At 53.8% G+C, this 57,671-nt stretch carries 51 protein-coding genes and 1 riboswitch (1 of these 52 cut by a window edge); of the genes, 28 read left to right on the top strand and 23 right to left on the bottom strand.

Annotation, left to right across the window (positions count from 1 at the left end; translation table 11 throughout):
- Positions 1 to 1,829 carry the 5' portion of a TonB-dependent receptor gene (locus tag BXP70_RS04540; protein WP_086593183.1) on the bottom strand. The gene continues 658 nt to the left of window position 1, outside the view, so 1,829 of the gene's 2,487 nt are visible here — the first part of the coding sequence; its start codon is at positions 1,827 to 1,829; its stop codon lies beyond the left edge, outside the window.
- Positions 1,830 to 1,886: 57 nt separating this feature from the next.
- Positions 1,887 to 2,000: riboswitch (TPP riboswitch) on the bottom strand.
- Positions 2,001 to 2,206: 206 nt separating this feature from the next.
- Between BXP70_RS04540 and BXP70_RS04535 the strand changes: the two genes are divergently transcribed.
- A complete protein-coding gene (locus BXP70_RS04535) occupies positions 2,207 to 2,449 on the top strand; it encodes a hypothetical protein (protein ID WP_086592838.1) in 243 nt (80 codons plus the stop codon).
- A 109-nt stretch (positions 2,450 to 2,558) separates the two neighbouring features.
- On the opposite strand, the gene BXP70_RS04530 is transcribed toward BXP70_RS04535, so the two are convergent.
- The 4 genes from BXP70_RS04530 to pnuC all read right to left on the bottom strand — a co-directional run bounded on the left by BXP70_RS04530 (position 2,559) and on the right by pnuC (position 5,254).
- Positions 2,559 to 2,972, bottom strand: coding sequence for a GNAT family N-acetyltransferase (locus BXP70_RS04530; RefSeq protein WP_086592837.1), 414 nt, complete (start codon positions 2,970 to 2,972; stop codon positions 2,559 to 2,561).
- A 117-nt stretch (positions 2,973 to 3,089) separates the two neighbouring features.
- Complete coding sequence (locus BXP70_RS04525) at positions 3,090 to 3,965, bottom strand: aldose 1-epimerase family protein (RefSeq protein WP_086592836.1); 876 nt, start codon at positions 3,963 to 3,965, stop codon at positions 3,090 to 3,092.
- A 118-nt stretch (positions 3,966 to 4,083) separates the two neighbouring features.
- Positions 4,084 to 4,611: an AAA family ATPase gene (locus BXP70_RS04520; RefSeq protein WP_086592835.1), complete on the bottom strand. Its 528-nt coding sequence runs from the start codon at positions 4,609 to 4,611 to the stop codon at positions 4,084 to 4,086.
- 1 nt (position 4,612) lies between these two features.
- Positions 4,613 to 5,254, bottom strand: coding sequence for a nicotinamide riboside transporter PnuC (pnuC, locus tag BXP70_RS04515; protein WP_086592834.1), 642 nt, complete (start codon positions 5,252 to 5,254; stop codon positions 4,613 to 4,615).
- Positions 5,255 to 5,355: 101 nt separating this feature from the next.
- On the opposite strand from pnuC, the gene BXP70_RS04510 reads away from it, so the two are divergent.
- Positions 5,356 to 5,679 (top strand): rhodanese-like domain-containing protein, encoded by a 324-nt coding sequence (locus BXP70_RS04510; RefSeq protein WP_086592833.1) that lies wholly within the window; start codon positions 5,356 to 5,358, stop codon positions 5,677 to 5,679.
- A 249-nt stretch (positions 5,680 to 5,928) separates the two neighbouring features.
- Here the strand turns inward: BXP70_RS04510 and BXP70_RS04505 are convergent, their stop codons facing one another.
- A complete protein-coding gene (locus BXP70_RS04505) occupies positions 5,929 to 7,188 on the bottom strand; it encodes an MFS transporter (RefSeq protein WP_086592832.1) in 1,260 nt (419 codons plus the stop codon).
- A gap of 42 nt (positions 7,189 to 7,230) precedes the next feature.
- Positions 7,231 to 7,668 carry a MarR family winged helix-turn-helix transcriptional regulator gene (locus BXP70_RS04500; RefSeq protein ID WP_086592831.1) on the bottom strand — a complete coding sequence of 146 codons (438 nt, stop codon included), beginning with the start codon at positions 7,666 to 7,668 and terminating at the stop codon, positions 7,231 to 7,233.
- Between the two features lie 152 nt (positions 7,669 to 7,820).
- Here BXP70_RS04500 and hrpB point away from each other — a divergent pair, with 152 nt between their 5' ends.
- Together hrpB and BXP70_RS04490 are read left to right on the top strand one after the other, a co-directional pair.
- On the top strand, positions 7,821 to 10,355 hold the full coding sequence (gene hrpB / locus BXP70_RS04495; protein WP_086592830.1) for an ATP-dependent helicase HrpB: 2,535 nt from the start codon (positions 7,821 to 7,823) through the stop codon (positions 10,353 to 10,355).
- Between the two features lie 72 nt (positions 10,356 to 10,427).
- Positions 10,428 to 11,201, top strand: a complete 774-nt coding sequence (locus BXP70_RS04490) for a DUF2490 domain-containing protein (protein WP_086592829.1) — start codon at positions 10,428 to 10,430, stop codon at positions 11,199 to 11,201.
- A gap of 29 nt (positions 11,202 to 11,230) precedes the next feature.
- Here BXP70_RS04490 and BXP70_RS04485 read toward each other — a convergent pair whose 3' ends face one another.
- Positions 11,231 to 12,067, bottom strand: coding sequence for an FRG domain-containing protein (locus BXP70_RS04485; protein ID WP_086592828.1), 837 nt, complete (start codon positions 12,065 to 12,067; stop codon positions 11,231 to 11,233).
- A 239-nt stretch (positions 12,068 to 12,306) separates the two neighbouring features.
- Positions 12,307 to 13,155 (bottom strand): oxidoreductase, encoded by an 849-nt coding sequence (locus tag BXP70_RS04480; RefSeq protein WP_086592827.1) that lies wholly within the window; start codon positions 13,153 to 13,155, stop codon positions 12,307 to 12,309.
- 290 nt (positions 13,156 to 13,445) lie between these two features.
- Between BXP70_RS04480 and guaB the strand changes: the two genes are divergently transcribed.
- From guaB to BXP70_RS04440, 8 genes are all read left to right on the top strand, one after another.
- Positions 13,446 to 14,918, top strand: coding sequence for an IMP dehydrogenase (gene guaB / locus BXP70_RS04475; protein ID WP_086592826.1), 1,473 nt, complete (start codon positions 13,446 to 13,448; stop codon positions 14,916 to 14,918).
- A gap of 374 nt (positions 14,919 to 15,292) precedes the next feature.
- On the top strand, positions 15,293 to 17,389 hold the full coding sequence (locus tag BXP70_RS04470) for a PP2C family protein-serine/threonine phosphatase (RefSeq protein WP_086592825.1): 2,097 nt from the start codon (positions 15,293 to 15,295) through the stop codon (positions 17,387 to 17,389).
- A 14-nt stretch (positions 17,390 to 17,403) separates the two neighbouring features.
- A complete protein-coding gene (locus BXP70_RS04465) occupies positions 17,404 to 17,733 on the top strand; it encodes an STAS domain-containing protein (RefSeq protein WP_086592824.1) in 330 nt (109 codons plus the stop codon).
- Positions 17,734 to 17,752: 19 nt separating this feature from the next.
- Positions 17,753 to 18,166: an ATP-binding protein gene (locus BXP70_RS04460; protein ID WP_086592823.1), complete on the top strand. Its 414-nt coding sequence runs from the start codon at positions 17,753 to 17,755 to the stop codon at positions 18,164 to 18,166.
- Between the two features lie 241 nt (positions 18,167 to 18,407).
- Positions 18,408 to 20,696, top strand: a complete 2,289-nt coding sequence (locus BXP70_RS04455; RefSeq protein ID WP_086592822.1) for a peptidylprolyl isomerase — start codon at positions 18,408 to 18,410, stop codon at positions 20,694 to 20,696.
- 284 nt (positions 20,697 to 20,980) lie between these two features.
- Positions 20,981 to 22,372, top strand: a complete 1,392-nt coding sequence (locus BXP70_RS04450; protein ID WP_086592821.1) for a peptidylprolyl isomerase — start codon at positions 20,981 to 20,983, stop codon at positions 22,370 to 22,372.
- Positions 22,373 to 22,469: 97 nt separating this feature from the next.
- Positions 22,470 to 23,435 carry an AAA family ATPase gene (locus BXP70_RS04445; protein ID WP_086592820.1) on the top strand — a complete coding sequence of 322 codons (966 nt, stop codon included), beginning with the start codon at positions 22,470 to 22,472 and terminating at the stop codon, positions 23,433 to 23,435.
- Positions 23,436 to 23,573: 138 nt separating this feature from the next.
- Entirely contained in the window at positions 23,574 to 24,017 is a 444-nt protein-coding gene (locus tag BXP70_RS04440) for a hypothetical protein (protein WP_086592819.1), read from the top strand.
- Between the two features lie 185 nt (positions 24,018 to 24,202).
- On the opposite strand, the gene BXP70_RS04435 is transcribed toward BXP70_RS04440, so the two are convergent.
- Positions 24,203 to 25,096: an SDR family NAD(P)-dependent oxidoreductase gene (locus BXP70_RS04435; RefSeq protein ID WP_317044452.1), complete on the bottom strand. Its 894-nt coding sequence runs from the start codon at positions 25,094 to 25,096 to the stop codon at positions 24,203 to 24,205.
- Between the two features lie 192 nt (positions 25,097 to 25,288).
- Between BXP70_RS04435 and BXP70_RS04430 the strand changes: the two genes are divergently transcribed.
- The 6 genes from BXP70_RS04430 (at position 25,289) to BXP70_RS04405 (ending at position 31,146) form a co-directional block, all read left to right on the top strand.
- Positions 25,289 to 25,909: a GNAT family N-acetyltransferase gene (locus BXP70_RS04430; protein ID WP_179197585.1), complete on the top strand. Its 621-nt coding sequence runs from the start codon at positions 25,289 to 25,291 to the stop codon at positions 25,907 to 25,909.
- A gap of 260 nt (positions 25,910 to 26,169) precedes the next feature.
- A complete protein-coding gene (gene recA, locus BXP70_RS04425) occupies positions 26,170 to 27,249 on the top strand; it encodes a recombinase RecA (protein WP_086592817.1) in 1,080 nt (359 codons plus the stop codon).
- A gap of 228 nt (positions 27,250 to 27,477) precedes the next feature.
- Entirely contained in the window at positions 27,478 to 28,305 is an 828-nt protein-coding gene (locus tag BXP70_RS04420; protein WP_086592816.1) for a DUF3108 domain-containing protein, read from the top strand.
- A gap of 143 nt (positions 28,306 to 28,448) precedes the next feature.
- Entirely contained in the window at positions 28,449 to 29,147 is a 699-nt protein-coding gene (locus BXP70_RS04415) for a response regulator transcription factor (protein WP_245849499.1), read from the top strand.
- A gap of 163 nt (positions 29,148 to 29,310) precedes the next feature.
- Positions 29,311 to 30,393 carry a sensor histidine kinase gene (locus tag BXP70_RS04410; protein WP_086592814.1) on the top strand — a complete coding sequence of 361 codons (1,083 nt, stop codon included), beginning with the start codon at positions 29,311 to 29,313 and terminating at the stop codon, positions 30,391 to 30,393.
- A gap of 39 nt (positions 30,394 to 30,432) precedes the next feature.
- Positions 30,433 to 31,146 (top strand): RluA family pseudouridine synthase, encoded by a 714-nt coding sequence (locus BXP70_RS04405; protein WP_086592813.1) that lies wholly within the window; start codon positions 30,433 to 30,435, stop codon positions 31,144 to 31,146.
- A gap of 3 nt (positions 31,147 to 31,149) precedes the next feature.
- Here BXP70_RS04405 and BXP70_RS04400 read toward each other — a convergent pair whose 3' ends face one another.
- Positions 31,150 to 32,640 (bottom strand): ArnT family glycosyltransferase, encoded by a 1,491-nt coding sequence (locus BXP70_RS04400; RefSeq protein ID WP_179197584.1) that lies wholly within the window; start codon positions 32,638 to 32,640, stop codon positions 31,150 to 31,152.
- A gap of 224 nt (positions 32,641 to 32,864) precedes the next feature.
- On the opposite strand from BXP70_RS04400, the gene rplM reads away from it, so the two are divergent.
- The 7 genes from rplM to BXP70_RS04365 all read left to right on the top strand — a co-directional run bounded on the left by rplM (position 32,865) and on the right by BXP70_RS04365 (position 38,008).
- Complete coding sequence (rplM, locus tag BXP70_RS04395) at positions 32,865 to 33,317, top strand: 50S ribosomal protein L13 (protein WP_086592811.1); 453 nt, start codon at positions 32,865 to 32,867, stop codon at positions 33,315 to 33,317.
- Positions 33,318 to 33,354: 37 nt separating this feature from the next.
- Positions 33,355 to 33,741, top strand: a complete 387-nt coding sequence (gene rpsI / locus BXP70_RS04390) for a 30S ribosomal protein S9 (RefSeq protein WP_086592810.1) — start codon at positions 33,355 to 33,357, stop codon at positions 33,739 to 33,741.
- Positions 33,742 to 33,762: 21 nt separating this feature from the next.
- Positions 33,763 to 34,530: a 30S ribosomal protein S2 gene (gene rpsB / locus BXP70_RS04385; protein WP_086592809.1), complete on the top strand. Its 768-nt coding sequence runs from the start codon at positions 33,763 to 33,765 to the stop codon at positions 34,528 to 34,530.
- A gap of 191 nt (positions 34,531 to 34,721) precedes the next feature.
- Positions 34,722 to 35,555 carry a translation elongation factor Ts gene (tsf, locus tag BXP70_RS04380; protein ID WP_086592808.1) on the top strand — a complete coding sequence of 278 codons (834 nt, stop codon included), beginning with the start codon at positions 34,722 to 34,724 and terminating at the stop codon, positions 35,553 to 35,555.
- 586 nt (positions 35,556 to 36,141) lie between these two features.
- Positions 36,142 to 36,837: a carboxypeptidase-like regulatory domain-containing protein gene (locus tag BXP70_RS04375; RefSeq protein ID WP_179197583.1), complete on the top strand. Its 696-nt coding sequence runs from the start codon at positions 36,142 to 36,144 to the stop codon at positions 36,835 to 36,837.
- 328 nt (positions 36,838 to 37,165) lie between these two features.
- Positions 37,166 to 37,588 carry a hypothetical protein gene (locus BXP70_RS04370; RefSeq protein WP_086592806.1) on the top strand — a complete coding sequence of 141 codons (423 nt, stop codon included), beginning with the start codon at positions 37,166 to 37,168 and terminating at the stop codon, positions 37,586 to 37,588.
- A 54-nt stretch (positions 37,589 to 37,642) separates the two neighbouring features.
- On the top strand, positions 37,643 to 38,008 hold the full coding sequence (locus BXP70_RS04365; RefSeq protein WP_086592805.1) for a hypothetical protein: 366 nt from the start codon (positions 37,643 to 37,645) through the stop codon (positions 38,006 to 38,008).
- A gap of 89 nt (positions 38,009 to 38,097) precedes the next feature.
- Here BXP70_RS04365 and BXP70_RS04360 read toward each other — a convergent pair whose 3' ends face one another.
- The 4 genes from BXP70_RS04360 to BXP70_RS04345 all read right to left on the bottom strand — a co-directional run bounded on the left by BXP70_RS04360 (position 38,098) and on the right by BXP70_RS04345 (position 41,376).
- Entirely contained in the window at positions 38,098 to 39,153 is a 1,056-nt protein-coding gene (locus BXP70_RS04360; protein ID WP_086592804.1) for a DUF3089 domain-containing protein, read from the bottom strand.
- 64 nt (positions 39,154 to 39,217) lie between these two features.
- The gene (locus BXP70_RS04355) at positions 39,218 to 40,312 is read right to left on the bottom strand and encodes an SHOCT domain-containing protein (RefSeq protein WP_086592803.1); all 1,095 of its coding nucleotides are present in this window, start codon (positions 40,310 to 40,312) and stop codon (positions 39,218 to 39,220) included.
- 53 nt (positions 40,313 to 40,365) lie between these two features.
- Entirely contained in the window at positions 40,366 to 41,043 is a 678-nt protein-coding gene (locus tag BXP70_RS04350) for a PspA/IM30 family protein (RefSeq protein WP_086592802.1), read from the bottom strand.
- 87 nt (positions 41,044 to 41,130) lie between these two features.
- Positions 41,131 to 41,376 carry a hypothetical protein gene (locus tag BXP70_RS04345; RefSeq protein WP_086592801.1) on the bottom strand — a complete coding sequence of 82 codons (246 nt, stop codon included), beginning with the start codon at positions 41,374 to 41,376 and terminating at the stop codon, positions 41,131 to 41,133.
- A 124-nt stretch (positions 41,377 to 41,500) separates the two neighbouring features.
- Between BXP70_RS04345 and BXP70_RS04340 the strand changes: the two genes are divergently transcribed.
- The 3 genes from BXP70_RS04340 to BXP70_RS04330 all read left to right on the top strand — a co-directional run bounded on the left by BXP70_RS04340 (position 41,501) and on the right by BXP70_RS04330 (position 44,638).
- Entirely contained in the window at positions 41,501 to 41,686 is a 186-nt protein-coding gene (locus tag BXP70_RS04340; RefSeq protein WP_086592800.1) for a hypothetical protein, read from the top strand.
- A gap of 285 nt (positions 41,687 to 41,971) precedes the next feature.
- On the top strand, positions 41,972 to 43,915 hold the full coding sequence (locus tag BXP70_RS04335; protein WP_179197582.1) for a sensor histidine kinase: 1,944 nt from the start codon (positions 41,972 to 41,974) through the stop codon (positions 43,913 to 43,915).
- 81 nt (positions 43,916 to 43,996) lie between these two features.
- Positions 43,997 to 44,638: a response regulator gene (locus BXP70_RS04330; RefSeq protein WP_086592798.1), complete on the top strand. Its 642-nt coding sequence runs from the start codon at positions 43,997 to 43,999 to the stop codon at positions 44,636 to 44,638.
- Here the strand turns inward: BXP70_RS04330 and BXP70_RS04325 are convergent.
- The 8 genes from BXP70_RS04325 to BXP70_RS04290 all read right to left on the bottom strand — a co-directional run bounded on the left by BXP70_RS04325 (position 44,606) and on the right by BXP70_RS04290 (position 57,591).
- Complete coding sequence (locus BXP70_RS04325; RefSeq protein WP_086593181.1) at positions 44,606 to 46,816, bottom strand: FUSC family membrane protein; 2,211 nt, start codon at positions 46,814 to 46,816, stop codon at positions 44,606 to 44,608. The genes BXP70_RS04330 and BXP70_RS04325 overlap by 33 nt on opposite strands.
- 515 nt (positions 46,817 to 47,331) lie before the next feature.
- On the bottom strand, positions 47,332 to 48,300 hold the full coding sequence (locus BXP70_RS04320) for a bestrophin family protein (protein WP_086592797.1): 969 nt from the start codon (positions 48,298 to 48,300) through the stop codon (positions 47,332 to 47,334).
- A 112-nt stretch (positions 48,301 to 48,412) separates the two neighbouring features.
- Positions 48,413 to 50,248, bottom strand: a complete 1,836-nt coding sequence (locus tag BXP70_RS04315) for a MutS-related protein (protein ID WP_245849497.1) — start codon at positions 50,246 to 50,248, stop codon at positions 48,413 to 48,415.
- Between the two features lie 72 nt (positions 50,249 to 50,320).
- On the bottom strand, positions 50,321 to 51,391 hold the full coding sequence (locus BXP70_RS04310; protein WP_086592796.1) for a M14 family metallopeptidase: 1,071 nt from the start codon (positions 51,389 to 51,391) through the stop codon (positions 50,321 to 50,323).
- A gap of 85 nt (positions 51,392 to 51,476) precedes the next feature.
- Positions 51,477 to 52,859 (bottom strand): ABC transporter permease, encoded by a 1,383-nt coding sequence (locus BXP70_RS04305; protein ID WP_086592795.1) that lies wholly within the window; start codon positions 52,857 to 52,859, stop codon positions 51,477 to 51,479.
- Positions 52,860 to 52,863: 4 nt separating this feature from the next.
- Complete coding sequence (locus tag BXP70_RS04300; RefSeq protein WP_086592794.1) at positions 52,864 to 54,282, bottom strand: ABC transporter permease; 1,419 nt, start codon at positions 54,280 to 54,282, stop codon at positions 52,864 to 52,866.
- Between the two features lie 3 nt (positions 54,283 to 54,285).
- On the bottom strand, positions 54,286 to 54,993 hold the full coding sequence (locus BXP70_RS04295; protein WP_317044450.1) for an ABC transporter ATP-binding protein: 708 nt from the start codon (positions 54,991 to 54,993) through the stop codon (positions 54,286 to 54,288).
- A gap of 168 nt (positions 54,994 to 55,161) precedes the next feature.
- Positions 55,162 to 57,591 (bottom strand): TonB-dependent receptor, encoded by a 2,430-nt coding sequence (locus BXP70_RS04290; protein ID WP_086592793.1) that lies wholly within the window; start codon positions 57,589 to 57,591, stop codon positions 55,162 to 55,164.
- Positions 57,592 to 57,671: the final 80 nt, after the last annotated feature.

Below are 57,671 nucleotides of genomic sequence, written 5' to 3'. Positions count from 1 at the left end.
GGCATATTCAGGCGGTAGCCACCTTCGAAGTCGTTTAGCCGCTCGGCTTTGGCTGTTTGGTCGCCAGCGGGGCGGTCGGTGAAGTCGGCGCGGACGGGCTCGCGCTGGCCCACGGCGAAGCTAGCATAGAGCTGCTGGCCTTCGGCTAATGCGTAGGTCGCGCCGGCTTTGGGGTTGAAGAAGGTGTAACGGGCGCGGGTAGTCACGTCGTTCTGGTCATCTTCGATGCCGTTGATGTTGTAGGTGATGTGGCGCACTTGCACGTCGCCGTACACGCCTAGCTTGGGCAGCACCTGCCATGTGGCGCGAGCATAGGCGTTGTAGTCGGTTTTGGTGGCGTCATTGAAGTAGTAACGGTGTCGGATGTTGCCATTGGAAGCGTACTGCGCCCAAATGACTTCGCCGTAGTGGTCGTTGTCGAAGCGGTTCCAGGCGCCGCCGATGGTAGCTTGGAGCTTGTCGTTGTCGCGGGGTTGGTAGTTCAGGGCGAAGGTGCCACCGTAGAAGTAGTTATCGAGCCACTTGCGGTCCACGAGGTTCGTGCGCGTGATGGTGTCGCCACCAATGATAACATTGGCTAGGTTGTAGTCTGAAAAGCGCCGATTAGCCCGGTAGTTTTCGTAGTAGCCGAAGCCCCGCGTGAGGTGTAGCGCCGCCCCGATGTTCCAATCCTGACCTAGGCCTTGCGAAAGGTGGAGTTGGTAGTGGTTTTGCTGATAGTTATCGGTTTGGTTGTCGTAGGTGTAGTAGCTGTAGCGCCGGCCTTCTTGCAGCACCCGCGCTGCGTCGGCTTCGCTTAGCTCTCCGTTGTCGATGTAGTTCTGCAACAGCGCCCGGTTGCCAGTAATGGCCGGCTCGGGTACGCCGTTCCAGGCCTGGTAGGTTTTTTCGCGGCCCGAAAAGGTGATGAACTTCAGCAACGTATTCTTAGCCTGATACCCCGCCGAGAAGTAGTACGATTTCAGATCCGACGAACCCCGGTTCATATAGCCATCCGACGCCACGCGCGACAAGCGGCCGTCGACCATGAAGTGCCCGCCCAGCAGCCCGGTCCCGAACTGCACGTTGTTGCGCCAGGTGTTGAAAGAGCCGTAGGTGTTCTGGGTTTCGGCGTAGGCTTCGCGGCGTACGTCGAGCGTCGAGATGTTGATGCTAGCTCCGAAGGCTGCGCCCCCGTTCTGGCTGGTGCCCACGCCGCGCTGCACTTGTAGGCTGTTGATGGAAGAAGCTAGGTCGGGTAGGTTCACGAGGAAGGAGCCGTGCGACTCGGCATCGTTCAGCGGCACCCCGTTGATAGTCATGTTGATGCCCGTGTTGCTCGTGCCCCGGATGCGGATATCGGTGTAGCCCACGCCCGCGCCGGCGTCGGAGTTCACCACCACCGAGGGCGTTTGGTCGAGCAGATAGGGCAAGTCTTGGCCGAAGTTGCGCTGCGCTAGATCTTGCTTGCTGAGGTTAGTGTAGGCCGTAGCCGTGCGCTCATTAGCGCGCGAGGCCGTTACGAGGGCTTCGCCCGTGAGCACGCCGCTGGGCTGTAGACCTAGGGTAAGTTGCTGGGCAGCCGGCTGCCCTTCAACGCGCCGGACTAGTGCTTGATATCCAATAAACGTGATTCGCAGTTCGTGCGAGCCAGCTGGTACGCTTGGCAACGAGAAGACGCCATTCGCGTCGGCAGCACTTGAGGCGGGGGCCCCATCCAACAAAATAGTAGCACCGGGCAACACAACTCTCGTGCGAGCGTCCACCACGGAGCCCGATACGGGTCCTTGCGCCCAACTCGAAAGCGGCAGCGCCAAGAGCGCCACGCCTGAAAGGAAAAAGTTTTTCAAGAAGAACTTGGTAAGAAAGAACGAACCTAGCGCTAGGGGTCGGCGCAGCAGGCAAATACGTTCGCGGATCGTTTGTTCCCTTCGCCGGCATTACCCGGATCAGGTTCAATGGGTATGATCTCAGCCCGGCTGGTTTTGCGCGCAAAATGCCAGGCACCCCTAAACTTATAGTTACCTACAAAGCTAGACCACGCTACTACTAGTTCCAAACTGCGCGGGTGGGTTCTTTACTTTGGTCTGAAAATCATCTACCTTAGGTAGGCAAATGGCGGAAGGAGATTTTGATCGCAATCGAAAACAACTCTGCTCTTTCTCCCGTTATCTTTCTACTGTCCGCGAGACCCTTCCTCTACCGATTCGTCTTTATTCCACCTGCCATGATCAGCTTAATTTACACGCTCGTGGTACTTGCCATCTTGGCCTACTTCATGGTAGTTCCGCGCCGTCGGTTCCAACGCCCACCCTCGCCCGATAATGACGATGATGGGGGCGAACCACTTGACGGCGGCCTACCCGACCTAGACCTGCCACCCGGCATCAGCCGCCCCATCAACGACTGGGAGCCCGACTACAATCGGCGTCCCAAAACCCCGCATCCCAGCGCACCGCTGCTGTCGTAGCTGCGCTCAACGGGTAACCATATTCAACGGCCCTTCTCCCTACTGCGGCTGCCGGTTCGAGCTGGCAACTACAGTAGAGAGAAGGGCCGCCAATTTTCGGGCACAGAACCTAGGTCAGCACTTTCTGCATACGCACGTAGGCAATAGAACCTTTGTAGAACTCAGGGCCTGCGGGCTCCATCCCAAACTTGTAGTACAAGCCTGTAGCTTCTTGCCGCGCATCGCAGGCAATGGTGCGGGCCCCGCGTTGCCGGGCTTCCTCCATCACGTGCGTGAGCAGGCGTGTGCCAATGCCCTGGCGCTGGGAGCCAGGGGCGACGGCGAACTTGCGGAAGCGTGCCGCCTCACCGTTCACAAACAAGGAAATAACGCCCAGCAACTGCTCTTCGTGAAAGGCACCGAAGTGCATACCTAGGTCGTCATCGTCTATCTTGACGTAATCCAGCGGCTTGTTGGGCCACAACACCGAATGGCGCAGTGGGTACGTAGCAGCAGGTTGGATGGCGCGAATGGTAATGAGCATAAAGAAAGTAACGACAGTAACGCGCCCCAGCCTGTTCGTCGCGGCGCGGTCTATTTACCGATAAGTTTAATCGGGGCACGCAAATAGCGCAGATGCCAAGCGCAGCACAAGCCGCTCTTACTGCACAGTTATCGTGTATTCGGCCGCGAAGCTTTGGCCAGAAGCGAGGGTCAGAATGCCTTCTTTATCGGCTAACTCGCCCGAATCGCCCACGGAACTGGCAATGCCCTGCCACGGCTCAATGCAGACGAAAGCCGCACCGGGGCCTTTGGTCCAGAGACCTAGGTACGGGAAGCCATCGAAGCGCACACTAACAGCACGCTCCGAGCGGTGACTCCGCAAAGCGAGCTGCGAAAAGTCAAACTTCTTCAGCACTAGCGCATCTTGGGCAAATAACTCGTACGTGAGCGGCAATTCTGTCGCTCCTGCCAGTACCGGTTCGGTTTGGCCGTTGAGCAAGCCTCCTTCTAGCAAGTACCGCTCGAAAGTCTCAGGTGCGTCGAAGCTGAAGTAATAGTCTTCGAACTGCTCGCCGGGCAGCAAGGGGCAGCGGAACGCTGGGTGCGCGCCGATGCTAAACAACAGCTCTTCACCGGCGGGATTTTGCACTTCCCAGCGCACCGTGAGCGTAGTAGCCTGCAATCGATACGAAATGCGCAGCACGAAATCGAACGGATACACGGCACGGCTCTGCTCATCGGCGCGTAGCTCGAAGGTGAGTGTATCGGCGCTTTGCTGAACCAGAATAAACTCCCGGTCGCGGGCAAAGCCGTGCTGGGAGAGCTTATAAGTCTGGCCATGATGCTGATACGTATCCTGCGGCAAACGCCCTACGATGGGAAACAGCACCGGCGCGTGCCGCGCCCACACGGCCGGGTCGGCCTGCCACATGTATTCGAGGTTGTCGAGGTCTTTGCGGATAAAGCTGCTAAGCTCGGCGCCGTGGGCTTGCACACCCACGCGGCATTGGTTGTTTTCGAGAGAGTAGGTCATGCGGTGAAGGTAATAAGGTAGCGCGAACCGTAGGAAGGCATTAGCCAAGCTCCCCCGTCGTGCATCGTTGAACTATTGCGTTTGCAGGTTGGCTTAGCCGTTCAACGATACGCGAAGCTTAGGCTTCGCGCTGCATTGCCAGCAACTTATCTACCAGTGTGCACGCCTGCACCAGCCGCTGTTCGCCGGTTCCGCCGACTTCGGCAAACGGAATACCTAGCTTCCGTAGCTCTTGCTGATACACCTTGTAGAAATAGTCACGCATGTGCGGATGTTCTCGCAAGGGGTCCGGCTCCCAGGGCAGGTCGATGTTGAGTAGCAGTGTCAGGTCGTGGCGCTGCTGGGCTAGCTGTTGCAAAATCCACGCGGGGCAACTTCCGAAGGCATGCTCCGCCCAGATTTTTATTACCAGTAAGTCGGTGTCAACAAAAACAACGCGTTGAGCGTGGGCTACAGCCACTTCTTCGGCGGCCAGTTGTCCGCGGGCAATTTCTTCTAGGTCGGCTAGGGTATAAGCTGGGCCATGGGCATCTAGGTACACCCTAGCATACTCGGGCGCCCAAGCAGTGCCGTAGTGCTCGGCGAGCTGTCGGCTCAACGTTGATTTCCCCGTCGACTCGGGGCCGGTAATGGCAACGCGTACCATCTTATAAAACGGTTAGGGGCTCAGCAGCTATTTGGTCTGCTTTGGCTTTCGCCTCGGCACGCCGCCATTCTAGGTAGCCATAGGTGGCTAGCACTAAGTACACGGCATACAAGCCGCTTGTGGGGTAGAGCTCTTTGTGCCACAAAATCGGTACGTACAAGGCGTCGACCAAAATCCAGAGCCACCAGTTTTCCAGGCGCTTACGCATCATCAGGTACTGTGCGGCTAGGCTGATGGCCGTGGTTAGGCTGTCGAGGTGTGGGAGTGAATCGTCGGTGTAGTGCTGAAGGTAGTAGCCGAAGCCGAGCGTGAAGAGCAACACGCCTAGTAGCAGCAGCCCCCACTCCAAGCGCCGCGTGCGCGACACTTTCAGCTCGGTGTTGCGGGCGCCGCCATACAGCCATTGGTACCAGCCGTATAGACTCATCAGAATAAATAGCACCTGCAAATTGCGGTCGGCGTACAGCCGCGCCCCGTGGTAAACCACCACATAAAGGCCGCAGCTAACAATGGCCACCGGAAAATTCCACAACGACTCGCGCGCGGCTAGCCACACACAGGCTATGCCCGTGAGCACGGCCACCCACTCAAGCGGCGTGCTGCCGGCAGCGGCAACCCAAAAATCATAAAGCGACTGAAGCACAGGCGAAGAGTAAGCGCGTACAGGGAAAAGTCAAAGCTAACGCGCCGTGGTTTATTTTTGCAGCTAGCTTTCTTTTTACTTGCCTTCCTAGCTGCCTACTTATGCTCCCTGAACTCACACCCGAAGCTCTCCACGCCCGGCTCCAACAGGGAGAAGCCCTACAGCTTATCGACGTACGCGAGCCGGAGGAATACGCCTACTGCCGCATCGAAGGCAGCCTTCTGATTCCGCTCGGGGAAGTAGCGCAGCGCGCCGACGAAATTGACCCCGACCAGCCGACTGTGCTCATCTGCCACCACGGCGTGCGCTCCATGCAAGCGCTGGCGTATCTGCAACACCGGCACGGCCTAACGAACCTGCTAAACCTGCGCGGGGGCATTCACGCCTGGAGCCTGCGCGTCGACCCGACGGTGGCCGTGTATTAGGAGTGGCTAAACGGCTGCGTGAGAAGGTCCTTTTGATGCAGCTAGCACGCTAACGATGTTGTCGGTCGCATCGATTTCGCTGATGCGCCTACTTGTAGGAGCGCAGCAAGCAGCTTGTTAGCATTTGCCAAGACTTCGCCAGTAGAACCAACGAGCGGTAGTTGTAAGATGCCGTTTTGTAAGTCGACCAAGCCGAGGGCAGTTACTATTGAGCTAAAAGAGGTTACGTGTGTAACAAAGAGTCTCGCCTTAGCCGGCTACTTCGACTACCAGCGCAGGCGACGTTGGAGAGAGTTGCTGAGCTAGCTTCTCTTTGCGTAGCGCCTGCACATGCAGCATCCCGATCAGCAATGCCACGATGCCTTCCACCAACACCGTATTTTGCACGCCGATGCGCTGCGACAACGCCCCCACCAGCAAACTACCTAGGGGCAACAACCCTGCGTAAGACAACACATACAAGCTAAGCACGCGGCCTCGCAGAGCCAGTGGCACCGTGGTTTGCAGCAGCGTATTGCTAATAGTGAGTTGCGTTACCATCCCAAAAGCGCCGAACACCAACGACAGCAGCGCCACCACATACCACGGCATATGCGAGTACAGCACCAGCCCCGCACCGAGGATAAAGGTATTCGCAGTGAGCAGTTTTTTCAGGTTAGTGCCCGGTTTGCGCGAAGCCAGAAAGAACGCCCCGATAAAAGCCCCTAGCCCCACAGCGCCTTCTAGCATGCCAAACGTGGTGGCCGTGCCGTGAAAAATATCTTTGGCGTACACCGGCAGCAACGTGGTAAACGGCAGCACAAACAGGCTAATAAGTGACAACATGACGATGATATGCCGAATAGCGGGCGTGTTGGCTACGTAGCGTAGTCCCTCGCGCAGCTCTTCCAACATGCTTTTCGTGCGCAGCTTAGCCTCATACACCGGCAGCTTCAACGACAAAAGCGAACCAATAACGGCCACGAAGCTTACCGCGTTCAGGCCGAAGCAGGCCACAGACCCTAGCTTTTCCAGCGCAAAGCCCGCAAAAGCCGGACCTAGCAGTTGAGCTAGGGTTACCATAGAAGAGTTCAGCGCCAAGGCGTTGGGCAAGTCTTGCTTGTCTTCCACCAGTTCTGGCACCAGCGACTGACGGGTGGGCACATCAAACGCGTTGATAATACCGAGCACCACACTCAAGGCGATAATCCCCCAAACGGCGTTGGGCCTAAAAAAGACCAACAACGTCAGCAGGAGTGCTTGCACCATCGACAGGGCTTGCGTGAGCAGCAGCACGCGGTAACGATGGTAACGGTCGGCCACGCCCCCACCTAGGAAGGAGAAAATAGCCGCGGGAAAGAGCGTCGCAAACACGCTTACGCCGAGCATAAACTTAGAGTGCGTTAGCGAATACACCACCCAGCTAACGGCCGTTTTCTGCATCCAGGTACCAAGCAAAGAGAGGGACTGTCCAGCAAAAAACAAGCGGTAATTGCGGCTACGAAACGCGCGAAAAGTACCTGAGTTCATACGTAATAGCTTGGTGGTCTGCTAGGTTTAAGCACCTGCCTTTTATAAATCAACGAGTTTGGTCAGGACCGGCAGAACTTGGCGCACGCTGGCTAGCTCCTCAATCGAGCAGGATTCTTTTAGGGCGACATGCAGCCACTCATCTACCTCCAGGCGCACATTCTCTAACAACACGCGCCCTTCCTGCGAAAGCGCAATACCTACTTTGCGCTTATCCGTTTCTAGCGGTTGCCGCGTGATATATCCTAGCTCGGTCAAATGCCTCAGAACCTGCGACATGGCCTGGGTTGTTACTTTCTCTCTGGCTGCTAGCTCGGTGGGTTGTAGTTGCTGGTGCTGGTCGAGCAGCTTAAGCACGGCCCGCTCGGTAAGTGAAATTTTTGCGTGTGTTGGTGATTGACCGCGGAGCTTCTTGATTAGCCGGAATATCACCGTTCGCAACTCGGCTGCCAGCTGCACAGCATCAGATTGTTCACCCATTTAACAAAGTACCTTTAGTAAGTAACTTAACAAAGTAACAATATTACATTGGTAGGGTTGCAACAACCTGACCTAAAAATCTTGCAGAGGAAAGTCCTGGGTGCGGCGTCGTATTTTTGCACGCCAGCTCTTCACCCCATTACTACTTTCGCATGCTCCCCGACCTTCCCATCCGGGCCGCCCTACCAGAATTACTTGCCACGCTGGGCGCCACCAACTGCGCCGTACTGCAAGCACCGCCGGGGGCGGGCAAAACAACTGTGGTGCCGCTAGCTCTACTAGGAGCCGACTGGATGCCAGCAGAGGGTCGCATTATCGTGCTGGAGCCGCGTCGCTTGGCTGCCCGAGCAGCGGCTACCCGTATGGCTAGCTTGCTAGGTGAGCCCGTGGGTCAAACCGTGGGTTACCGGGTGCGCTTAGAAAGCAAGGTTTCAAGCAACACGCGCATCGAAGTCGCAACAGAAGTTATCCTGACGCGCATGCTGCAAGACGACCCTGCGTTGGAAGGCGTAGCGGCCGTGCTCTTCGATGAATTTCACGAGCGGAGTCTGCAAGCCGACCTAGGTCTGGCGCTGGCGCTAGACGCCCAAGCCGTACTCCGCCCCGATTTACGCCTGCTCATTATGAGTGCTACGCTGGAGGCTGAGCGGCTAGGCACTTGGCTCGGCGCGCCGGTGGTGCGCAGCGCGGGCCTACAACATCCCGTGGCCACGCATTACCTAGCTCCAGCTCGCTTAGCGGCAACCAGCAACCGCCCCCACGAGCGCCTCGCTGTCCTTGCGCCCGCCACCGTGCGGGAAGCGTTATCCCAACATGCCGGCGACGTGCTCGTGTTCTTGCCCGGCCTTGCCGACCAGCGCCGCGCCGCCGAGAAGCTCGCTGGCACGCTGCCCGCCACCGTCGATGTGCACGTGCTGCACGGCGAATTACCCGCCGAGCAACAAGACGCTGCCCTACGCCCGTCGGTAGTGGGTCGGCGCAAGGTGGTGCTGGCCACCAGCATCGCCGAAACAAGCTTAACGATTGAAGGTGTGCAGGTGGTAGTGGATGGCGGCTACGCCCGCGTGCCGCACTTTGAGCCGCGCACGGGGCTTACGTCTCTCGAAACAGTACCCGTGAGCCAAGCTGCCGCCGACCAGCGCCGCGGCCGGGCGGGACGCCTAGGGCCCGGCACCTGCTACCGCCTCTGGACCGAAGCCGAACACACCCAGCATCCGGCCCACCTCCCCCCCGAAATTCTGACCGCTGATCTAAGTGGGCTAGCCTTGGAGCTGGCTCTTTGGGGAGTACAGGATGCTTCTAACTTGCGCTGGCTCGATGCCCCACCGGCTGCGCCCCTAGCCCAAGCCCGCGACCTACTGGTACGCTTAGGTGCTTTGCTGCCAACGGGCCAACCTTCTGCGCATGGCCGCACGCTGGCAGGCCTAGGGTTGGTGCCCCGCCTGGGACACTTAGTAATTCGAGGCAAGGAAGCAGGCCACGGTGCCACGGCCTGCGCGCTAGCGGCCTTGCTCACTGAACGCGACTTGCTGCGCCTCCCCGACGGCACCACCACGCCCCCCGATTTGCGCCTACGCTTGGAAGCTGTGGCAACTGGCCGCTCACCCCTACCCGGCTTGGTACCCGACCACGGCGCGCTGCACCGCATACGCGAAGCAGCCGCCGTGCTACGACACCGGGCGGGCATCACTTCGACGTCCTTGGAGCCCGATGCCACTGGCCTGCTCGCGGCCCTTGCCTACCCCGACCGCCTCGCCCAACGTGAGTCGCCGGAGCGGGTGCGCCTCGTCACGGGGCAGCGGGCAATGTTACCAGCCGAATATTTCGGGCGCGATGATGTGTTCTTTGCCGTAGCGCACCTCGACGGTCCGCCCACTGCACCACGTGCTGCCCTGGCGGCTCCCCTCGACCGCGCTGAGCTAGAGCAGTACTTCGCCGACCTAATCGAGACTAGCGAGGAGGTAACGTGGGACGCTGCCAATGGCCGCGTGGCCGCCCGACGCCGTCGGCGCTTAGGAGCGCTCAATCTTTCGGAAAGCGCTTTGCCCAGCCCCAGCCCCGAAGCAGTAGAAGCCGCCCTGCTGGAGGGGCTACGAACGAATGGCCTAGGTCGGCTACCCTGGAGCGACGAGGCCCAGCAATTGCGGGCGCGGCTAGCTTTCTTGCACAACCTAGCCCCGGCCGAGTGGCCCGAGGTGTCGGATGAAGCACTGCTGGCGCAACTAGAGGCGTGGCTTGGGCCTTACCTGCGCGGCGTCAAGTCGCTAGCGGAAGTGAACCGCCTCGATTTGCGCCAAGCCCTACTTGCGTGGTTGCCGGGCGGCTGGGGCCAGCAACAGGAACTTGACCGCCTAGCCCCAACCCACCTCGCTGTACCCACGGGCTCACGCATCACCCTCGATTATACCGACCCTACGGCGCCCGTGCTGGCAGTGCGCTTGCAAGAAGTGTTCGGCCTGCTTGATACGCCTGTGGTAGGTGGCGGACGGGTGCCACTCACGCTGCACCTGCTGTCGCCGGGCTACCGACCGGTACAGGTCACGCGGGACTTGCGCAGCTTTTGGGCTAATGGCTACTTCGAGGTGCGCAAGGATATGCGCGGCCGCTACCCTAAGCACTATTGGCCTGATAACCCCTTGGAGGCCGAACCTATGCGCGGCACTCGGAAGCAGAATGGGCTGAAGTAAGTCAGAGTTTTGGCGTGATCCATCTTTTACAGGTGCTTACCGTAAAGGTTACCTGATCAGACTCCGCTCCTCATGCCCGCCTTTTTTTCTAGCGTAGTCAAACGCCCCCTCGGTATTGCCTTCTTGGCTTTGGTCATTAGCGTGACAGCGCACGGGCAAAACCCTGTGCAGGGCCGCCTTAGTGACCGAAATAACAATGCGTGGTTGATGTTTTACAGCGATGCCCGCGTTAGTCAGCGGTGGAGTGTGCACACTGAGTTTCAGTACCGGCGCACCAATTTCTTGCGCGACCCACAACAATACTTTTACCGGGCCGGGCTGAACTATCACGCGTCCGAAAAGCTGATGCTCACGGCCGGCTATGTCTACTTATTGTCTTTGCCCTACGGTGACTATCCGGCCGAAGGCCGCTCGCGTGAGCGACGCTTCTACCAGCAGTTGCAGCTCAACGAAACGTATGGCAAGCTGGAAATCATGCACCGCTTTCGCCAAGAACAACGCTGGATTCGCGATGCGGGCGCCGATACCTACAAAATCTCCAACCGCAGCCGCTACCGTATTCAGCCTACGCTATCCATCAAGGGCAAAAGCGGGGACCCGAACACGCTATACATCACCGCCTACGATGATATTTTTATCAACTACGGGCCCAACGTGAAGCAGAACATCTTCAACCAGAACCGGCTTTATGGTGCCCTAGGCTACCAGTTTACGTCTGCTACGTCTTTGGAGCTAGGGTACCTTTACCAAATCGTGCAACACGACGACGGGCAGGTATTTGAGTACAATCACACTCTACAAGCCGGTCTGACCGTGAACCCCGATTTTCGAAAAAACAAGCCGTAGTACGGTCGTGACAAATCACACTTCCTATTCTACCCTGGTCCTTGCTCCAAATCATTAGTTGCGGACCTCCCGTAGGCCGAGCTGTAGTGCCGGTGCAGCCACCGACTCAGGCCACCTAGCCCCGGAAAGAGCACTCGCTCCGTGATATTCGCCTGGTCGAGCTTATCGCGTACTTCCCACTTCAGGCTCGCCGGAATGATGATGCGGAAATACAAGTCAGGGTGCTCTTTAAGCCAGTCGTGCAGGTGCGTGTCAGCCGTCGACATGAGTGCGAACAGCGCATATTGGTGCACGATGCGCTCATCCAGGGAAGGCGGCTCCAAGAACAAGACGAATGGCTCGGGTTGCATTTGAGCTAGGTCGCGCAGCGTAGGGCACACGGGCTCCAATATTTCCGGAGTGAATACGTTGGAGCCTTCCTGGCGAATTGCTTCGCGCAGGGGCGAAGGCAGACTTTCGGCAGCTTTCACGTAGTTGAGCGCCCAAATCACACCGTCTTCGTGGTATGCTTCTAAGTCGTCAGTGGCAAAATGGAGGGCGACATAGGGCGAATAGGTCCAGTCGAGCAGGCGTGTGGGCAAGCCGTGGTGTTGTGCCAGAGCCAGCCAATTCCAAATGGACGTTTCCGAATCGGCGGCGTGCCGGGCGTACTTGCGAAAGTTGCGCAGCAGGTGATGCTCTAGCAAGGCAAAGTCGCCCCCTAGGCGCACCAGACTAGTGGTAAGCGTGTACGTATGCGAGCGAAGGCCACGGTAAACGAAGGGCGAGCGATAGCGCCCAATTCGCCCGTCCCAGGTGTCGCGGAACAGCACATGCTGCAGCTCTTCCCACGAGCGAACGTGGAAGTCATTAAGGCTCGAATGCACGGTAAAATCGGTTGGATTCTTTTCAAATACGGCAAACCTGCTTGCGTGGGCAAGCTGAACGGAAGGCCAGACGTACTATTTACAATTTCTTTAAATACGCCAAGCGACACTACGCCATACCGTTTCGCGCATAAGCTAGCCCCACAAAAAGCGCCTACCGCTCTCAGCGATAGGCGCTTTTTGTGGGGCTAGGAAGGGGTTACAACCGGGAGCAATCCGGGCAGACCAATAAACTACGCTTACTCCCCTTCCGGGAAATCGGCCGCGTTGCCAATAGCGGCTACGCTTTCCAATTCCTGCAAGAGGTTCGTGAACTTGTCGCGGGCGCCTTTCACAGCCGCTTTTCCCAACGGCAGGTGCAGCGGCGGATTTTCCTGGTTCACTACATCGTACATTGCCTGGGCCGCGCGCACTGGGTCGCCAGGCTGCTTGCCACTGTAGCTCTGAATGCCTTTGAGGTTTTCGCCTACTGTAGGCCGGTAATCGTCGATGCTGGTATCAGCGAAAGTAGCCGAACGACCAGCCCAGTCGGTGCGGAAGCCGCTAGGTTCGATGTTCGTTACCTTGATGCCCAATGGACCCACCTGCTGAGCTAGGCTCTCGCCAATGGCTTCCAAGGCAAACTTGCTGGCATTGTAAACGCCCACGCCGGGGAACGTTTTCAAGCCTCCAATGCTGGTAATATTGAGTACGTGGCCGCTTTTCTGCTGGCGCAGGTGGGGTAAAGCGGCCCGCAATACGTGCAGCGGCCCGAACACATTCACGTCGAACTGACGCTGGACTTCCTCGGCCGTTATTTCTTCAATGCTACCCATGGAGCCATAGCCAGCATTATTTACTACCACATCGAGGTGGCCAAATACATTGATAGCAGTTTGCACAGCTTCCTTTACCTGCTGCTCATTGGTTACGTCGGCTATTACGCCGTGCGCGCGGCCATCGGCCTTCTGGGAGAAAACTTCTGCTTGCTCGCCATTGCGAAAGGTCGCTACTACTTGGTCACCTTTATCGAGCACGAAGCTAGCTAAGGCTTCGCCGAAACCGGTAGAAGCCCCCGTGATAAACCATACTTTGGAAGATGTTGCCATGAACGTGTTACAAAAACGTGGTGAATAGAAGGCAGCCTAGTATGCTGCACTTGCCTTGCTTCAACTCCAATAGCTGGGGCTAGGTTTTCAGACGGGCGTGTAACTGCAGGGGCTCCCCTGAAAAACCACGAAGCGGCCTTGCTGTCGCCCTTCTTCGGGCAGAGCACCACGCCCTAGCTTTTGTAGGTAAGCGTTGGGGCTTTTTATATTGACAATACATTCATAATGTGCAAGCCAAATTTTCGCCGTATCTTTGTCCGGCAATAAGAAGTACCTAAACTCTTGTTGCTATGGCCGACCAGCCCGCCAAAATTGCCTTCGAGGCGCTTACCTACGACGACGTTCTGCTGCTACCTGCCTATTCGGAGGTATTGCCCCGCGACGCCGACACCAGCTCCCAGCTCACCCGTAACATCCGTCTGAACCTGCCTTTCCTTTCGGCAGCCATGGATACCGTCACCGAATCAGAGCTAGCTATTGCTATGGCTCAAGAAGGTGGCATCGGCATTATTCACAAGAACATGAGCATCCGGGCGCAAGCCGAGCAAGTGCGCCGCGTGAAGCGCTCGGAGAGCGGTATGATCTTGGAACCCTTTACCTTAGAGGAGCACGCCACCCTAGGTGACGCTAAGCAGCTCATGCGTGACAACAAGATCGGGGGTATTCCGATCGTGGATGCCGAACGGCGCTTAAAAGGGATCCTGACCAACCGTGACTTGCGCTTTGAAAAGGATATGACACGTCCCGTAGCGGAGGTGATGACCAAGGACAAGCTCGTGACGGCTGAGGCTGGCACTGAGCTAGCAATTGCCGAAGAGATTCTACAAGACTCCAAAGTCGAAAAGCTCCCTGTCGTTGACCCACAAGGCCGGCTAGTGGGACTCATTACCTACCGTGATATCCGCAAGCGTCGTCGGTCTCCAAATGCATGCAAAGACCAGTATGGCCGCCTGCGGGTAGGCGCGGCCGTAGGGGTTACGCCCGATTTACTCGATCGAGTAGCTGCCCTCGTAGAAGCAGGCGTAGACGTAGTGAGCGTGGATACGGCTCACGGCCACTCCAAAGGCGTCCTCGACGCGGTGCGCAACATCAAGACTGCTTTCCCGAACCTGGAAGTTATTGCCGGCAACGTGGCAACAGCCGAAGGGGCCCGCGCCCTCGCCGACGCCGGTGCCGATGCCGTAAAAGTGGGGGTTGGACCTGGCTCTATCTGCACTACCCGCATCATTGCCGGTATTGGGGTACCGCAGCTTTCGGCAGTGATAGAAGCCGCTCGGGGTTTAGAAGGCACTGGTATTCCGCTGATTGCTGATGGAGGTATTAAGTTTTCGGGCGATGCTGTGAAAGCGTTGGCTGGTGGTGCCTCCTCCGTGATGATTGGCTCAATGCTAGCCGGCACCGAAGAAGCACCTGGTGAAGTAATCATCTACGAAGGCCGTAAGTACAAGAATTACCGCGGCATGGGCTCCGTGGAGGCCATGGAAGAAGGCTCCAAAGACCGCTACTTCCAAGACGCCGAAGATGATGTTAAGAAACTAGTGCCCGAAGGCATTGTGGGCCGCGTGCCGTTCAAAGGAGCCGTCAGCGAAATTCTATACCAGCTGGCTGGCGGCTTGCGGGCAGGCATGGGCTACTGTGGGGCCGCTACCATTGAGAAGCTCCAGCAGGCCCGCATGGTGCGCATCACGAATGCAGGTCTGCGCGAGAGCCATCCGCACGATGTGCAGATCACGCGCGAAGCACCAAATTACAGCAGCCGCTAAGTAATCTTCCTTCCTTATCCTAGCATAATCCTACTTTGCCGCACTGGCAAGTAGGATTATGTACTTTTTGAACACTTGCTTTCTCATAGCTAAGTCAGTAAAAACACTTACAGCTAAGCAGAAATACGTACTAGTCAGACTAGCATTTTCTGGCGCGTCGGTTATTGAGTTACTTGGACTCCGAAGAAAAAACTCTGATTTGTTAAATTATAGCTACTAAGAATACTTTTTCGCGCCTTGCTTGCTTCTGCGTTTTACTAATCCGGTTGTAGCTACGCACAAACGAATTTGCGCCGGAAAGCTTATCTTGCCAATTCATTATGCTTTATTGTCTTTGACAGTGAAAGCAAAAAAACTGTACTTTACCTTACTTCATGACAATTCGCCAGAAGCTTGAAACGGCATTTTTGCCGCTAATGCTGCTGAGTTGGATGGTGTTGCTCGTTAGTACGCTGCTGCACGCAAGTCCGGCTGCTGCTAGCCGCTTTGGTATCCCCCCCAATTGGATAACACTAACGGCTCAGGCAGTTTTTGTAGCTGCCGTTTTCGGCTATCAGCGGGCGCAACCAAACCTACTGCGCGGCACTGATTTCGTTGGCTTACTACGGCGGTTGGTGCTCGGCCCTGGACTCTTAGCCACTGTTTGCGTAGGGCTGCATCTGCTTGAACGAGTAGTACAATTTAAACATGCTGCCACCGACCGCACATTCTTCGCCATTGTTTACACAGTCAACCTAGGGCTGTTTGTCATCTTTTTGGCCTTCACCAATTATGCCTGGCGGTCGTTGGTGCTGTTTCGAGCTTCCGAGCGCCTACAACGCGAGTGGCTGTGGTTTGAAGTGTTGCTCGGAGTTACGTTACTGTTTCGGCTCATCAGCTGGCAGTTTCCTTTGTACTTCACGCTACCGGTCCTAGGGGCGCTAGCTTTTTTCGGCGTGTACTTGAGTGGCAATCAGAAGTGGGTTGCTTACCTCAACCGCCGGCAAAAGCTAGAGGCAGTGCTGCTGCAAGGTGCTATCCTGATGAGTATGACCATCTTCGTGGCGTACTTTCTGCGCATCGAGCAAGACCCACGCCTGGTAGCACCTGCCTCACAACACGCCTTCTTAGTACTCACCGTCTTCTTTGCTACGTTCTACGCCGTAATGGGCTTGCTCGTCACGTTGTTTAATTTGCCAACGGCCGGCGTCTTCGAGCAGAAAAGAGAAGAGATTCTAAGCTTGCAACGCCTGACCCAGCTTATTCAACGCGGGCAAACAGAGGAGGAAGTGTATGCCATGCTCTTCGACTCTGCGGTACAAACGGTAGAAGCCGACGCAGCTTGGCTCGATATACTCGAAGAAGACACCCTCACAACGTATCAACGGCATAACATCGCAGAAGCCGATTCAGTCGCCATCCGCCGCTTGCTCGCCGACTACAACCTAGGCCAGATTGAGTATCTGAACAACGATCTTAATAACAGTAGTGGTTTTCGGGCACTCGGCCTAGAGTTTGAAGCGTTGATTGTGATGCCTTTGCGCTCTACTAAGCGCAACTATGGCACGCTTTATCTGCTCAAACGCCAACGGCAAGGGTTCGACCGCGAGAACATGAGCATCTTGCAGACTTTTACTAGTCAGACGGTACTCAGCATCGAGAACTTGCAGCTCATGGCTAGGTCCATTCAGAATGAGCGGGTACAGGAGGAGCTGAAGATTGCCTCGTCCGTGCAAGACAGCCTGATTCCTAAAAACCTACCTACTGATAACTGGTTCGAAATCAGCTCGCACGCCCTAGCCGCGAAGGAAGTCGGCGGCGACTTCTACGACTTTCTGCACCTGCCAGGTCGCCGGCTGGCTATCCTCATCGGCGACGTTTCGGGCAAGGGCGTTACGGCAGCCTTCCATATGGCCCAGATGAAAGGCATCTTTCACGCGCTGATGCAGGAAAACCCCCTAGCTCGCTCGGAGCGTGAGAAGTTTCCGGTACCTAGCAAGTTCATGTCGATGGCTAACACGGCGCTGGTGCACTGCCTGGAAAAGTCATCCTTTATCACAGCCTCGCTCTACATCATTGATTATGAGCACGGTGGTTTTGTGTTTGCGCGCGCTGGCCATTGCCACACGCTCTATTACCATTCCATTAAAGAGGAAGTGTCTTACTTCCGCACGGCTGGCTTAGGACTCGGCATCATCCGGAACGAATCGTACGAACGCCACATCAAGAACCAGTTTTACGACTACAACCCGGGTGACGTGATGGTAATCTACACCGACGGCATTGTCGAAGCGCGTGCAGCTGACCAATCGGAGTACGGTGAGGAGCGGCTGAAACAAATGCTGGAACGTACGTACTATCTGAGCGCCGACGAAATTAAAACGCAGATCCTGGACGACTTAGCCGAGTTCAGCCGTGGGCAGCCTATTCACGACGATCAAACCCTGCTCGTTATCAAGTTTCGCGCCTCTCAACCCGAACCTGGCATCTAACGTAGAGCACCCGTATGAAAGTGACTCAACAAGCTTCCGATAACATTCTTACGCTCATTCTCGACGGAGAGCTGGACGCTAGTTCTTCTGTGCTGCTCGACACGGAACTGGCCAAACCAGAGATTCTGAACTACCAGAAAGTTCTGATTGACTGCCAGCGCCTGAATTATATTTCTTCGGCGGGCTTGGGCGTTTTTATCTCGCACTTGCAAAGCTTTCAGGACGCTGGCGTGAAGCTAGTGTTCTTCAACATGCAGGAGAAAGTGCACAACGTGTTTGAAATCTTGGGGTTGGACGCCCTCATGACTATTGTACCATCAGCGGCAGAAGCTACAGCTATCTGATCAGGAGCGAGTGTTGAGAATGAGAAACGCTATTAGAATCAGCTGTAATCGCCGCAACCTAAAGGTCGTGCGCGATTTCGTTACGGCTTTTTTGAATACGTATCATCTCTCTGATGTGCTGCTCAACCAGCTATTGGTGGCGGTAGATGAAGTAGTGGCTAACCTGATTATCCACGCAAACGCTGAGGATGAGTCCCAGTTTTTAGACCTAGCTTTGGCAGTTGAGAACCATACCTTCTCCATTGAAATAGAAGACGGCAGCAACCACTCATACACGCCTTCTTCTTTCCGCGAGCCTGATTTACCTGAATTTATCCGTCTCGGCAAGAAAGGAGGAGTAGGCATGGCTCTCGTCAACCGAATCATGGACAAGGTGGAGTTCGAAAGCGCTAATAATCATAACGTCTGTCGCCTCTACAAGCGCCTAAGCTAATACCACATAGGCGCTGCTCTTTTACTACGATGTTCCCTTTTGAGCCTGCTTCACCCGAAAGCAGGCTCTTTCTTTTTCTGGGCTACTATGGCCTAGGTCAGCTTTACAATCCTATTCCGTATCCTAATCCTACAAGGCGTGGGAGAGCCAAGAAAAAATCCGTAAAATTGCAACAGTCAGCCGGTCACGCTCTTTTCATAATTACTATTACCGACTGCTCTTTCAGATTCTTATTTCCCGTATGCACAAACGCATCTTGTACGCTGGCTTTGCTGCCGGCGCGCTGCTGGCCGGGTGCCAGTCTACTAAACCGACTACTACCGCTAAACAGCCCGTACTGGAAACCCTAGGTACCCACGAGGTTCCTGCCTCGGAGTTTGCGTACGTCTACCGCAAGAATAATAGTGCGGCGCCCGAATTTGGGACGAAGCCCAGCGTAACGGAATACTTAGACCTGTATACCAACTTCAAATTAAAAGTACTGGAAGCTGAGCAGCGCGGCCTCGATACCACGCAAGCCTTCAAGCAGGAGCTTGCCGGCTACAAGCAGCAGTTAGCGCAACCTTACCTCACCGAGAAAAGCGTAACCGACCAGCTTGTGCGGGAAGCTTACGATCGGATGAGCAAGGAAATCAGCGCTTCTCACATCCTGATTCGGGTGGCGCCTGATGCCGACCCAAAGGATACTTTGGCAGCCTACCAAAAGACTACGGCCCTGCGCCAACGCATAACTGGCGGCGAGGATTTCAACAAAATAGCCCGAGAAGCGTCGGAGGACCCATCGGCTCGCGAAAACGGTGGCAAGCTAGGGTACTTCACCGCCATGCAGATGGTGTATCCCTTTGAGTCGGCCGCGTACCGCACGCCAGTGGGGCAGGTGTCGCAGCCAGTGCGCACGCGTTTCGGCTACCACCTCATCAAGGTAAACGACGCTCGTCCAGCACAAGGCGAGATCAAAGTTGCCCACTTGATGATTCGGGCCACGCCAGGTCAGCCCAAAGCGGACTCGCTGACGGCCAAAAAGAAGATCGATGAGCTCTACAGCCGTTTGCAGCGCAAAGAGGATTGGGAAAAGCTAGTAACCCAGTTTTCGGAAGATGCGGGCTCGGCAGCCAACGGCGGAGAGCTTCCACCTTTCAGCACCGGCCGCATGATTCCTAGCTTTGAAGAGGCCGCCTTTAAGCTGCAAAAACCCGGTGACATTTCGGCACCCGTGCAAACTCCGTATGGCTGGCACATCATCAAGCTCATTGAAAAGCAAGCCATTCCGACGTTTGCTGCCATGGAGCCCACGCTGAAAAGCAAAGTAGCCAAGGATTCGCGCTCGGAGCTAAACCGCACGGCCTTTCTCAAGCGTATTCGCACAGAAAATCAATTCGTTGAGAACAAGGTCGGCAAGGACTACATTTTCAGCAAAGCTGACACCTCGCTGGTGAGCGGCCATTTCAAGTATACGACCCCAGCAGCGGCAACGAAAGCTAGCAAGGGCCCAAGCGACAACTCAACGTTGTTTACTATCCAAGGCAAGCCGTACCTAGCGAAAGATTTTCTAGCCTTTGTGCAGCAAAACCAACGCCCACGCACGGGTTCGGAGCCGCGTTATGCTATGCAACTGCTCTACGACCAATATGTAGATCAGAGCCTGACCGACTACGAAAAGGCCAACTTGGAAACCAAGCATGAGGACTACCGCATGCTGGTGAAGGAATACCGCGATGGTATTTTACTCTTCCAGCTGATGGATGAAAAAGTTTGGTCCAAAGCTATTGAAGACACGACTGGCTTGGAGAAGTTTTTCGCCGAAAACCAGAGCAAATACCAATGGGAGCCTCGCGTGCACGGCACGGTTATCAGCGCTGCCAGCCCCGACCTGCTCACGAAAGCGCAGCAGCAGATGAAATTTGGTGTGTATGCTGTGAAGGAAAACCCACTGTCGTCGCTACAGTTCAAAGGCAACACAACTGAACTGCTTCCTGCCAGCCAACTCGCCCTCGACCGCCTCGCTACCCAGCTTGCCACAGACACTACCTTGCTGCTGAACACGAGCAGCTTGCTGAAGCCCCGCAAAGAAGAAAGCGCGGCATTGGCCAAGCGCCGGTCGGCTAGCGTGCTTAATTATTTGAAGCAGAAAGGCGTTACGACCGAAAGCTTCTATACCCCGAAAGGTACTAGCGCTGCTCAAGCAGTGCTGTTCAGCACCAACCCAGCAATGCTAGAAGCTAGCTTGAATGAGCAGAACTCATTGGCTGTGCAGATTACGCAGCGCAACTTTCAGAAAGGTGATAACAAAGTAGTAGACGAGCTAATGAGCAAAGGCCCCGGCACTTACAATGTGCAGAAGGATGGCCGCTACTACGCCGTTACCATCGACAAAGCATTACCTGCAGGTCCCAAAACGTTGTCGGAAGCACGAGGACAAGCCACTTCCGACTACCAGAATTATCTGGAAAAGCAATGGGTTGCTCAGCTTCGCGAGAAGTACCCCGTGAAAATAAATCAGCCCGAAGTTGATAAGCTGGTAACTAAGTAAGCTGCTTCGATCTTTCTCAAACGCCCTGGCAAACCAACCAGGGCGTTTTATTTTTCCGATGCTTCGCCGCTGCTAGGTGCTCTATACGCAGCGTGCAACATTATTTTAGCGACGCATGCAACGTGGGCCTGTTTTAGCGGCTCTTGTTCAAAATGCCACTATCGGAGCGGCTTTTTGTCAGAGAAAGGATTTATGTTGAAATTTACCGGCTGCTTTGTGCGTTTGCAAAGCAACCTAGGTTTACAGAGCGAGCTAGCTCTTGGTGAACGTTATTACTTGATTCCATGACTCATTTTTCTCGTACGCCGGTTCGTGGGGCGCTGCTGAGCGTTTTCTTACTGGTTAGCACAACGGTTGCTAGTTTCGCGCAGTTGGGAATAGGCCGACCCGTAGGCAATAAGATGGTTGATGCCATCATCGTAAAGCTCGACAACCAAATCGTGCTTAAGTCGGACCTGGACGCTAGTTACGCTCAAGAGGAAGCTCGTGCCGAAGGCAAACCGCTGCCCCTTGATTTGCGTTGCCGTCTTCTACAAGGCATTGTTATGGGCAAGCTTATGCTAGCCAAAGCCGAAACGGACTCCGTTACGGTAACAGACGACCAAGTAAACGGCGAGTTAAATCGGCGCATGGCTTACTTCGTGCAGCAGATTGGCTCGGAGAAAAAGCTGGAAGAATTTTATAACAAGCCACTTAAGCAGCTCAAAGAAGATCTGCGCAGCCAAGTAAAAGATCAGCTTGTGCAGCAGAAAATGCAGGAGACGATTGCCGGCAAAGTAACCGTGACGCCGCGCGAAGTACGCCAGTACTTTAGCCGTATTCCGAAAGACAGCCTACCGTACTTTTCCACTGAAGTAGAAGTAGGCCAGATTGTAAAGCTAGCTCAGGTAAATCAGTCAGCTAAGCAAGCTACCATTGCGAAGCTCAACGACTTACGTGCCCGCATCCAGGCTGGTGAGAGTTTCGAGACACTGGCCAAGCAATTCTCCCAAGACCCCGGCTCGGCTGCTGAAGGCGGCTACATAGGCTTCTTCACGCGTAAAGACCTAGCACCCGAGTATTCGGCGGCAGCCTTGCGCTTAGAGCCTGGTCAAATGTCGCCGATTGTTGAATCGCAGTTTGGCTTTCACCTGATTCAGCTGATTGAGCGGAAAGGTGAGTCTTTCAGCACCCGTCACATCCTGATCAAGCCCGAAACAGGAAGTAAAGATGTGAACGAATCGGCGACACAGCTTACCAAACTTCGCAGCCGCATCCTAGCCGACAGCATTACCTTTGCGAAAGCGGCTAAGGACATCTCAGACGATAAACCCTCGGGCGCCAGTGGCGGTCTGCTCACCAATCGCCAGGATGGTAGCACTTACTTGCCACTTGACAAGCTAGACCCCGCTATCTTCTTCACGATTGACACCATGAAGGTGGGCCATATTACGCCGCCTCTCCCCTACCGTACTGATGACGGAAAGGATGCGATGCGTATCATTTGGCTGAAGTCGAATACGCCTCCCCACCAGGCCAACCTGAAGGACGACTACCAGAAGATTTCGCAAGCCGCCTTGAACGAAAAGAAAAATAAGGCCCTGGACGAATGGTTTAAACAAAACCGGGGTAGCGTGTTTATTGAGGTAGATCCTCAGTACACCGACTGCAAAGTACTTGCACCAACCACTCTTTAAAAATCAGGTAAGAAGCTAGGAGGTAGAAGTCGAGCATTAGTAGTATTGTGCTGCTGCTCACTTCTACCTCTTAGCTTTTTGCTTTTAGCCCTCCTACATGCGTACATTCTCTTCCGACAAAGAAGCCGCCGACGCGCTAGCTGCGTCCTATCAAACGCTGCGTCAGGAAATTGGTAAGGTAATCATCGGACAAGATGAAGTGGTGCGGCTAGTGCTGACGGCCGTTTTCTCTCAGGGCCATTGCTTACTCGTAGGAGTACCTGGCCTAGCCAAGACGCTCTTAATTCAGACGATTGCCGATTCACTGGATTTGTCGTTCAACCGTATTCAGTTTACGCCTGACCTAATGCCTTCGGATATTGTCGGTTCGGAAACGCTGACGCAAGACCGCAACTTTCAGTTTGTGCACGGTCCGGTGTTCGCCAATATTGTACTAGCCGACGAAATCAACCGCACCCCGCCTAAAACGCAGGCTGCTCTGCTTGAAAGCATGCAAGAATACTCGGTGACGGTGGCTGGCAAGCGCTACGCCCTCGATCGGCCGTTCTTCGTGCTAGCAACCCAGAACCCTATTGAGCAAGAAGGCACTTACCCCCTGCCCGAGGCGCAACTCGACCGTTTCATGTTCAACATTGAGCTAGGTTACCCGAGCTACGAAGCGGAGTTGCAGATTGTGAAGAATACTACCACTGATAAAAAACCAAGCGTAAGCAAGGTGCTGCACGCGCCTGATATTCAGGCTTATCAGCACTTAGTTCGTCGCGTGCCTGTAGCTGACAACGTCATAGAGTACGCCGTAAACCTTGTACACAAAACGCGCCCCAATACGGAGCGTGCTCCCGCTCGGGTCAGTCAACTGCTAGAGTGGGGGGCTGGGCCGCGAGCCTCGCAGCATCTTATCGTAGGTGCAAAATGCAACGCGTTGCTCAACGGTAAGTATTCACCCGACATTGAAGATGTGCGTGCCATTGCACTGCCCATCTTGCGTCACCGCATCGTCCGCAACTTCAAAGCCGAAGCGGAAGGCATCAGTGTCGAGCAGATTATCAAGGAGCTGCTCTAGGTTGCTAAGCTTCAATTAGCAGTTATCAGGTGTATTCAAGGCTAGGTTCATGGTTGTGCTGATGCTTCCTAGTTGGATATTAAATGATAGCTTGCTAAACAATTCATAAACGATAACTGGTAATTATTACCTGAAAAGATGGAAGCTCCGGGTTACTATCAGCAGTTTGAGCGCAACGTGGAAATCCTGCTAGAGGCGTTGCAAGTAGGACTAGATTTGCGAACAACTGCATTGCAAACCTCGCTCCCGCTAGAGGTGTATGTACTTTGCGAAGTGCTCAACCAAGGCGGCGACCATTTCCGCCTAGCTACCCAAGGCCTTGATCGGCTAGCTGAGTTTCATCAGCAGTATATGCAGCACGAATCGGAGACGGAAGCCATTATGCGCCGCATCTTGGAAGACAAGAAAGCCTTTATGCGTACCCCCGAAGGTCGTGTACTAACGAAAGAGATGCTCATTCGCCGCCTAGAGTTTTTCAATGAAGCGGCTCGGCAGGTCAACGTTATGCGCACGCAGCAAGCACTCGGCAGTCCCGCCCAACATCAATATCCGGATGCCAGGAGCCTAGCGGTCAAAAAGTAACCTAGACCACGGATTCGACGGATTTTTCGGATTCCGCAGATTTTGTAGCTTCGTTTGCGTACGATCTGCAGCATTGCAAGAAAACAACAACGCCTCCTTAATGCTAGGGAGGCGTTGTTGTTTCTAAAGTTGAAGAAAATCGACTCAAAATCCGCGGAATCCGAAAAATTCGTCGAATCCGTGGTCTAGGCCATGTGCCCGGCATCCTGCTGGCGAATCTCAGTATGTCCGTCTTTCTCGTGTTCTAGGGCCAGCACACCTTCTGGCTCTTTGGCTAGGTCGCTTGGAACCTCGTCGCCGTGCGGGCCTTTCGAGATGGTCACGCCTCCGTCGACAAAGTAAGTAGCACCCGTTACGTAGCTAGCTTCATCAGAGGCTAGAAAGGCATATACGTTGGCCACCTCCTCAGCCGTACCCCGCCGACCTAGGGGAACACCTTGCACCGTGAGCTTCTCCATTTTCGAGTCCATCGGGCCTGTTTCTTTGTGGGTCCAGGCCGTGTCGATTGGCCCAGGACCTACAATATTAGACCGCACGCCGAACTTTGCCTGCTCAACAGCTACGCCGCGCTGAAAAGCGTGTACGAAGCCCTTGGTGCCTCCGTAAGGGGTATTCTGCGGCTCACCCATGTGCCCTGCTTCCGAGCCTGCTGACACGATGTTACCTCTCGTTTTTTGCAGATATGGCAACGCAGCCCGGGTCATCATGAAATTCGAGTAGATGTTGTTCTTGATCATGTACTCAAAGGCTTCCGTCGGATACTTGTCCAACGTGGAAGTAGCTGGAAAAACCCCAGCATTATTGACTAACACATCAAGCTTACCAAACTGATCGACAGCGGCCTGCACGCAGGCTTGGGCTGTTTGTTCATGGGAGATATCACCCGTGAAGGCTACTGCTCGTCCGCCAGCTGCTACTATTTCTTCAACTACCTGCCCTACCGGATCTTCGGCAAAGCCTGCTACTACCACAAAGGCGCCTTCTTTGGCGAATTTTTTACTAATAGCTTCGCCTATGCCGGCTCCGCCGCCTGTCACGATGGCAACTTTGCCCGTGAGTCGTCCTGATATGGGTGTCATCTCCTTGAAAGCGTTGATTTCTTGATGAAAAGCTATGTACCTAGCGGGAGTTTAGATCGCGCAGCCTAGCACTATACAGCGCTTAACGATATCCAACTAGATGGGTTAGTGTAGAATATGGCAGTTGCGAAGCTCTCAACCATTTGGTCTTGTTTGTGCGTACGTGTAATTCGCATCCTACCTCTTCCATTTATGCACGTTGCTGATTCACTCTGTGTTGAGCCACCCGCGTGGGTTTCCATCCCAACCAATAGACTAACGCTTCGGCCCTACGAGCCAACTGACGCGGCAGTATTCTTCAATCTTATCCAAGAAAACCGGGCACGACTTGAGCATGCCTTCCCGGCGCGGGTAGCGGCCGTACGCACCCTCGAAGATGGAGTTCGGGTTATCAAGCTTTTCCGGCAAGATTGGCAGGCGCGGCGCTTATTCGTGTTTGGCATTTGGCACACTAGCACCGGCGAATACCTAGGTGATATCAGCTTGAAGCCAACTTGGAGCCAGCCGCCTACTGCTGAGCTAGGGTATTACCTATCAGCAGCAGCTCAGGGCCATGGCTATGCCCGCGAAGCGCTATCGGCCGCTGTACAATTCGGTTTTGGTGCAGCCATTAATGCAGGTCGCCTCGATATTCGCTGCCACGCCAACAATTACCGTAGCCATGCCGTAGCCAATTATGTCGGTTTTCGTCCTCTGCCTACACGTCCGCGACTGTGGCCTTTGCGTCAAACGGAACCAGAAATCCGACACTTTACGTTTGCTCGTAGCAGCGCGCAAGACTCAGCCCTAGATGCGTACTCTCTTTCGGCCTAGCTTGCTTTAAAAAAGCTAATAATCTGAGCAACAGCCGTTACCTAGCACACCCGGTTTTAATGCCTTTATTGCACGTTTTCAGCAGGAAAATTCAGCAAATATTTTTAGCATTGCGGGGACAAAATATAGGTCAGGCATGTTACCAATAGCCGACCCCAAGAGGGCATTCGCTAGTGGTCAAACGGACCACAAAACGGTTGTAAAACCGGCTTCAAAAGCTTACCTTCACAAACTCTAAGTTTATATTCAATTCCATTCTAATGGCTGCAACCACTGACAAAGCCGTCAATCCTAACGCCGAGAAGTTAAAGGCGCTCCAGCTTACCTTGGATAAGCTAGACAAGAGCTACGGCAAAGGCACGGTCATGAAACTGAGCGACAACAAGGTGTCTGATATCCCATCTATCAGCACTGGTTCGCTTGGCCTCGATATCGCTCTCGGTATTGGCGGTTTGCCGCGCGGTCGTGTCGTTGAAATATACGGACCAGAATCGTCGGGTAAAACCACGCTGACCATGCATTGCATCGCGGAAGCACAGAAGAAAGGTGGTATGGCGGCTTTCATCGACGCCGAGCACGCCTTCGACAAGAGCTACGCGGAAAAGCTAGGTATTGATACCGAGAACCTGCTGATTGCCCAACCCGACAACGGTGAACAAGCCCTTGAAATCGCTGACCAGTTGATTTCTTCTGGCGCTATCGACATCATTGTTATTGACTCGGTAGCAGCGCTGGTGCCCAAAGGTGAGTTGGAAGGCGACATGGGCGACTCGAAAGTGGGTCTGCACGCTCGTCTGATGAGCCAGGCCCTGCGTAAGCTGACGGGTACCATCAACAAGACCAACTGCTTGTGCATTTTCATCAACCAGCTTCGCGAGAAGATCGGGGTGATGTTTGGTTCGCCGGAAACGACTACGGGTGGTAACGCCCTGAAATTCTATGCTTCTGTTCGCCTCGACATTCGTCGGATTGGCCAGATCAAAGAAGATAAAGACAACGTAACCGGTAACCGGACTAAGGTGAAGGTGGTGAAAAACAAAGTTGCACCGCCCTTCAAGGTTATCGAATTCGACATTCTTTACGGCGAAGGCATTTCCAAAGTCGGCGAGATCCTGGACCTAGGTGTCGACATGGGCATTATTGCCAAGTCGGGCTCGTGGTTTAGCTACAACGGCGACCGTCTCGGTCAAGGTCGGGAGGGTGTGAAGCAGATTTTATTGGACAACCACGAGCTAGCTGACGAAATCGAAGCTAAGATTCGGGCCATGGTGAAAGGCGAGCCTGCTGCTGCTTTAGCTGCCATCCCAACTGATGAGTCAATCGACGAAGACGACGAATAATATTCGTTGTTTACTTACTAATAAAAGCCTTCTCAGAAATGGGAAGGCTTTTTATTTTATTCTTAGATAGTTACAAAAGCCTCGAATGTAACTTTTACGTATGTTTGGCTCTCCTGTATACCTAGGTTACTGCTACTCCGGTGGCACTTAATTACTTATCACGATCTTAACCATCTTTGCTGGCACCGCTTTTGAGCTAGTCCGGCTACATTGTATCTTAGCCTCCTCATGAAGCGTCGCTGGCTATTCATCTCCCCTGCCCTCATCCTATTTTGCGCAACTCTGACGGCTTTTCAGCCTTCGGAAAGCAACCGCACTTTATCAAACACGAGCTTTACGCGGGGTGAAGTGCTCAGCTATAAGGTGCACTATGGCCTCATCAACGCAGCGGAGGCTACCATTGAGGTATCGAACGAGCTGCATCGGGTGAATGAACGCCCTTGCTATCGGGCTACGGTCACGGGCCGCACCAACGGCTCTTTTGACTTATTTATGCGAGTTCGGGACACATGGCGATCTTACATCGACACGGCGAGCATCTTACCGCAGAAGTTCTTTCGCAACATTGAGGAAAATCATTACCGGAAAAAGGAAACAGTAGACTTTGACCACACCCGCGACATGGTGGCAGTGGAAACGAAGAAGAAGGAGCAAGATCCTACCAAGCACGAGACCTTCAAAGTGCCAAACAATGTGCACGATATTGTGAGCGGTGTATATTACTTACGCACACTCAATTACGATCAGCGACGAGTAGGTGAGGTCATTCGGATACAGGGCTTCTTCGACAAAGATGTTTTTGCCATGGATGTGATCTACAAAGGCAGGGAAACAGTAGAAACAAAAGCTGGCGTCATCCGCACCATTCGCTTGGTACCTAAGATGCCTGCCAATAAGCTCTTCCGCGGCGAAAACGCTATTTCCGTTTACTTGTCCGATGACCGCAATAAGATTCCGGTACTCATTCAAGCTGAGATGTTTGTAGGATCAATCAAGATTGATATGTACAAATATCAAGGCTTGAAAAACCGATTGAATTTGGTAGCTCAGAACTAACCTTTTTGTGAAAGCGACTCTAACGAGTCGCTTTTTTTGTATCCGCCTTGCAGAGGCTTCACAATATGGTAACATGCCCCGCCGCTTGGCAAGCGGTAGTTTTGTCCTCGTGCATTTTCTTTTACAACCAAAAACCCCGTACCGTGCAACCAGCCGCCAACGCTAACACCTACAAAATCCTGGTAGTAGATGACGATCCAGATATTGTAGAGCTCTTGGAATACAACCTGCGCAAAGAAGGCTACGAGGTAGCTAGTGCCCCCGATGGGCGTAAAGCGCTAGAAGTAGCTCCGCAGTTTAGCCCCGATATCATTCTGCTCGATGTAATGATGCCTCACCTAGACGGCATTGCTACTTGTCAGCAACTGCGGGAGCAACCTAGGTTCAAGGAGACGTACATCATTTTCTTAACGGCGCGTGCAGAAGAGTTTTCGGAAGTAGCCGCTTTCGAAGCCGGCGCAGATGACTTCATTGCCAAGCCCATCAAGCCACGGGCCTTGCTTAGCCGTCTTGCGGCCCACGTACGCCGCGATAAAGACCCGCAGTTTATTTCTGACACTATTGAAATTAACGGCCTCAAGATTGACCGAACTGGCTTTGCAGTGTTTCAGAACGGACGCAAAATCACTCTACCTAAAAAGGAGTTTGAACTGCTCGCCTTTCTCGCTACGTCACCGCACAAAGTGTTTGGCCGCGAAGAATTGTTACAAAACATCTGGGGCAACGACGTATTTGTGCTAGCACGCACCGTGGACGTGCACGTGCGCAAGGTGCGGGAGAAAGTCGGCGACCACCATATCCAGACGATAAAAGGCGTCGGTTATAAATTCAACACCGACTAGGGTAAGTGCTGATTAGTTGATGTGCTGTTAGGCTACTTGTGGTAGTTGCTCGGTGTTATCGTCGGAGGCAGCAGCATGCTAGCTTTGCGTTCTGACGCTAGCAACTCTCAACTACGCCACCAGTCATTCTACCAACACATCAACTAATTCATCACCCCGCTCTGTGAATCTTTCATCCCGTGCCATTGCAATCCTTCTTTCTCTGCTCGTGGCCGGCGTGCTTACTACTTTTGCCTGGGTAGGTCCGACATTGCCATTCCGGCAAGCTTTTTTGACGGGTGGCGTCACCATTGCTGCGTGTTTCTTGCTGGTTTACCTCTCTTTTGAAGCGCTGATTTTTCGAGAAATCAACAACATCTACGCAGGGTTGGAGAACATCAAACGCAAAGAGTTCCGCAAGCTTTCCAATCGGTTCTTGTTCCGCCCAGAGCCGCTGAAGCGTATACGCGACGAGATTCTGCAGATGGCCGAGCGGCGGCAACGCGAAATTGATGAACTTAAGCGATTACAGGTGTTGCGCCGCGAATTTTTGGCGGACGTCTCGCACGAGCTTAAAACGCCCATCTTCGCCGCCCAAGGTTTCCTACACACGGTGCTGGATGGCGATGTCGACGACGAGTTTTTGCGCCAAAAGTTTTTAAAAAAAGCAGCCACTAGCCTCGATACGCTTGATGCGCTGGTACAAGATTTAGTCACAATAGCCCAACTAGAAAAGGGTGTAGTACGCTTGCGCAAACAACCGTTTGACCTAACTATCCTCGTGCAGGAAATATTTGAACAGCTTGAGTTTAAAGCAGCACAGCGACAGGTAACCCTTGAACTATCGCTGCCGAACCCAGCCTCTACCAGCGTGTACGTACTAGCCGACCGCAACCGCATTCGTCAAGTGCTTGTCAACCTGATCGATAATGCTATTAAGTATGGTCGCGAGGCAGGACACGTGGTAGTTTCGCTCATAGCAGGCAATAAGGCAGTTAATATCCGTGTCCATGATGATGGAGAAGGTATTGCCAAGCAGCACCAGAGCCGCATTTTCGAACGATTTTACCGCATCGATAAGAGCCGTTCGCGCGATTCGGGTGGCTCGGGCCTAGGTTTGGCTATCAGCAAGCATATTGTGGAAGCGCATAAGTCTACCATTCGGGTTCGTAGCGAAGTCGGCCAGGGTACCACATTGGAATTTAAGCTCACTAAGCTCAGAAGTTCAACCATCAACGTAGAGTCAGACCAACACCAATCTAGTTAGTTTAGGCTAAGCTTCTCTGGCGTACCTTTGTAGCCTACTATGAAGCAGCCTGATTTTAAAGACCTAATTCTGTTTGAAGATGACGACTTTGTTGTCATCAATAAGCCACCTTTCTTAGCGACGCTTGATGAGCGCGTTGGCAATGCGCCTAACATCCTTAGGTTAGCTCGTCAGTACCATCCTGACATGCAAGCCTGCCACCGTCTTGATAAGGAAACTTCTGGAGCATTAGCATTAGCTAAAAACCCGGAGGCTTACCGGCATCTTTCGATGCAGTTTGAGAATCGGCAAGTGCAGAAGCTTTATCATGCTGTAGCTTGGGGCGTACATCAATTCGATAATAAGCTAGTTGACCGTAGCATCGAAACAACGACGAAAGGCAAAGCTCGCTTAGCCTATAAAGGCAAGCCCGCCGAAACGTATTTTACTACGCTCGAAACTTTTGCTCGTCATACTTTAGTGCAATGTGTACCTATCACAGGTCGTATGCACCAAATTCGTTTGCATTTAATGTACCTGCAAGCTCCTATCGTCAACGACACGTTGTACGGAGGAGAGGAGTTCTATTTATCATCGTTGAAAAAGCGTTTCAACGTGAAAGAGGGTGACGTGGAGCAGCCGTTCATAAAACGATTTGCGCTACATGCAGCTAGGTTGATTTTTACGCGGCTAAATGACGAGGAAATTACAGTTGAGGCTCCATACCCAAAGGACTTTCGGGTACTAGTAGATGTTCTCCAACAGAACCGATAAATGTTAGTTAGTTTCACATAATAGGGCGTAGCCGCGATAGTATTTTTTACGCTTGCGTATGACACCTATTGTCCTAGCTAAGTTGACCATTGTGCTGTCGGGTCGATCATAGATCAGCCACACTCGGCGTATTCCATGCTGAAGTAAGTTTTGTACATCGTCCGTCACAATATTTGTCTGGCTGTTTCGATAGTGCTGCAATACCAAGTTTCGTAACGCAAAAGGATGCTTACGATGTTGGGTATAATAACGCACAACGGGAACGCTGTTGTGGTACACAAATACTGTTTCGTTAGGCTGTTGCTCCTGCGCGATGAAAGCTAGCCCTTGACTGACTTCAGCATAATCTCCTTCAAACGGTTGCCATAAATTGTACAAGTGCTGCTGGTTAATGAATGTAATGATAATGCCAACCAAAAAGAGGTAACTAGTCCATCGATTACTTAAGAGTCTATCTAGCCCAATAAAGATGATGATAATCAACAGAGGCAGAAAGAATAAAGTAAGCCGCGGAATTAAGGAGTAGTAATGCAGAGCAGAAGCTATGAGGCAAAAAATAATTGGAGTTAGCAACAGCCATCCCTCTGCTTGCCGTCGGCGAATTAATTCTCTGACACCCATCGCAAACCCAATCATTGCTAGCACACTCGCAACCGCCGTTTTGCCAACAGACTTATCAACTAATTCACCTAATTGTTTTAGAAGTAGCTTGAACTCTTCTATACTCAGCGGTGGGAAGGCTAAGAAATACTCTCGATGAAAATTTTGCAGATAATCTGATTGCGCGTTCTGCTGGAGCAATAGGATAAAATACAGTAGAAAACTTAAGCTCCATAAGCCCCCCATAGTTATTACTCCACCAATTGCAGAAGTATCCCTATGCTGTATGGCATAGTTGAGCAGAACTAAACCTATCCCTGCTAGCACGAACACGGCAGGCATGGATAACCATATAGCAACCACCCCTAGAACTACCCATAATAAAGCGCTCCATTTACTGGACTGTCTACCTGTTGCATACGTCAGCTCGATTAATAATAACGCCGCAGCTCCGTCCGTCGCGTATTGCTTGCATTCAGTAGCATAATCCAAGAAGATTTTATCGAATGCAACAAAAGCTAACGCTAGCACTACAGCCATAGGCGTCAACCATCGATAAGCGAGCCGATAAAATAGAACGAGCATAAGCATACCACTTAGGAGTGGTACTAGCCTTACTGTGCGTTCCTCATTGCCCAACGTATCAATGCTAGCTTTCACCAAAACGGAAAACAAGGGGGGGGCATATTGCTCGTAGCTTAAGTTATGGAACAATCCACTATAGCTACGCTCAATAAAATTTCGAATCAAATTGGCCTCGTCTAAATTGATGGACCGTTGTTGCCACCATACCACGATCCGGACAAACAAGCCCATAACTAAGATGATACGTGCAAGCCATCTCCAACGAGGATCAGAGGGCGTGAAGAAGCGTTGAGTAATGGGCAAAAGCATAAATAGCGGCGACAGAAAGTAAGTGGCAAGATACTCGTACTGAAATGGGGCTTTACAATTTAACCGGCTATTACCCCTTCGCATATATCTTCGCTAATGCTCTGTTTTAGATACAATTATTGACCATCTATTGCTTTTCCATCAAAAGTCAGTAATTTTGTGTCCGTTTTTCCCGAACCATATTCGGTTCCTTCCTCATTTTCAAACGCTTACTCAACTCCCCAATGGATCATCTGAGCTTCAAGACGCAATCCGTCAACAAAGCCAACGCCAATAAGGGCTGGGTCGTGATTGATGCTGGCGATGCACCGCTAGGCCGTTTGGCCAGCCAGGTCGCCAACATTCTGCGCGGCAAGCACAAGCCCTCATTTACGCCCAACTCTGATTGCGGCGACTCGGTTATCGTAGTAAACGCCGACAAATTGCGCGTGACTGGCAAAAAGATGACTGACAAGATTTACATAACGCACTCAGGTTACCCAGGTGGCCAAAAGCGTGTAAACCTGCGCGACAAGAAAGCTAAGAATTCGGCTAGCGTAATTGAGCACGCTGTAAAAGGTATGCTACAAGGCAACCGTCTTGGCCGCGAGCAGTTCCGTAACTTGTTCGTGTACGCCGGTGCTGAGCATCCCCACGAAGCCCAACAGCCTAAAGCTGTTGATTTAAAGAACCTGTAAGTCGAACTGACTTACGCTTTTTCTCTAACTAACTCTAATGGAAATCTCCAACACCTCTGGTAGAAGAAAAACCTCGGTGGCCCGTATTTACATGCAGGCCGGGCAAGGGAATATCACTATCAACAACCGGGAAATGAAGGCCTACTTTGGCAACGAACTCCTGGAAAACATCGTGAACCAACCTTTCGCAACGCTTGAGAAACTCGGGCAGTATGATGTGAAAGTGAACGTACGCGGCGGTGGTATTGCTGCTCAAGCTGAGGCTATTCGCCTCGCTATTTCTAAAGCCCTCACAAGCGAAGATGCCGAAACGCGTCCGGCGCTGAAAAAAGAAGGCTTCTTGACCCGCGACCCCCGCATGGTTGAACGTAAGAAGTTCGGCCGTCGCAAAGCTCGCCGCTCGTTCCAGTTCTCGAAACGCTAATCTTCCAGAGGAAACTACATCATGGCTCAGTCCACCACATATAAAGACCTGCTTGAAGCTGGTGCCCACTTTGGTCACCTTACGCGCAAGTGGGACCCCAAAATGGCGCCGTATATCTTCATGGAGAAGAACGGTATCCATATCATTGACTTAAATAAAACCCTTGTTTCGCTGGACCAGGCTACTAACGCTATCCGCAACATTGCGAAGAGCGGTCGTAAGATCATGTTCGTAGCTACCAAGAAACAAGCACAAGAAATTGTAACGGACGAAGCTAAGCGTCTTAAAATGCCATTCGTGACCGACCGTTGGTTAGGTGGTATGCTGACGAACTTCGCTACCGTGCGCAAGTCGCTAAAGAAAATGAGCACCATCGACAAGATGGTGAAAGAAAACACGGCCTATGCTGCCCTAGCTAAGCGTGAGCGTCTGATGATGTCGCGTGAGCGTGAAAAGCTGGAGCGTGTACTAGGTGGTATCGCTGATCTAAGCCGTCTGCCCGCTGCTCTATTCGTGGTAGACGTGAAGCGTGAGCACATTGCTGTAAAAGAAGCTCAAAAGCTAAACATTCCGGTGTTTGCTATCTGCGATACGAACTCGAACCCTGAGCTAGTAGACTTCCCAATTCCTGCTAACGACGACGCTTCCAAGTCTATTTCTTTGATTGTTAGCGCAATCAGTAAGGCTATCGAAGAAGGATTGTCGGAGCGCAAAGTTGACAAGGAAGAAGCTGACCGCAAGCAGTCGGAAGATGAAGGAATTCAGGAAAAGCAAAACGCCGACGAATAGTCTTCATACAATTTGAGAAGAGGGGAACATGCGAAGCACTCGGCTCCGGTGTTCCCTTTTTCTTTATCCTGTTGCTCTGCCAAATTGGCCGGCGCTTCTGCTCTGGTACAATCCGTGAAGAGAAAGTAATAGAGGCATTTACCCTCTTACCAACGATATAATCATCACCCTACACCCATAAAATCACAGGAATGGCTATTACCGCCCAAGACGTGAACAAGCTGCGCGCTATGACTGGCGCCGGTATGATGGATTGCAAAAAAGCTTTAACTGAAGCTAATGGCGACTTCGAGGCTGCTCGAGACATTCTGCGCAAGCAAGGTCAGAAGATTGCTGACAAGCGTGCTGAAAACGAGACTTCTGAAGGTCTCGTACTAGTAAGCGTGAGCGAAGATGGCACTACAGGTAAGCTGGTAGCACTAGCTTGCGAAACCGAATCAGTGGCTAAAGTTGCTAACTTCCGTGAGCTAGCTCAACAGGTTCTGGACGCAGCTGTGCGCACCAATGCTGGTACGAAAGAGGATCTGTTGGCAGCGAAAGAAGCTGACGGCCTAACTGTACAAGAGCACATCACTGACCTAATGGGTAAAATCGGTGAGAAGATCGATGTAACTTACGCTACCCTAACAGCCGAGAAAGTTGCTTCTTATATCCACTCCGACAATAAGAAGGGTGTGTTGGTAGGTCTGAAAAATGTAGGCGGCGCTGACATTACAGAAGTTGGTCGTGATGTGGCTATGCAAATTGTAGCAATGAAGCCAGTAGCAGTTGACAAAGAAGGCGTTGATTCTGCTACGGTTGAGCGCGAAATCGAGATCGGTAAAGAGCAAGCTCGTGCAGAGGGAAAACCCGAAGCTATGCTGGAGAAAATTGCTCAAGGTAAATTGAATAAGTTTTACAAGGACAATACTCTCCTGAACCAAGAGTTTGTAAAGGATAACTCCGTTACTATCGCTAAGCTGCTTGATAACAAGCAAAAAGGCTTAACCGTCACGGATTTTAAGCGTGTTGCTATTGGCGCCTAAATGCTATTTTAGGTTTCCATGAACTTGTTAAAAAAGCCTACCGGAATACCGGTAGGCTTTTTTGTTTTAGAACCTCAGTCAGCTCAATTAAACAACTCACAAGCTCCTTAGCTAGGCTAGCTGTGGTAATGCGTACTCCTCTATCAAGTAAGTCTCAAATTGAGAAACCATACTTAGGTACAGTTAAAATATATCTAGCGTTCTATTCTAATCTGTCGTAACTAACCTCACAGCATAGCATTGGTATTTTACAGCATAACACGAGCCTGTATGCTAATCCTATTTATTATTTAAATACTTATACAATAGACGTTAATAGGGAGTTTAAGGGCAATTTCCATATTTGGGAATTTTGTACATTTTTAGGAAAATTAATTTTTCTTGTCTAACGAAATAGGCTCAGCTTATGCTTAAATATGGCAAAAACTCTATTTAATCTCATATTGTAGTTGTTTTGAGAAAAATTAGCCATTTGATTTTTCTAATATCAATAATTTGAATATTTATATTTTAGATTATAATACAGAACTTGCTTATGTTTTCAAGAGCACCTCCACTACTCCCACTACTTATTTGCAACTGTTTTATGAAACTGAATGCCAGCCCATTTCACGCCGTAACAGGTGAACTCCTTCCCGCTTACCGCGACGCCTACCTGCGCGGGGACCTTTCTAGCAAAAATACAGAAGCAGTAGACGCTTACATTAAAGCCAACAGTCGCCGTGCTGACGAGACTTTACGTCGCTTCTATGAGATGAAGAACCTAGGCCACGATGTGCAGGCTGTCGGCTGGGTACAACGTCAGTTCGACCTTATTCGCACCGAACCCCAGCGCTTCCGCCAGCGTGCTGCTGCTATGGTAGTAAGTGGCGCCCTTATTGGTGGTGCCGTATTCGCTGGTTCTAGCCGACCAACAACGGAAGTATCAGCATTACCAGCGGCTAACCTAGCTGCTTCTATTGCTCCAACAGCGGAAGTAGAAGGAGTTAATAGTATGTTACGCGTAGCTACTGTCCGTGGCCGCATCCTTGATGAAGAAGGCAAGCCTTTGATTGGCGCTACTATTATGCAGAAAGGTAGCTTCTACGGGGTGAGCACTGATGCTAAAGGAGAGTATTTACTGCGAGTGCCCGCTAACCAACCTGTCACCCTACAATACGGGTACGGTGGTTATAGCGACGAAGAAGTACAAGTAAAAGGTGGCCGGGTTGAGAACATGACGCTAGTGCCTCGTGAAAAAGAGAAAAAAGCTAGCAAGAAACGTCATTGGCTATTCTTCTAGCCAGCAAGTATTGGTTTGACGAGCGCTAATCTTATGCAACGTTCATAAGTGGCTTGTTACCAAACTAATAATTGCATTTTTTATTGGCCACTTATTTTATCCAGCACATACGAAGGAGGCTTCATGATACATGAAGCCTCCTTCGTATGTGCTGGATAAAATAAGTGGCTTATCTAATTTTTAAAAAATTTTACTTGAAACCACTTCTTGGCAAGCATTGGTCTAGTTTTTGGAATAAGCCAATTATCAAAGCGGTTTTGAAGCTCAAAGCCAACATAGACTTAGATAGTTCATATTTATCAAACTTACCTTCTAGCTATACCATTAGATGAAAATTCCTTTCCTGACCAAACCTAGCATCAAGAAGGTAACTGGAGAGGCATTTGGAACTGAACGTGCCCAGCTTACTACACTTGTAAATGAGTTTCTACAAGAGCTGCCTGAGTTATTGGCTTTTTTTGTAGTAGATATTAAGTCAGGGCGCATGTTAGTTTCCTATACGTCGCAGGCCAATTTTGATCCTTATAAGCTTACAGCCTACAATACGAAAGCTATCAAAGAGCTCCAGAAGGCCTTAAATACATCTTGGCTTAGCGATCAGCAGATGAACGACTTAGCCATTGTATTAGAAGATCAATTTCACATCATCCGCCTAATGGCTGATAAGCGTCGCTACTGTTACCTAGCAGTCAAGAGCAGCGATACAAACATGGCAATAGCGCGCGAAATTATGCGCACGCTTGTTGGATAACACTTCACATTTCCCTCTCTACATTTTTCACATCTTATTTCTTTAACTATTAAAATGAGTATCAACCCAAATACAACTGTTCAGAGCATTCTGAAAGAACTTCCTACGCTTGTTTCTGTAGCCGTAGTAGAAACTGAAACCGGCATGCCGCTGGCTTACCACTCTAACATCGCTGAATTCGATGCTGAAACTGCTGCTGCCTACAACACAGAAGTAGTGAAAGCTAAGTTGAAAGCTATTTCGGCTCTAAAACTGAACCAGAAGATTCAGGACATTCTGCTGACCCTTACGGACCAGTTGCACCTGCTGAAGCTGTCTCCCGACGGTGGCAAGTTCATCTACCTAGCTGTTAACGCAAAGGACACCAACCTTGCCATGGCTCGCAATATTCTGAAAGGTCACGCTGACGTACTGCTCTAGTCTAGTTACGTTAATCAACAGAGAAGCCCGCTCGTGCACACGAGCGGGCTTCTCTGTTGTAGCTAGCTAAGTAAGCCATATATGCTGTACTAAGGCTGCTTGCGCCAAGCCTTTGCACGAGTTACCGCATTGTGACGTAGGTTCAGGTAGAATAAGCCATAATCGGCGATGTGAAAAGAGGCTCGTAACTGAGGCTGTCCAGGAAGCAGGAAACGTGGATAACCGCTTACAGTAGGTGGATGAATCCAAACGAGCCCATTATGCACCTTAGCATCCACTACATGCCGATCAACCCGATTGAAAGCTTGTGGTACACCACCTAGGTTTAAAATAGTGGGCGCAGTAGCAGTATCCGTCTGCCATGTGAGTGGATTAGTTGCGACACCTCCTTCGAAGGGCGCGAATTCCTTGCCCCACTCCACTACGTTCCAACTAACGTAACATCCCGTTTGGGTGGAATCTTGGCAAGGCCGAATGGTTTTGTATTCGGCTGTCTTTACGTGGTAGCCAATTAAATAAGCTGCTATTAACTGCTTACGCAACGCAGGATCGTCATCAAAAAAATCGTGGAGCAACTGGGTCGCATGTACCGTGCCTTGACTATGGCTAGCAATAATGATAGGGCGACCGTGGTTATAATGAGCTAGGTAGTATTGAAAAGCAGCCTTTACATCACTATAGGCGAGACTTAATGCCTGCTTACCATTACTGTTTTGCTCGTCAAAAAAAGAAAACAGCGTAGCCTGTCGATAACGCGGAGCATAGATGCGTCCTGCCGCATTGAATACACTGGCTTGCTTGCGCATGACATTCCGGTCGGTAAATAGATTTACCTTCTTATCCTGTAAGCTAGCATTCCAACTGCCGCGGCTATAATAGGTAGTGGGATGCACGAAGAACACATCGACGGTGGCAGTACTCTGCTGGTCGCGCAACGTGGTGCCGTACGGCACAGCATCAGCCGAGTCGAGTTGGTCGGGTAAGGCAGCCCAGTTAGCCGATTGCGCATAATCAGGACTTGTTGCTGGCGTATAGTGCGCAAAGTCCCGGCTTGGTTTGATAACCGTTATGCATGAGACAACACCTCCCGTCGAAAGCAGCAAAGCTAGCTTCAACTTGGCGTAGAATGTATGAGAAGGAAGCATTAAGGTGCAGAACTGCTTGCTATCAATTGGCAGCAGTTTATACAGAAATTACTGATCAGCAATACTAGTCAGTAAAGGTGTTTTCTAGTAAGCGCTCCTGCCGCAAATACACAATCTTGTAGTTCTTATCGAAGCGGACACGAACTTGCGCAGTCGTTTGCTGATGCTGCTGGCGTGACTGCCGAAAGGCCTTGCCCTTCTCCAGGAACGTTACTACCCGCGTTCCATCATCCGCGATAGGGCCCACTTGTACGCTAGCTGGGTCTATCTGCGTATCAGCCTCCAAAAATTCTGGAAAGTGAGTTTTGGTTAGGTCATCGTTGATGGCCGCTGGAGTGGTGTTTTGCATGGTATAGAAGCGCTCTACGGTGGAGGCAAAATGCTGGCTTGCGTCGAAGGGTGCCTCTTTTAAATCGTTGTAGTAAGAGGTTAGCGCGCTCAGGACTTGGTTGCGCACAGCAGCTTCGTCATTGGCAGAGGCTTCAGGGGTGGTCGTAGCAGGCGTAATCGCAGCAGCGGTTGTGGTGGTAGTCGCCGAATCGACGGCAGGGGCAGCAACCGGCGGTATAGCGGGCGCTACCCGCACCGTTTCGGGAGCCGCGGCTGGGGGTAAATCAATTTGCTGAGCTTGCGGGCCTACTTCGGGCTGGACCTTTATGCTGTCGGCTTCGGTTTGAGAAGTGCTCGTGAGTCGTTCTGATTCTTGGTTGCCAAGCGTTAGATATAACACTAAAGCGAGGAGGGCCAACACGCCACCAATAGTTAGCGCAAGCGCCAACGGGTTGCGGGCAGGTGCGGGTGCTACTAGTTCATCTTTTTCCTCTTCGCTAGACTCCGTAGGTGGTGCAGCCACATCGGAGGCATACGAGCTAGCACCCACAGAAGCCCCCAAAGTAGGATTGGCTGACGGGGTAGCAGTAAAATAGGGCGAAGCAGCTGGGCTAGGTGCTGTACTTGGCTCTGTTAGCACGGGCGGCATCAACGGATCTTCCACTGGGCCGGCAGTGGTAGAAGGAGACGGCGGAGCGGCAGGCGTTTCTTTTTGACTGAACACCAACTTCTGTTTTAGCGTCTCGAACTCAGCGGGCGTGATAGTACCTGCATCGAGCCATTCCTTGAGTTGGCGCAGGGTGTCAAGCGGGGAAGGATCTTTTTCCATATAGGTACTGGTGCGAAAAAGCACTGCCGAGAGCGGCAGGCATTGGGCACAAATTATTTACGGTTTAAGGCTTCCAGCCGGTCACGACGCCGCTGCAACTGTTTGGTACGCAAGTCTAGCTGCTGACTGGCTGTAATAACCTTGGCGGAATCTTCGCGCGCTTTGAGGGTATTGGCAACGTTTTGCTGCTTCAACGACTCAATTTTAGCTAGGTTGCTTGTGGTGTTGGCTTGCAAGGTTGTGATTTCCTTCTGAAGCTTATCTTTCTCTTTCTCAGACTCACGCACTTGCTTTTCCATTTCAACTACTTGTTCCTGATACGCTTTTCGCCGGGCGGCCGCTGCGAAGCTTTGCACAATGGTACGGAGCGCAGCATACTCGGAAGGTGTCCGGTCAGGATTGATCCAGGAACTGGAACCTAGGTCGGCAAAGACAGCAAGTTCTGACACGGTATCAGCCGGCGAGGTGATGGTGGAATACAAATCAATTAGCTTCCCAGAAACACTGGAAGCCGGTGTTTGCTTGGCAACCAACACGTCCTTCTTACCGACCCCGAACACACCATCGCCCTTCAGCCGAATGTTGTAGTTGTCCTTCAACCAACTTTGCCAGTAGTCGCGCGTCCAGGCGGCGGTACCGTCTACCTGCACTTTCAGGGCATCGCGCTCCTTACGCTCGAAGTTGACCGTACCACCACGTACATCGTAGAGCTGCGCATTGGCGCCCGGCATAGCGGTGACAAGTAGAAAAAGAAAAAAACAGAAAAACCGCATGAGCTAAAGTCAAAATACAAGAACGATTTTAAGGCCAGCTTGGGGCTACAAATCGTGGCGGGAAAAAGCAGCTTGCAGATCTTGCCGCATTTGAGTAAACCGTTGAACTGCGGCTTCCACGAACTCGTCGTCAAGCAGTGCCCGTACATCATCCTCACTAGTAACGTCCATCTCGCTCACCTTGTAGGTTTGTTCAAATGGCCCTCTTTCGAGCTTAATCAGGTATTTTCCATTCCAGGAGAAAAGGGTGATTTTGGCTTCCGGATGCGGAATATCGGCTAGCTGGCGCATGGCAGCAGGAGGTTAAGCGAATAAAAAGGCGAAGATAGGCAGCCTAGGCTAACCACATACGCAGCGGGCAAACAGTAGGCGACTTCCGACGTATACAAACTATTTCACCTTTTATCTTTTGATCATGCCACAGGGAGATAAATCAGCCTACACCGATAAGCAAAAGCGGGAGGCTCAGCACATTGAAGAAGGGTATGAAAAGCAAGGCAAATCACCCGAGGAAGCTGAGCGCATCGCGTGGGCCACGGTAAACAAGCAAGACGGCGGAGGCAAGAAAAGCGGGTCGGGCCGTAAGAAAACTACGAAATAGACTATGCCTCGCCTTCTTTCAGAAGCAACAGGGCTGCCTATAGGGTAGCCCTGTTGCTTTTGTAGCCTCCACAAAAACATACTGCGCATCTAAAATTTGATTTTGCGGAATTACGTATCCTATAGCGTAGCTAGGTTCGCTACCAAAGCCGAAGGCAGCAAGGGCAACAAGCTAGTTTGGGAAGCAAGGTTTAAATTCTTATCTGTGTTAGTACTGGAAATGAATACTATACAATAATATTGCGCTGCTTACTCGAACGTATCTTACCTAGCCTATTTGTTACCTGTGCCTGCTCGCCTCTACGTGTTGTGGCTCCTGCTTGGCGGGCTACTAAGTTGCCTGTGCGCTACGGCTCATCCTGTTCAGCGAAATCTGGTAGATACCTTATACCTAAAGCAGTCGAATAACGACCACCTTTCCGAAACGTATCTATATTATGCTGAGCCCTTTGAGGCTCCCGCCACCGCAGAGCACGCCGACTCTGTGTGGCGTGCCGGGCAGTTTCAGCCAGGCCCCTGGCACCAGACCCTCAATCTTGGTTTTGCGCATCGTCGGGTGTGGCTGCGGCTAGCGGTGGCCAATACACTCCCGCATCAAACCCGGTTTCTCTGGAGTCTGTACACGTACACGGACAGCGCGACGCTTTACTGGCGTCGCGAGGGCGACCAAACGTTCACGCAGGTGGTGAGTGCTAGCTCGCAGCTACCGGCGGCCCAACGGGCGTTTCCGGCCCGGGCGCTGTGCTTGCCCTTTACGCTAGCGGCCCACGCACGAGGCGTGCTTTACCTGCGCATTGATCATCACGCGGGGGCGTTGTACTTGCCCACCGACGTAACGACCACGGAGGACTTTCTGGCCTGGGAAGTCAACTACCCATTTGATCATCACTGGATTTGGCTGGTTGGGTTTTATTTAAGTAGCGCCTTATTCAACCTGATGCTGTATGCCTTTCTGCGCGACCGAATCTACGTCTGGTATGTGCTGTACGTGGTCTGCACAACGTTTTTTTTGCTGATGGAAGATGGGCTGGACGCCTTACTGCTGCCAAGTTGGCTTTATCGTTCCTTGTGGCACGTCGGGCAGTTTAACTTCATGCTGCTCGCTTCTGCTTGCGGCATGCACATCATGCAGCTGTTTCTGCGCCTGCGCAAAGATTGGCCTCGTCTTTACCGTGGGGGGACGTGGCTTGCCTCGCTAGTAGCCGTTTTTGTAGGTCTTTATACATTGCTGTACCCCTTGGCCATGCGCACAAGCGGGGCGGGGTTATTGGTGCTGAATGCCGGCCGAGAGGTGTTGCTGCTCGCCACTTTTCTTTACGGCTGGGTGGCACTCGTTGCCGTTTCGGGTACGCCTCGTCGGCGATTGGCTGCCTATTTTGGCCTCACGTATTTTTTCTTTTTCATCGGCTTTTCGCTGTTCTGGCTCAACCACCTAGGTATTACGAACCTGCACCTGCTGCAGCCTAATATGCTCGCTTGGGGGTTGTTCTTTGAGTTATTGATGCTCAGCGTGCTGCTAATGGGCCGCTTCCGCCATACCCTACGCCAGAATGCTCGCTTACGCATTCGGCAGCTGCGCCAACGTAATGCTTTGAGTGCGAAACTGATTGCGGCGCAAGAAGTAGAACGTGAACAGCTTGCGCGTGAGCTACACGATGCCTTGGGGCCCAACCTAGCTGCTTTGCATATGGCTTGCCAAGGTCCGGCTATGCGAGCAGCCTTTGCTAGTTCGCCAGAGGCAGCGGCCGCAGGACACCACACCGAACTGTTGCTGCGGCACTTGCGCGACGAGGTACGTACCTTTAGCCACTCACTGATTCCGACGGAGCCGGGGCAAGGCACCTTAACTGAGTCGATAGAAACGCTGCGGGACTTATTCAACCTGTACGGCAACCCTACCATCCGCACTTACTGCGACGAAGGCCTAGAGCAGTTGCCGCCCCGGGTCCAACAAGCCGCTTATCGGATCACGGCTGAGCTACTTAATAATGCCCTGCGCCACGCCCGGGCGTCGGAAGTACTCGTGCAGCTGCTCCGCCACGCCGATTCGTTGGAGATCTTAGTAGAAGACAACGGCCGTGGGATGCCGGCCACGCCGCCGGGCCGGGGCATCGGACTACGCGGGGTGCGGGCCCGCACCGACTATCTGCAAGGCAGCTTACACATCGACAGTTCTGAACACGGTACCAGTGTGTTTGTGCGGTTACCGTACAAGTCTTCGCAAGCCTAGCAAAGAGCCTCGAAAGCTGAATACTCGGTTAGAATCCGCATCTTACCGGTCGATTCCCTTTTTTGACTAATTTTTCCCCTGATGCCCGCGCGCTTGCTCATCTTGGATGACCACCGGATGCTCACGCAGAGCCTTGCCACTTCGCTAGACGAGGAGCCTGACTTAGTGGTAACGGAGCAATTTTCGGATAGCCAAGCCCTGCTGTCGTGGCTGACGACTGCCGGCAGTTCTCCGGCCGACATCCTGCTGCTCGACCTGCACTTGCCCGGCATTGATGGTTTATCCTTGCTACCTAGGTTGCGCCAACAGCATCCGGAGCTGCGCATTCTGGTCTTTAGCATGGCTACTACCCCCAAGCTTATTGAGCAGTTGATCGTGGCGGGGGCGGTGGGCTTCGTGCCCAAGTCGGCGGATATGGCCGAACTAGTGGCCGCCATCCGCCGGGTGCGCGAGGGACATACCGTGTTTCCGAAGCAAACGCGTGCTACGTCGGCTCAGCTGCCCGTGAACGGTGCCGACCCGTTGCTGAAGCTACAGCGGTTATCGAACCGGGAGCGGGAGATAGTGAAGCTGGTTTGCGAAGGCCTAACCACGCGTGAAATAGCGGAGCGCCTCTTTTTGGCGGAGCTTACAGTCAGTACGCATCGGCGCAACATCATGCACAAGCTAGAGCTCAACAACGTAGCGGCCTTAGTGCAGTTCGCTATCGACCACGGCTTGTAGCCGCTTCGGTTTGGTGGGCACTTCCAGCATAGCGTCCGTCACTCGTCCGATATCGCTGCTTACTTTCTGGATGAAGTCTAGCTGCTCAAGCAACTGCCGTTCATCGGAGGTGAGGGCAGCTTTGCGCCGTCCGGTCGCTTCGGAGTAGGGAGTGATTTCGCCCATGTTCGGCTCAGCTGGCACGCTAGTGGGATCTAGCTTTTTCAAGCTTGCGTTCAGAAAGGATAAGGCCCGTCTTACCGCTCGCACCCCGTCTACGGGCTGCTCGCTCGGTTCCTTGGCCATCAGGCTCGAGGTGAGCGTCGCAATGTTGGACGTCAGGATGTGGTTAAGTACCACAAACTGATGTACATCCTCGCTGCTGCGCTGCTTACTTTTGGGCTCCGAAAGCATCCGCTGGAACGCTGCAGCGAGGTTAGCCGAACTCACAAACACGTCTTTGCGCACGAGCTTGTACTCCGTCAAGGCCACGGGCTTGCCGGCTAGGCTCTCCGCTAGCTTGTGCAAGTAGCTAACGTTGGCCTTCAGCACGTCGCGCATGTAATCATTAAGCTGCTCAAACTCCCAGTTGGGAAACAGCAGGTAGCCAGCCGAGAAAGCGATAATACAGCCGATGACCGTATCCTTGATACGCTCCTCGGCAATATCTAGGTAGTTCATACCTAGGAAGCTGAGCATAATCAGGATGAAAGGCGTCATAAGGGTGACGTACACCACATAGCTGCGCCGTTGGAAGCTGTACGACAGCACCATAAAGATCAGCATGACCACAAAGTGGAGGTCTTTATCGTCGGTGAGCAACAAGAATACACCGGCGATGGCACCGCCACTGAGCGTACCCACAATGCGCTGATAATTACGTTCTTTGGTGAAGCTGAAGGCAGGCTTGAGCATGTACACCGTGGTCATCACAATCCAGTAGCTGTGGTCGCCGGAAAACAGCAGCTTGGCCGTTAGAAAAGCAATACCGCTGGCCAGCATCAGGCGCACGGAGTGCCGAAAAACCGACGAGTTGAACGTCAGGTTGTCGCGCAGCACTTTCAGGTCGTAATCTTGGTGCGACACGAAGCGCATGTACTCTACCTCCGTGTGGCGGGTGGGTATCGTGTCTGACTGGGCGTTGAAGTAGTTCAACACATCGGTGAGGCGCTGGGTGAGGTTGCGCAGGTTCACCAGTAGCTTTTTCAGGACCAGGTTGCTGGTTCCTTGCTCCTGCTCCCCTACTGCATCGATGCGGCTCTTCAGGTGCTCGAGGCGCTGAGGAAAATTGCTGCGGCTACGAAACGAGTGATTGGCCTGAATGGCGAAACCAATGTTGTCCAACTCGGCGGCAATTAGGTCGATGAGGCTAGCTATTTCCTCCAAGATGCCGGTGTGGCCAAATTGCGTCCGGATGGCTTCGTAGTCGTAATAGGTGGCCGTGATATGCTCATACAAGTCCATCACGTCGACGAACGTGAGCAGCAGGCGGCGGCTCGTGGCATTCGATTCTTTTACAATTTGGCGCGTTTTAAACAGGAGCTCCCGCACAGCATCTTGCTTCTCACTAACAACTACTTGCTGTGCTACGAGCTTACGGTAGTCGTCGTCGAGGTCGGTGCGGATGCGGTAAAAAGCTGCTTTGAGCTTGAGGTAATTGGCAATAGCATGGATGCACTCCCCAAGAGCTTGCTGGGCCGGCCGGTACGGCAGCACCCGAAACAGTACCAATCCCAGCGCCATGTACCACACGCCCCCCGCCAAGATGAGCCCACTGTGCAGGAGAACTTCGCCGGGCGTCAGGGGCTGTTCCATGTTCAAAATCATGACGAGGAGCGCCGCCGACCCGAGCGAAGCAGCCCGGTTGCCGTACACGCTGAGCATGGTCATGAGGAAGCTGAGCGCCAGCACTTCCAGACCTAGGGTCCAGTCGCTAAAGCGCGCAAACCCTGTAAGCAACGCCACCAGAAAAATGACGAGGTTGCCGTAGAGCATTCCGTTGCGCTTGTGCACTACCGGGCCCGGCGTATCGATCATACTAATGCAGACGGCCCCGGTGGAAAGTGTAATCCCAGTGGTAAGCTCGCCTAGTTGCCCAAACAGCAGAGCCGGCAGCAACGCAGCCAGCGTAATGCGCACGCCATCGGAGAAGTCTTGGCTGAAAAGAAAATACTGGATGTTACGAGTTTGCGAATTCATCGGAGCAGTTGGCAGCCGGGTGGCGCCCATTAGACCATTGGTGCGACTCACTTGTCCTAGCCATAGTCAAAGTATGAACAGCTGCTATACGGAAAATGGTTGACCGTTTGGCAAGCCGACTTGATTATTTTGGGCTAGCAGGCACCTGGCTACGTTCGCTGCCGGTAGCACGAACCACTCGCAGGACCTAGGTTTGCGAGAAACGCGGGCTGCTTGCGTGAGCCGCTTTCCTCTAGGCAAGAAGCAAACCGAAAGGACAATAGGCACCGGCAGCTTATGCTTAATAGCGCGCTCAGTAAATAAGTAACCCGCTCAGCAACCTAGCTTATGCAACATAAAAAAAGCCACCCCTTGCGAAGGGCAGCTTTTCAGGGGAAGCGGCATCGGCTAACTTATTACGACCAAACGAGCAGATTTCGAGCGGATAATTTCTCCGCTTGTTCTTCCCGTCAGTAGCCCCTAGCTTTTCTTTTAGGTCGAAAGAGAAGCTAGGGTTGCTACGAAAACTTTGTGAGTTAGTACAAGATATCGTCGACGGGGGCAAGTGCTGGCGGCACCTTCGTTTCGCCCATCATTTCCCGCAAGTCAATCTCTATGCTGCGGCAAATGGCCGTCATGGGCACGTCGTTCATCTCGTTTTCAAATGGGTTTTCGCTGAAGTGCCCCACTGCCTCGATGGTGTTGAACACCCACGCTACCAGCACCGCGAAAGGAACGGTGAGCCAGAAGTGACCCGGCCCCATTTTCTCAAATTCTCCAATCAGCCCCACAGGAAGTAGCAAGGAGAATATCTGCACGAACAAGTAGCTAAAGAAAGCGTATTGGCGCGGGAAAGGTGTGTTTTTGATTCGTTCGCAGGCACCTTGCAGGTTGTTAAACTCCCGGATCGTGTCAACCATTTGCACGTGCTGGAAGTCGTTGAGCAAGCCGCGCTCTTCCCGCAGAATGCGCAGATCGGCGGCCTGCTGCCGTAGCATTTGTGCCGGGGGGTTACGGTAGTGGCGCATGCGCTCCGACTCTTCGGGCTTTAGAAAAGGGGCCACATCGGTATCCCACAGCTCGGGCTGACGGCGCAGGTGCAGGCGCACGGCATTCACCCACGCCACGTGCCGAAATACCAGGGTTCGATGTCGCTCCGTTAGTTCATTGGCGGAGGCAGGCTGCGCCTGCACGTCGGGGGCATCTACCACGGAGGTCACGAACTCCAGGGCCTGCATCGCCCACGAGCGGCTGTAGTTTACAATACCGCCCCACAGCTTACGACCTTCCCAAAAACGGTCGTAGGAACCGTTGTTTTTGAAGCCAATGTAAAACGCCACAGCCGTACCTAGGGTACCAACGGGCTGCCACGGAATATCCAGCGAATGCAAGCCCAAAGGCCCATACAGATAGCAGACTACCGTGGAATAGATAGTATACACGACCACACTGCGCCAGGTCAATCGCCAGATGACGCGTGGGCGCAGATTATTACGAACGTACATAAGAAAGAATACAACTCAGTCGCGGAGCAACAGCGCTCCCGCATTGCCGCTACGGCTATACGACGGTAAGGTAATACCCTGACATTAAGAGCAAATTAAAATTGGAGGTATCCTAGCTATTATCTAGATCAATGCCCATCAGCTGCATGAGTTTGCTGGCGTTGAAGCTGCGGCACACGCCAGGCGTGAGGTGGTAGTCGAACAAGATTTGGTCGCCTTCAATGGTGCTGTTGAAGCTGTAGTTTACCGCGGCACCGGGCAGCTCGTCGGCAAGGTCGGCCAGCTCTAAGTCGTGGGTACTGACGAGGCCGCTGGCATTGCGGCGGTGCAACTGGTGCACCAGGGCGCGGGCGCCCCGGTGTCGGTCGCCGGAGTTCGTGCCTTTTAAGATTTCGTCGAGCAGGTAGAAAACCGGCTCGCCCGTGGCCGAAAGTTCCAGCAGCAGGCGCAGGCGCTTCAGCTCGGCGTAGAACGACGAGGTACTTTCGGCTAGGTTGTCTTGGGTGCGCATGGCGGTGTACACCTGGGCCGGACTCACGCGCAGCTTGTCGGCGCACACCGCGCCACCGGCTAAGGCTAGCACCATGTTCAGCCCCACTGAGCGCAGAAAGGTGCTTTTGCCCGACATATTAGAGCCCGTCACGACGCCAGTCTGACCCGCGCCCACCGTGCTGAAGTCGTTGCGGATGCGTTCGGTAGCGAAGATGAGCGGGTGCCCTAGCCCCTCGGCGGTAAACTCTAGCGCCGCCATACTGATTTCGGGCACGGCGTAGCTAGGGTTGGCAAACTGGAAGCCGGCCAAACTCACCAGCGCCTCTAGCTCGGCTCCTATTTCCAGCATGGCATCAAGCTTTCCGCCGAGGCGTTGCTTCCAGCCTTCTAGCCGCCACATGCAGAAAAAGTCCCACAGCAGTAAATTATTGGCTAATACTGCAATAGCTGGACTTTCACGCATCGAAAACAACCCCGCAATACGCGACAGTTGCCCGATGAGTTGGGAAGCCGGCGCGCCGTTCTCGGACGCGTGCAAGCCGCGGAGCAAGCGCGTGAGCAACGGCGCCTGCCAAGTGCGCGTCTCAAACAAAGCTAGCTGATCGTGGTAGGCCCGCAGCGCGTCGCGCATGGCCATGCTCTGCTGAAAGTACTCCCCTCTCTCCTTTTGGAATCGCGCGTTCAGGGCACCTAGCACAAGCACCGCCACGAGCAGCGGCGCGGCGCCGTTGCCGGTGAGCCACAACACAACGCTCGTTACGGCCAAAGGCGGCAGCACAAACAACAGGGCTTTCAACCAGCCTTTGCCCGCGAAAAAATCGGGTTGGCGGAGCCACGTGGTGAACTGGCGCGGGTCGGCTTCTTGGCGCGGAAAGTGGCGGGCGCGGGCCTGCCACTCTTGCTGCCACGCTAGGTCGGGTACTAGCTCGGCCACGGCTGCTTGCCGCTCGCGCACGGCCGTAGCGGGGGCGGGCGCTAGCAACCACCCCGCCAACCAATCGCGCCCTAGCCGCGACGTGGCCCGGTTCAGGAGTTGAAACAACGAGTGCGCCCCGAAGACATCGAGGTCGGCGGCGTAGGGGTGCGTGGCTTCTAGGTAGCGCAAGCCGGGGTCGAAGGCCGCGAGCTTGCCTTGCAGCCGGGCCGTTTCGTCGCGGTTCAGCTCACCCAGGAGGCGGTGGTGTTCGCGCCAGTAGCCTACATTGTTGTGCCAACGCACCAGCAGCAAAAACACCAAGTACGCCACAAACACCAGCCCGAACGCCGCTTGCAGTTGGCCGAGGCTGAATAAGTAGTAAACCCCAAAGGCACTCAACCCAAAGGCCACCACGCGCAGCCACGCTATGATGCGGTGCCGGCCCGCGTAGTGCTGCTCACGGGCGGCGTGCACGGTTTGGTTTTCCTGAAATACATCGGCAGGCGGTATGGAGAGCGGGCGAAAGTCGGTGGCAGGCACAGCAGTAAAGAGCAAGTTTTTGCTAAAGATACACGGCTGCCGCTCCTAGCTAGGCTACCACGCGTTGGCGCCTCACGGCTGCGCGGCCACCGGGATGTGACCGATGCTGAACAACTCATCGCCCTTGTTGATGGGCGGCGTAGCGGTCATATACAGCACCACGCCATTCACGGGAGCCAACACGTCGGCGAGGGGGTTGCCGAAGAGGTCCGTTACGTACCCTAGCTTGCGGCCCTTGTGGATGAACTCGCCAGCCTTCACCTGCGGGTAGAAAAAGCCCGTGTGCTTGCTGCTAACGGAGGTACGTTGCGCGATGATGAAAGGCTGATTGGGCGCCATAGCTGACGGCATTTTTTGCATATCCAAGTAGTCCAGTAGCCGATACAGGGCCTGCTGAATCAGGGCTACGTTTTCGGCCTCGGGCATCCCCAGACGCCCGCACTCAATATCAGCGGCCGGAATGCCGCGCTTGATAGCCTCGCGGGAGCAGTAGATACTCGCTTCGCTTTTCAGCGTGGGCGTGTTGTCGAACTGCACCACGTACGGAAAGCCTAGCGCCACGGCCATCTGCCGGCCCTTTTCGGACAGTTCGGGCGTATCGAGGTGGTTATAGTAGCCCGCGTACGGGCGTAGGTCTTCGGGGGCGTCGCCGGCGTGGGCATCAATGAAATAGTTGCAACGGCCGATGATGTCATTCCCTAAAAGCCAGGCCATCCGCTCCGTGATGGTGCCATCGGCCTTGCCTGGAAATACCCGGTTCAGGTTCTTATTATCCAGCGGGTTAACATCCGTGCGGCGGCCTAGGAATCCTGGCACGTTGGCTAGGTGCACTAGCAGTATGGTGCCACTGAGTTGGGCCGGGTTCAGGGAGCGGGCAAATTGCTGGGCCGCTAAGATGGGCGGATATTCGTAGCCGTGCACGCCCGCTGTAATGCCCAGCACCGGCCCCGGCTTTGCCCCGTGAAACACCGTCACCGGTATTACGGCGCTATCCTGCCCCGCCACCACGGGCAGTAGAAACGAGCGTTTGGTGCCGGCTTTAATGGTTTGATTTTGAAAAACAAAAGGCTTCACGGCGGCGCTAGCTAGGTTTTGCAGCGCCACTGTAGCAAACAGGAAAAGGGAAAGAACGCGGAATGTCATCAAGAAGAATTATAATTTTAACTGAATCTATGAGTTGCCCGCCCATTCAGTGACTGTGGCGTCGGACCGGCAGGCGTCAGCCTTGTTACCGCGGGTTGAGTGGCCGCACTTGCAACAGCAGCAGCCCGGTAGCCCACACCACGCCCACGCTCACCAGCAGCTTCCACAGTCCGCTGGTAGCCGTACCTAGCTCCGAGGTACTGGTGAAGGTGTGCGTCGGCTCCTTGGCGTAGTCGTCGTGGGTGAAAGCGACTTTGCGGAACAGGTACGGGTAGTAAAAGGCCCGCAGCGCGTCGTGGTAGCGGGTGGCGCTTTGCTGGAAAGCGAGGTGCGTGGGCAGGTCGGTGCCGGCTAAGGCAGCCAGACTCACTTGCGCATTAACAGCCGGCGACACCCAGGCAAGGCGCTCGACCAAGGCAAAGCGCTGGCGCAAGCCATCGGTGTACGCTGCCACCAGCGGCCGCACCGACTCGTCGCCGAGGTGCTGGAAGGCATAGTACCAGCGCCACACAAACCGCTCCCGGATGGTAGCCGTGTCGCGCCACTGCGGGTACAGGGCAAAGAAGCGGTTCATGGTTTCGCTTTTGGGTTTGTCCCAACCGCCGTGGATTTCCTCGCGTTGCTTGATCGTCAGTTCCAAGCCCTGCGGCACGGGCCGGGTTGCATCCACATACACATTCAGCAAGCCCGGCAGCAGCACAACCAGCACGAGCCACGCGCCCACCAACGCCACTGCATTGAAGGCCGAGTTGCGCTGCAAGGCCGTGACGATAGCCACCACTCCAAACCAAAACAGGCAATAGAGCACCACCAGCGCCACCCAAACGCCCACGCGCCCATCCAGCGGCACCCGCGCCCATGCTACAGCCACCGCCGAGAGCAAGAGGGCTAGCCCGAGCACGAGCAGCAGCCGCAACGTCAGCTTGGCCGCCACCACTACTCCAGGTCGCACCGGCTGGGCTAGCAACAGCACCAGAATTCCCTGCTCCTTCTCGCTCGACAGTAAGTTGAAGCTCAAGGCAATAATCAAGAGCGGAAACAAGTACACTAGCACGAAAGCTAGGTCGAAGTTGCCGCTGAGCACCTTCGTGGGGTTCACGTTTTCGGACGCGTAAAGCTGCCCTTGCAAACCGAGCAAGCGCAGCTTCACATAGTAGGGGTTCACGTCGCGCTGACCGAGGGCGAGACTAGCCCACTCCGTGGGGTGGTGCACGGCGAAGGTGGTGTGGTAGTAGCCAATGTCGCCGGCGTCGGCGGGACCGGGGAATTTCTTCTTCAGCTCCTCCACGTTATGATGCGCCAGGGTTGGCAGCGTAGCTAGGTGTTGGCGCTGGCGCTCAATTTCGGTGGTGCCGTAGTAGATGCCGTAGAGGCCCACCAGCAACACCAGTCCGGTGAGGAGCACTAAGCCCTTAGCTGCCCGAAAGTGCCGCCACTCGTATCGTACTAAAATCCAGAAAGTCCTCATCACGCTACACAATGCTTGTTTTGTCAATTGCCCGCAGACCTAGCCAGCTTAGCCCTACCGCCCACAGCAGCAGCGCCAGCGCCGGCCCCACCAAGTAGCCGAGCGCCCACCCGAGTACAGGCGCCTCGTAGGCAAATGTGGGGATGGCTCGCCACGTAGCAGCGTCGAGCTTGCGCTCTTTGTCGCCGTAGCCCATGCTAGTTTGCAGGGCATTGAGGCGCTGCACGAGCTGGTAGCGGTAGTCTTCGGCGGCTTGCTGAAAATGCACGTAGTGCGCAAAATCAGAACCCGCCAACCCCATCGACAGGGGCCGAATGGCCTGGTAGGGGTTCAGCAGCCCCGCCCAAACCGTCAGGGCATTTTGGCGCTCATAGGTGTGGTTAAGGGTAGCAAAGTGTTGCTGGTACACCTTGGCGGTATATGCTTCGCTTTCGGCCATCACCAGGCCACCCACGCTCACGGGCAGCTTTTCCTCCGAATCGACCTTGTATTTCTTCAGCAGGTTGGCCTTCAGCGCGGCAGAGCGGGCATCCTGCGGGTCGTGGCCGTTGATGCCTTTTTGGGCATCTTCGTGCACCTTGGCATCCAGCTCCGCTTTGGTAATAGCTGGGAACAGGTTGGCACCTAGGTTGGCCGTGGCTTTGGGCAGAATGATACCGCCTAGCATCCAGCACCCGAGTAGCAGCACCAGCGCCGTGCGGGCGTGCTGTTGCCGCGCCGACACCACCACCGCGCCCACTATCCACAGAAAAAAGTACACCACATAGCTCAGCCCAAACAACCCTAGGCGTGCCCACGCGTCGGGGCTATTGGCAAACGACTCGTTCGACAAAAGCAGCCACGCCGCCAGCGCCAGCGCCGGCACTACCACCAGCGCCACGGCTTGGCCGTAGCCGGTTATTTTGCCCCACGCAATGCGCCGCAACGACACGCCCTGGGTGAGCAACAACTTCAGGGTGCCAGCCTCGCGCTCTTCGGCAAAAGCATTGAAGCACAAGAAAATAATGAGCAGCGGCACCAAGAGTTGCAGCACGAAGGCCACCGTCAGCTCCCCGAATCGGATGAGGGAGCTAGCTTGCTGGGCCTGACTGAAGTTGACGCTGTTTTGTTGGTGCGCCTCCAGAAACACCGCCGTGCCAGTGAACGAATCTAGCCCGGCATCGAGGAAGCTCAGGCCGGCTTTGGGCCGGAATGCAAACGAGCCGTAGTGGGCCACGCGGTGCGGATGGCGGTTGGGTTGGTGGTGAAACTGGTCGTTGACGGTTTGCTGGGCTACCTGCCGCTCGCGCTGCAAGGTGCGGTAGCTCGCCCGACCTACCAGCGTGGCGGCCAAGAGCAAGGCTAGCATCAGCACGCTCAGCACCACAAAGCGCCGGTCGCGCAGGGTGCTCACGAGTTCTTTTTTAGCAATACTGCGAATCATGGGCTACTGCATGTAGGTGAGGTAAAGCTGCTCTAGCTCATTGGCGTTCAGCGTGGCGGTGGGGCGCACGTCGACTAGTTCGCCCTCACGCATGATGCCCACCCGCGTGCCGACTTCCTTGGCCCGGAACAGATCGTGGGTGGCCATGAGCACGGCCGTGCCTTGCTGGCTCAGCCGGCGCAGCAGCTCCGAGAATTCGTTGCTAGCCTTGGGGTCGAGGCCAGAAGTGGGCTCGTCGAGCAAGAGCACTTTGGCGTGCTTGGCTACGGCAATGGCAATGCCCACCTTCTGGCGCATCCCTTTCGAGTAGGTGCCCACGCGCCGGCGCACGGCTTCGGCTGGCAGGCCAGCATTGGCGAGGTACTCAAGCAGTTCCTTCTCCGAATAACGGAAACCGGCTAGGCTGCTGAACAGAGCTAGGTTCTCCACGCCCGTCAGGTGCGCATACAGCATCACGTTCTCCGGAATGTAGGCTAGGTACTGCTTGATCTTGAGCGGATTGCTGGCTACCTCTACCCCGTTGATGTACGCCGCGCCCGCCGTCGGCTGCACGAACCCCAGAAACAAGTTGATGGTCGTGGATTTGCCGGCGCCGTTCTGGCCGAGCAGGCAGAATACTTCGCCCGGCTCAATCTGTAGGTTCAAGCCGCGCAAGGCTAGCTTATTCGGGTATTGCTTGCGCAACTCCTTCGCCTCTAAGATGTAGGTCATGTTTCTCTTTTGTTGATGTCGCAAGAACCTAGCTCCCCTCCTTATTTCAAGGAGGGGTTGGGGGTGGTTCTGCTAGAGCTTAGAAACTAGCCCTAACCTATCGTTCAACGAGAGGAACCACCCCCAACCCCTCCTTGAAATAAGGAGGGGGGCTAGTATGCTAGCTTATTAGAAGGTGTAGCCCAGCGTCGCCATGAAGTTGCGGGGCGCGCCGGGGCTAGTGCGGAAGAAATCATAGCCGCCGACGAAGTAGTACTTGTCGAACACGTTGTTGAGGTTGACGTGGAAGTTGAACTTGTTAATGGTGTAAAACAGCGCCACGTCGGCTACGGTGTAGCTGGGCCAGTGTGCCCAATATTTCTCCTCCGTGCCTACAACAGTCACCTGGTTTTCGGAGCGGCGACGGCCGACGTGGTTGCCGCCTATTCCTATACCTAGGCCACGCAGGGCCGGGGTGGTAAAGGTGTATTTGGCCCACAAGCCGCCCATGTGCTTGGGTGCGTTGGCGAGCGGCTGACCGTTTTCGGCCGGCAAGTCAGCATCCATCACCTCCGTGTGGTTGAAGGCGTAATTCAGATTCAGGCTCAGGTTCGATAGGACGTTGCCGGTCAGTTCTACCTCGGCTCCGCGTGAGCGAGCTTGGCCGTTTTGGCGGTATACCTGACCACCATCGGCGGTGAGGGAGCCGGTAGCAACTAGTTGGTTGCGCTTCACAATCTGATACACCGCCACGGTACCGAATAGCGCCTTGTCGAAGAACTCACCCTTCAGGCCGGTTTCGAGCTGGTAGCTGGTTTCGGGGCTGAAAGCCGAACTGCGGCCGTAGCGCTCCGGAAAGCGGATATACTCAGGCTTCAGCGGCCGGAAACCGGAACTGTAGCTAGCAAAGTAGTTCAGGTTGTCGCGCAGGGCGTACGTGAGGCCGGCGCGGGGCATCACCCGGCGCTGCGGGATGGTGGTGGAGCCGTCGCCGTAGTCGCGCTCGTCGGCAAATAGTTCGTAGCGTACACCTAGCAGCAGGCCGAGGCGAGGCGTTACTTCCAGCTGATCTTGCGCATAAATGCCTACCGTGTGGTACACCGAGTTGATGTAGTCGATGAAGAACTGAGGCAATGGCCGCCGGATGTACTTCGTGGGGTCCTGAATTTCATACAAGGGCTTATTCAAGTCGAACGTTAGCGGAGTAGCGACGCCGTTCACCAGCTTCTGCCGCGCTTCAAACATGGTGCTTTGCTTATCCGTGTTAAAGCGGATGTAATCGGCCCCAACCACTACTTTGTGGGAAATAGCGCCCGTATTGCGGTTCAGCGAGAAGTAAGTCGAGAGGTTTTTGGTGTATTCCTCGGCGCGGCGGTCGAAGTAGCGTAGGTTCATCACCGTGTTGGTCGGCGCATCGGCGTAGGTGTTCAGGGTGCGGTGCTCGCTCAGGTTTTCGTTGTAGGTGAAGTCGAGGTACGACGCGTTCAGCGACAGCCAATCCGTGAATTTGTGCGTGAGCGAAGCGTTCAGGTAGTAGGTATTGGTGCGGAAATAGTCGCTCGGTTGGCTCAGGGTAAAGCTGCGCGGCGCGGCATACAAGTCGTTGGCTTTGATGGGCAGGCCCCGATCGAGGTAGCCGTTGATGTGGGTGTACACCAGCTCGGCGTTGAGCGTGGTTTTGTCCGATACCAGGAACGTGACGGTGGGCGCAATCATCAGCGACTTTGTGTCGTTCACGTCGCGGAAGGTATTGGTCTTTTCGTAGCCCGCGTTGAAGCGGTAGAGCACGTTTTTCTGCTCGTTGAGCGGGCCCGTGAAGTCGGCGGTAGCCCTCGTGGTGTTGAAGCTACCGGTGGAGAACGAAATGGCGCGGCGCGTGTCGGCCAGCGGCTTTTTGGTCACCATGTTCACCGTGCCGCCGGGGTTGATGTCGCCAAATAGCGCCGCGCCGGGTCCTTTCAGTACTTCCACCCGCTCTAGGTTTACGGTGAGCGGCGCCTGCGTAAAGGAGTTACCGTAGCTGAAACCCGAACGCAAACCGTTCAGCAGCCGAAAACCACTTTCGTAGCCGTTGCGGAAGCCCCGCACCGTCAGGTCGTCGTAGTGCGAGTACTGCGTCACGCCGGCCACGTTCTTCACCACATCAGTAAGGCGGAATACCTGGCGGTCATCCATCATCTCCTTGGTCACCGTCGAAATCGACTGCGGCACGTCGATGAGCGCCGTGGCCGTGCGGGTTCCCACGAAGCTGTAGTCACTCTTGTAGGTCGTTTCTTTCCGGCCTAGCACCTCCACCTCCTGCAAAGCGTTGGAGCTAGCATTCAGGCGAAAGTCAACGGTAGCGTTGGGTGCCTCGGCCGTGAGCAGCACCGTACGGCGCGCCTCGCTGAAGTTGAGGCTGCGCGTAATCAGCGTCAGTTGCTCCAGCGGCAAGTTGGTTAGCGCAAAACGGCCTTCTTTGTCGGTTAGAGCAGAAAAACGGCCGGTTGTTTCCACCACCGTAACCCCCTCCAATGGGTGTGCGTCGGCGCTGAGAACTCGCCCATTGATACTACCTAGGTTTTGCGCACCGCACAAAGCCGGCAGCAGCAGCAGTAGAAATAGAAAAAGTCGTTGCATAAGGGGAAAGGCATGCCGCGCTATAGCGCTTAGGCACTAGAGCAGTCAGAGAAAACAAGATGAGGAGAAGACTCCCGGCG

It is taken from the genome of Hymenobacter crusticola, from assembly GCF_002154225.1.
Classification (GTDB): domain Bacteria; phylum Bacteroidota; class Bacteroidia; order Cytophagales; family Hymenobacteraceae; genus Hymenobacter; species Hymenobacter crusticola.
The sequence above is the reverse complement of the archived record's forward strand: the minus strand, read 5'-3'. Positions and strand labels throughout refer to the sequence as shown.

Excerpts from the sequence above, each read along its gene's own strand:
- BXP70_RS04325 (WP_086593181.1), bottom strand. The coding sequence starts at position 46,816 with ATGAATTCGCAAACTCGTAACATCCAGTATTTTCTTTTCAGCCAAGAC.
- BXP70_RS04360 (WP_086592804.1), bottom strand. The coding sequence starts at position 39,153 with ATGCTTCCTTCTCATACATTCTACGCCAAGTTGAAGCTAGCTTTGCTG.
- BXP70_RS04305 (WP_086592795.1), bottom strand. The coding sequence starts at position 52,859 with ATGAGGACTTTCTGGATTTTAGTACGATACGAGTGGCGGCACTTTCGG.
- BXP70_RS04480 (WP_086592827.1), bottom strand. The coding sequence starts at position 13,155 with ATGGCAACATCTTCCAAAGTATGGTTTATCACGGGGGCTTCTACCGGT.
- rpsB (WP_086592809.1), top strand. The coding sequence starts at position 33,763 with ATGGCTCAGTCCACCACATATAAAGACCTGCTTGAAGCTGGTGCCCAC.
- BXP70_RS04340 (WP_086592800.1), top strand. The coding sequence starts at position 41,501 with ATGCCACAGGGAGATAAATCAGCCTACACCGATAAGCAAAAGCGGGAG.
- BXP70_RS04290 (WP_086592793.1), bottom strand. The coding sequence starts at position 57,591 with ATGCAACGACTTTTTCTATTTCTACTGCTGCTGCTGCCGGCTTTGTGC.
- BXP70_RS04355 (WP_086592803.1), bottom strand. The coding sequence starts at position 40,312 with ATGGAAAAAGATCCTTCCCCGCTTGACACCCTGCGCCAACTCAAGGAA.
- BXP70_RS04370 (WP_086592806.1), top strand. The coding sequence starts at position 37,166 with ATGAAAATTCCTTTCCTGACCAAACCTAGCATCAAGAAGGTAACTGGA.
- tsf (WP_086592808.1), top strand. The coding sequence starts at position 34,722 with ATGGCTATTACCGCCCAAGACGTGAACAAGCTGCGCGCTATGACTGGC.
- rplM (WP_086592811.1), top strand. The coding sequence starts at position 32,865 with ATGGATCATCTGAGCTTCAAGACGCAATCCGTCAACAAAGCCAACGCC.
- BXP70_RS04295 (WP_317044450.1), bottom strand. The coding sequence starts at position 54,993 with ATGACCTACATCTTAGAGGCGAAGGAGTTGCGCAAGCAATACCCGAAT.
- BXP70_RS04405 (WP_086592813.1), top strand. The coding sequence starts at position 30,433 with ATGAAGCAGCCTGATTTTAAAGACCTAATTCTGTTTGAAGATGACGAC.
- guaB (WP_086592826.1), top strand. The coding sequence starts at position 13,446 with ATGGCCGACCAGCCCGCCAAAATTGCCTTCGAGGCGCTTACCTACGAC.
- rpsI (WP_086592810.1), top strand. The coding sequence starts at position 33,355 with ATGGAAATCTCCAACACCTCTGGTAGAAGAAAAACCTCGGTGGCCCGT.
- BXP70_RS04490 (WP_086592829.1), top strand. The coding sequence starts at position 10,428 with ATGCCCGCCTTTTTTTCTAGCGTAGTCAAACGCCCCCTCGGTATTGCC.
- BXP70_RS04530 (WP_086592837.1), bottom strand. The coding sequence starts at position 2,972 with ATGCTCATTACCATTCGCGCCATCCAACCTGCTGCTACGTACCCACTG.
- BXP70_RS04420 (WP_086592816.1), top strand. The coding sequence starts at position 27,478 with ATGAAGCGTCGCTGGCTATTCATCTCCCCTGCCCTCATCCTATTTTGC.
- BXP70_RS04365 (WP_086592805.1), top strand. The coding sequence starts at position 37,643 with ATGAGTATCAACCCAAATACAACTGTTCAGAGCATTCTGAAAGAACTT.
- BXP70_RS04505 (WP_086592832.1), bottom strand. The coding sequence starts at position 7,188 with ATGAACTCAGGTACTTTTCGCGCGTTTCGTAGCCGCAATTACCGCTTG.
- BXP70_RS04300 (WP_086592794.1), bottom strand. The coding sequence starts at position 54,282 with ATGATTCGCAGTATTGCTAAAAAAGAACTCGTGAGCACCCTGCGCGAC.
- BXP70_RS04450 (WP_086592821.1), top strand. The coding sequence starts at position 20,981 with ATGACTCATTTTTCTCGTACGCCGGTTCGTGGGGCGCTGCTGAGCGTT.
- BXP70_RS04525 (WP_086592836.1), bottom strand. The coding sequence starts at position 3,965 with ATGACCTACTCTCTCGAAAACAACCAATGCCGCGTGGGTGTGCAAGCC.
- BXP70_RS04440 (WP_086592819.1), top strand. The coding sequence starts at position 23,574 with ATGGAAGCTCCGGGTTACTATCAGCAGTTTGAGCGCAACGTGGAAATC.
- BXP70_RS04445 (WP_086592820.1), top strand. The coding sequence starts at position 22,470 with ATGCGTACATTCTCTTCCGACAAAGAAGCCGCCGACGCGCTAGCTGCG.
- BXP70_RS04375 (WP_179197583.1), top strand. The coding sequence starts at position 36,142 with ATGAAACTGAATGCCAGCCCATTTCACGCCGTAACAGGTGAACTCCTT.
- BXP70_RS04455 (WP_086592822.1), top strand. The coding sequence starts at position 18,408 with ATGCACAAACGCATCTTGTACGCTGGCTTTGCTGCCGGCGCGCTGCTG.
- BXP70_RS04460 (WP_086592823.1), top strand. The coding sequence starts at position 17,753 with ATGAGAAACGCTATTAGAATCAGCTGTAATCGCCGCAACCTAAAGGTC.
- BXP70_RS04400 (WP_179197584.1), bottom strand. The coding sequence starts at position 32,640 with ATGCTTTTGCCCATTACTCAACGCTTCTTCACGCCCTCTGATCCTCGT.
- BXP70_RS04510 (WP_086592833.1), top strand. The coding sequence starts at position 5,356 with ATGCTCCCTGAACTCACACCCGAAGCTCTCCACGCCCGGCTCCAACAG.
- BXP70_RS04520 (WP_086592835.1), bottom strand. The coding sequence starts at position 4,611 with ATGGTACGCGTTGCCATTACCGGCCCCGAGTCGACGGGGAAATCAACG.
- hrpB (WP_086592830.1), top strand. The coding sequence starts at position 7,821 with ATGCTCCCCGACCTTCCCATCCGGGCCGCCCTACCAGAATTACTTGCC.
- BXP70_RS04430 (WP_179197585.1), top strand. The coding sequence starts at position 25,289 with ATGCACGTTGCTGATTCACTCTGTGTTGAGCCACCCGCGTGGGTTTCC.
- BXP70_RS04470 (WP_086592825.1), top strand. The coding sequence starts at position 15,293 with ATGACAATTCGCCAGAAGCTTGAAACGGCATTTTTGCCGCTAATGCTG.
- BXP70_RS04310 (WP_086592796.1), bottom strand. The coding sequence starts at position 51,391 with ATGACATTCCGCGTTCTTTCCCTTTTCCTGTTTGCTACAGTGGCGCTG.
- BXP70_RS04345 (WP_086592801.1), bottom strand. The coding sequence starts at position 41,376 with ATGCGCCAGCTAGCCGATATTCCGCATCCGGAAGCCAAAATCACCCTT.
- recA (WP_086592817.1), top strand. The coding sequence starts at position 26,170 with ATGGCTGCAACCACTGACAAAGCCGTCAATCCTAACGCCGAGAAGTTA.
- BXP70_RS04350 (WP_086592802.1), bottom strand. The coding sequence starts at position 41,043 with ATGCCGGGCGCCAATGCGCAGCTCTACGATGTACGTGGTGGTACGGTC.
- BXP70_RS04435 (WP_317044452.1), bottom strand. The coding sequence starts at position 25,096 with ATGACACCCATATCAGGACGACTCACGGGCAAAGTTGCCATCGTGACA.
- BXP70_RS04320 (WP_086592797.1), bottom strand. The coding sequence starts at position 48,300 with ATGTACGTTCGTAATAATCTGCGCCCACGCGTCATCTGGCGATTGACC.
- BXP70_RS04535 (WP_086592838.1), top strand. The coding sequence starts at position 2,207 with ATGATCAGCTTAATTTACACGCTCGTGGTACTTGCCATCTTGGCCTAC.
- BXP70_RS04330 (WP_086592798.1), top strand. The coding sequence starts at position 43,997 with ATGCCCGCGCGCTTGCTCATCTTGGATGACCACCGGATGCTCACGCAG.
- BXP70_RS04500 (WP_086592831.1), bottom strand. The coding sequence starts at position 7,668 with ATGGGTGAACAATCTGATGCTGTGCAGCTGGCAGCCGAGTTGCGAACG.
- BXP70_RS04465 (WP_086592824.1), top strand. The coding sequence starts at position 17,404 with ATGAAAGTGACTCAACAAGCTTCCGATAACATTCTTACGCTCATTCTC.